The organism is Nocardia sp. A7 (assembly GCF_046549215.1).
Lineage (GTDB): Bacteria > Actinomycetota > Actinomycetes > Mycobacteriales > Mycobacteriaceae > Nocardia.
Genome location: NZ_JAJPWE010000002.1, coordinates 576,042 through 633,357 on the forward strand (window position 1 = coordinate 576,042; position 57,316 = coordinate 633,357).

Sequence of the window (57,316 nt, forward strand, 5' to 3'; positions counted from 1 at the left end):
GATGATCGAAGCCGGGGTGTCGTTCCGCGATTTCGCGCTCGACAATCCGATACGGGCCATTCGCGAGGTCAGCCACGATCTCACCGGCCGTCGTCCCGTGCGCCTGGCGGGCGGACGTCAGGCCAGCGCACTGGAAATCCAGCGCGAGTACTACGCCCGCGCCGTCGAGCACCTGCGCAACCGCGACCGCGATCCGCAGGTCGACGCGGTGGTTGACCTGTGGGGTCGCACCCTCGACGCGGTCGAGGCGCAGGACTTCGCCAAGGTCGACACCGAGATCGACTGGGTGATCAAGCGCAAGCTTTTCCAGCGCTACCAGGATCGCTACAGCATGGAGATGTCGGATCCCAAGATCGCCCAGCTGGATCTGGCCTACCACGACATCAAACGCGGTCGCGGTGTCTTCGATCTGCTGCAGCGTAAGGGTCTGGCCAAGCGGATCACCGAGGACGACGCCGTCGATGCCGCGGTGGACACGCCGCCGCAGACCACCCGCGCCAAACTGCGCGGTGATTTCATCACCGCCGCCCAGGAAGCCGGCCGTGATTTCACCGTCGACTGGGTGCACCTGAAGTTGAACGATCAAGCACAGCGCACGGTGCTGTGCAAGGATCCGTTCCGGTCCGTCGATGAGCGAGTCGACCGGCTGATCGCCTCGATGTAGGCGAACCCCTCAGACGGGGGGACCGACGACGGAACCGGTGGCGCATGGGAGCGATTGCGTAGGCGCCACCGGTTCCGTTGTGTGGTGGGCGGCTCAGTCCGCGGTGACGACCGTCGCGTAGGTGGCGGTCAGTCCGGCGATGAACGACGTGAGCGCCAATTCGAAACTGTCGTCGTCGATTTCGTCGGCGATCGCGCGCAGTAGGTGCGCCTGGTTCAGGTGGGGGTAGCGGTCGCGGTAGACCTGGACGTCGTCGGCGAAGCCGCCGGCGAAGGAGCCGACTGTCGAACCCATGACCAGGTAACGGGTGGCCGCGCCGATCATGGTGGCGTAGCGCGGCGGCCAGCCCGCGCGGACCAGACCGCCGTGTACGGCGTCGGCGGCGCGCAGGTTCTCGGCCCGGCGGCCGGGGCCCGTTGCCAGGTACGGCACGAAATTGGGGTGGGTGGCCAGTGCGGCGCGGTAGCTGCGGGCCCAGTCCGCGAGTGCTGAGTCCCAGCTCGTGGTGTCGAAGCTCGAGGTGTCGACGAGGCGCATGATGCCGGTGGCGATGTCGTCGAACAGGTCGTCCTTGTTGGGGTAGTGGCCGTAGAGCGAGGCGGCCTGCACGCCGAGTTCGGCGCCCAGTTTGCGCATGGAGACCTCGGCGAGTCCGTCGCGGTCGATCAGGACCAGCGCGGCGTCGCGAATGCGCTCGCGGCTCAACAGCGGTACGCGCGGCCTCGCCATGCGGTCCTCCTTCTCGTCGGGAATCGAACGGTATCACCGATGCCGAACTGTCCCTTGATTAACCGAACAGCGTTAGGATATGGTGCCCGGGTAAACCTAACGGCGTTTGGTTCAGGAGTGGTTCCGTGGATTTCCAGCTCACCCCCGCGCAGTCCGACCTGCGCGAACTCGCCCGCACCTGGGTGGACAGAGAAGTCGTGCCGTATGCGGCGCAGTGGGATCGCGACGAATCGGTAGATCGCGCGATCGTCGGCAAACTCGGGGCGCTGGGTTTCCTCGGCATCGGAATCACCGAGGAGTACGGGGGCTCCGGCGGCGACATGATGGACTACTGCCTGCTGCTGGAAGAACTCGGACGCGGAGACAGCGCGGTGCGCGGCATCGTGTCGGTCTCGCTCGGCCTGTTCGGCAAGTCGATCGCCGCCTACGGCACCGAGGAACAGAAGCAGCGGTTCCTGCCCGGGATCTGTGCGGGCTCGGCGCTCGGTTGTTTCGCGCTGACCGAGCCCGGCACCGGCTCCGATGCCGCCAACCTGGACACCCGCGCGATCCGCGACGGGTCGGACTGGGTTCTGTCCGGCACCAAGATCTTCATCACCAACGGCACCTGGGCCGATACCGCGCTGGTGTTCGCGCGGACCGGTGGCCCGGGTCCGAAGGGTGTCACCGCGTTCCTGGTGCCCACCGACGCACCGGGTTTCGGCCGCACCGAGGTCAAGGGCAAGCTCGGTCTGCGCGGCCAGGCCACCGCCGAACTCGTCCTCGACAGTGTCCGGGTGCCCGACTCGCTGCGCCTCGGCGAGGAGGGTCAGGGGTTCCGGATCGCGATGTCCGCGCTGGACAAGGGGCGCATCGGGGTCGCGTCCGGGTGCGTCGGCGTCGCCCGCGCCTGTCTCGAGGCCGCGGTGCGCTACGCCGGTGAACGCGAACAGTTCGGCAAGCCGATCGCCGGCTATCAGCTGGTTCAGGAACTGCTTGCCGATATCGCCGTCGAGACCGATGCTGCCCGGCTACTCGCCTGGCGCGCAGCCGATCTCGCTGATCGCGGGGAAGCCTTCGGCACCGCCGCGTCGATGGCGAAGCTGTTCGCCTCCGAGACCGCGGTCAAGGCCGCGAACAACGCGATCCAGGTGTTCGGTGGCTACGGCTACATCGACGAATACCCCGTCGCCAAGTACCTGCGCGATGCCCGCGTGCTGACCCTCTACGAGGGCACCACCCAGATCCAGAAACTGCTCATCGGGCGCGCCCTCACCGGCGTGAACGCCATTGTCTGACACAGGAGTACGACCCATGACCCACCGAACAGCCTTCGTCACCGGAGCCGCCCGCGGTATCGGTGCGGCGACCGCGGCCCGCCTGGCCGACGACGGATTCGCCGTTGCCGTCGTCGATCTCGACGCCGACGCCGCGGTGCTGGCCGCCGGGAAGATCAACGCGGCGGGCGGCACCGCGATCGGCCTCGGCTGCGATGTCGCCGACGAGGCCCAGGTGTCGGATGCGGCGGCGCGCACCGTGGCCGCGTTCGGCTCCCTGGACGTGCTCGTGAACAACGCGGGCGTGCTGCGCGACAACCTGCTGTTCAAGATGTCGGTCGAGGACTGGGACACGGTCATGGCGGTGCATCTGCGCGGTGCGTTCCTGTGCAGCAAGGCCGCGCAGAAGCACATGGTGGACAACGGTGGCGGCGCCATCGTCAACACCTCGAGCGTCTCGGCGCTCGGCAATCGTGGCCAGGCCAACTACGCGGCGGCGAAGGCGGGCATCCAGGGCCTGACCCGCACGCTCGCCATGGAACTCGGTCCGTTCGGAATCCGCGTCAATGCCGTGGCCCCCGGCTTCATCGCCACCGAGATGACCGCGGCCACCGCGGCGCGGATGGGCGTGAGTGCCGAGGACCTGCAGGCGAAAACCGCGGAGATCACCCCGCTGCGACGGGTCGGCGTGCCTGCCGACATCGCGAATGTGGTGGCGTTCCTCGCCTCCGACGATGCCGGATTCGTCACCGGACAGACCGTGTATGTCGACGGCGGACGCCGTCTCTAGGTTTCGGAGAAATACCATGCAGAGAACAGTTTTCAACGACGAGCACGAAGCATTTCGCAAGACCGTGCGCGCGTTCATCGAATCGCAGGTCTCACCGGTCTACGACCAGTGGTACGAGGCGGGCATCGTGCCACGCGAGTTCTACAGCAAGCTGGCCGATCTCGGGGTGTTCGGGATCGAGGTGCCCGAGGAATACGGTGGCGCCGGCATCGAATCGTTCAAGTTCCAGGCGATCCTGCTGGAGGAAACCACCCGCGCCGGTGTGTCTTTCGGTGGTTCGGGCGTGCACGTCGGGCTGTGCCTGCCGTATCTGAAGAACCTCGCGACCGAGGAACAGAAGCAGCGCTGGCTGCCGGGGTTCGTCTCGGGTGAGGTCATGTTCGCGATCGCGATGACCGAGCCGGGCACCGGTTCCGATCTCGCCGGAATGCGCACCACCGCACAGCTTTCCGACGACGGCACGCACTATGTGCTCAACGGATCCAAGACCTTCATCACCGGTGGCGTGCACGCCGATCGGGTGATCGTCTGCGCGCGGACCGCCCCGCCGTCGGAAACCGATCGCCGCCACGGCATCTCGTTGCTCGTCGTCGATACGAAGTCACCCGGGTACTCGGTCGGCCGCAAGCTGGACAAGCTGGGTCTGAAGGTGTCCGATACCGCCGAACTGTCGTTCACCGATGTGCGTGTTCCGGTGTCTGACCTGCTGGGTGAGGCGCACAAGGGCTTCAGCTACCTCGGCCAGAACCTGCCGCAGGAACGGCTCTCGATCGCGCTCGGTGCCTACGCCCAGGCCAAGGCGGCGATCCGGTTCACCCTCGAATACACCAGGGGCCGGACCGTTTTCGGTCAGCCGGTCGCCCAGTTCCAGAACACCAAGTTCGAACTGGCCGCCTGTCAGGCCGAGGTCGACGCGGCCGAAGCGGTCGTCGACCGGGCCCTGGAAGCCCTCGATCGCGATGAGCTCACCGCCGCCGACGCGGCCTCGGCCAAACTGTTCTGCTCCGAGGTGGCCTCGCGCGTGATCGACCGCTGCTTGCAATTGCACGGCGGCTACGGCTACATCAACGAGTACCCGGTGGCCCGCCTGTACGCCGACAACCGGGTCAACCGGATCTACGGCGGCACCAGCGAGGTAATGAAGATGATCATCGCGAAGGACATGGGCCTGTGAACGCCACACTCTCGCTGGCGAGCATCCTCGCCGAACCCGCCCGCCGCCGACCGAACCACCTCGCGCTGATCGAAGGCGACACCCGCATAACCTTCACCGATCTGTGGCACCAGGCCCGTGAGCAAGCGGGTGCCCTGATCGCCCGCGGGGTGAAACCCGGTGACCGCGTGGGGCTGCTGTGCCCGAACACCGCGGACTTCCCACGCGCCTACTTCGCCATCCTGGCCGCGGGCGCGACGGTGGTGCCCGTGCATCTGCTGCTCACCGCGCCGGAGATGGAGTACGTGCTACGCGACAGCGGCGCCTCGCTGCTGATCTGTCATCCGATGGTCGCGGCCACCGGGACCGAAGCCGCGCGCGGCGCGGGCATCGACGTGGTGGCACCCGAAGAGCTTGTCGGCGAGGCGATCTCGAACTTCGTCTCGCGTAGCCCACTGGACACCGCGGTCGTGTTCTACACCAGCGGCACCACCGGCACACCCAAGGGCGCCGAACTCAGCCACCTCAACATGGTGATGTGCGCGACGGTGAACACCTTCGACGCCAACGAGATCCACCGCGACGACATCGCACTCGGTGCCCTGCCGCTGTTCCATGTCTTCGGGCAGACGGTGTCGATGAACTCGCATTGGCGGGTCGGCGGCACCCTGGTGCTGATGCCGAGATTCGATGCGGCCGCGGCCGTTTCGCTGATGGCGGCCGAGCGGGTCAACCTGTTCCACGGGGTGCCGACGATGTATCTGTCGTTGATCGAGGCGGCGGCCGCGGCCCCGGAACTGCCCGAGCTGAAACTGTGTATCAGCGGTGGCGCCGCGTTACCGGTCGCCGTGCTCGAGGAATTCGAGCGGCTCTTCCACGCGCCGGTGCTCGAGGGGTACGGGCTGTCGGAGACCTCGCCGACCGCCGCGGTGAACCAGCCGTGCTTCGGCACCGAGGCGGGCACGGTCGGACACGCGGTGTGGGGCGTCGACGTGGAGATCGCCGATCCCGCGATCACCGACCGCATCGAACTGTTGCCGATCGGCGACGTCGGGGAGGTGGTGGTGCGTGGCCACAACGTATTCAGCGGCTACACCGGCAGACCGGAGGCGACCGCGGCCGCGGTGATCGACGGCTGGTTCCGCACCGGCGACCTCGGTACCCGCGACGAGACCGGCCGGGTGCGCATCGTCGACCGGATCAAGGAGATGATCCTGCGCGGCGGATTCAATGTCTATCCGACCGAGGTCGAAGCGGCCCTGATCCGGCACCCACACATCGCGCAGGTTGCCGTGATCGGCGTGCCCGACCCGCATTACGGTGAGGAGATCGTGGCGGTCGTCGTGCCAGAGGGCGCGGTGACCGCGCAGGAAGTGATCGACTTCGGCAAGCAACAGGTCGCGAAGTACAAGTACCCGCGCCGGGTCGAATTCGTCACCGAGCTACCCCTGGGCCCCACCCACAAGGTTCTCAAGCGCGAACTGCGCCAACGTTTCGGAGGAGCGGCATGACCACGGATTTCGCTGATTTCGACGCCCTGCGCGCCGCGATCGGCACCGAACTCGGCCCCAGCGACTGGGTCACCGTCGACCAGCGCCGCATCGACCTGTTCGCCGAAGCCACCGGCGACCACCAGTGGATCCACCTCGACACCGAACGTGCTGGCGCGGGCCCCTACGGTGCCACCATCGCCCACGGCTTCCTCACGCTGTCGCTGATCGTGCCCATGACCCAGCAGATCATGAGCGTCAGCGCGGCGAAGGCGGGCATCAACTACGGCCTCGACCGAGTCCGCTTCCTCACCCCGGTCCCGGTCGACAGCCGAATCCGTGCCCACCTCACCCTCACCGAGGTGACCGAAGTACCCGGCGGCGTCCAGATCCACCGCCATGTCACCGTGGAACTCGAGGGAGCCGAGCGCCCGGCTTGCGTGGCCGATTCCATCGCCCGCTGTCTGCTGTGATCTCCCGCCGTGGCGAGCGCGACGTGCGCTCGCCACGGCCGAACTCGTGAACTGTCGCAGCTCCGTGCCGCCGAGGCGACGAACTCGCAACCATGCGCCGACGCGCGGGGGAGGTGGCGCGACCATTACCCTCTATCGGGTGGCGATATCCAAGGTCGAGCGGCTGATGAATCTGGTCATCGCGCTGCTGTCGACCAGGCAGTTCCTGAGTGCGGAACGCATTCGCACGAGCGTGGCCGGTTACGAGGACTCCGTGACCGACGACGCGTTCAGCCGGATGTTCGAGCGCGACAAGAACGAGTTGCGCGATCTGGGCATCCCGCTCGAAGTCGGGCCGGTGGGACGGTTCTCGACCCTGGAGGGGTACCGGATCAACCGGGACGCCTACGAGCTGCCCGATATCGACCTGTCGAGCGAAGAGGCCGCGGCGGTCGCTGTCGCGGTGCAGATGTGGGCGTCACCGGAACTGGCGGGTGCGGCCGAGGGCGCGTTGTTGAAACTGCGCGCGGCCGGGGTCACCGTCGAGACCGACAACGTCGGGGTGTCGGTGCCCGCGGTGCCCGCCCGGACTCGCGGTTCGGAGCCGGTGCTGCGGGAACTCCTGGCCGCGATCGACGCGGGGCAGGCCGTGCGATTCGGCCACCACAGTGCCGTCACCGATCCGTTCGTGACCCGCGACGTCGAACCATGGGGTGTGGTGACCCGGCACGGGCGCTGGTACCTGGTCGGGCACGACCGTGAACGCGACGCCGTTCGCACGTTCCGGCTCTCGCGCATCGGCGGTGAGGTGCGGCCCTACGGTCCGGTCGACGCGGTCCACAAGCCCGCGCACACCGATCTGCGCGCGATCGTCGACCGGGTCACCGGCGACGCTCCCGTCACCGGGTCGGCCACCGTGTGGGTCGCCAAGGGCCGCGGTCGCGAATTGCGCCGCATCGGCACCGAAGTAGACACCCGTGACCTGGGCGGACGTCCCGGCTCGGTGCTCGAGGTGCCGGTCCGCTCCCGCGACTGGGTGGCCCGGCTGATCACCGGCCTCGGCCCCGATGTCCTGGTACTCGAACCACCGGAACTGCGCGCCGACGTGATGGACCGGCTACGGTCGGTACTCGACCACACGGAGGTCACGTCGTGAGTTCGCGTCTGTCCCTACGCCTTTCGCGCCTGCTGAACATGGTGCCGTACTTACTCGCGCACCCGGGTATCAGCGCGGCCGAGGCCGCCGCCGAACTGGGTGTGACCACCAAACAGCTGATGAGCGACCTCAACCAGCTGTGGATGTGCGGATTGCCCGGCTACGGTCCCGGCGATCTGATCGACCTGTCGTTCTCCGAGGAGAGCATCGAGGTCACCTTCTCGGCCGGCATCGAACGACCGCTGCGGCTGACCTCCACCGAGGCCACCGCACTGCTGGTGGCCCTGCGCTCGATCGTGGAGATGCCGGGCATGGTCGACCCGACCGCCGCCCACGCAGCCATCGCCAAGATCGAATCGGCGATCGCCAGCACCGACGCCGTCGTCACCGGCAAACCGGTGGAGGTGCCCGTCGAGAAACCTGTGGTCGCGACCGTGCGTGCCGCGCTCGCCGACGCGCGGGCGCTGCGTCTGGTCTACTACTCGGCCAGCCGCGACGAGGTGTCCGAACGCATCGTCGACCCGATTCGGGTGGTGCTGGTCGACAACAACAGCTACCTGCAGGCCTGGTGTAGGCAGGCCGAAGGCGTTCGCCTGTTCCGGTTCGACCGGATCGAGGACGCCACCGAACTCGACGAACCGGCCCGTCCGCCGAGCCACGCCGCCGCCGACGCGGCCGCGCTCGACCTGTTCCAGGACGACCCCGACGTGCCGCTGGCCCGGCTGCGCATCCGCGCCGACTACGCGTGGGTGCTCGACCAGTACCCCATGCACCGCATCGAATCGCGCGCCGACGGCAGCATCGAGGCGGGCATGCGCTTCGCCTCCCCGGATTGGATGGCCCGGCTGCTGCTCGGCTTCGGCACCGGGGTCAGCGTGCTCGGACCACCGGAACTGGTGGCGGCGGTGCGCATTCGCGCCGATGCCGCCCTGGCCGCCTACGCGGCCGCCGGACTGGTGGGGGAGACCGAACCCGCGTGAGTCAGCGAGTACTCGTCCTCGGCGCGGGCAGCGTCGGGGTCTTCATCGGCGGTCACCTGGCCGCCGCGGGCATGGAAGTGATCTTCGTCGGCCGTCAGCGCATTCTCGACGACATCGCCGAGCACGGCCTGCGCCTGACCGATCTGGACGGCGGTTCGACCGAGGTACCGCCCGATCGGTTCGGCCTCGCGCTCGAACCCGACGAACCGGAACTGGCCGACCTGGTCCTGGTGACCGTGAAATCGGCCGACACCGCCGCCGCGGTCCGCGCTGTCGCGGGCCGATTGCGCCCCGGCACGCCGGTCGTGAGCCTGCAGAACGGTATCGGCAACGCGAGCCTGATCCGCGAGATCCTGCCGACCAGTATCGCGCTGGCCGGGATGGTGATGTTCAACGTGGTGCACCGCGGTCGCGGGTGTTTCCACCGTGCCAGCGACGGCGTCGTCGCGATTCAGGACGACCAGGTCGTCGACCGCTTCGCCGACCGGTTCCGCGCCGCGGGACTGCCCCTGCGCCGCCACCGCGACTTGCGTCCGGTGCAGTGGGCCAAACTGCTGCTCAACCTGAACAACCCGATCAACGCACTGTCGGGCAGGCCGCTGCGCGAAGAACTCGCCGAGCGTGACTATCGCCGTTGCCTCGCGTTGGCCCAGTCCGAAGCCCTCGCCGTGATGAACACTGCGCGAATTCGGCCCGCCCAGCTCACCCCAGTTCCGCCCGAGTTGATGGTGCATTTGCTGCGAGTTCCCGACGCGGTCTTCCGGCGGGTGTTCGGCCGGGTGCTCGCCATCGATCCGCTCGCCCGCTCGTCGATGGCCGATGATCTAGCGCTGGGCCGCCGGACCGAAATCGCGTGGTTGTGTGGGGAAATCGTGCGCCTGGGCGAGATGGTCGGCCACCCGACGCCTGTCAACCGTCGGCTGACGGAGCTGATCAGGATCGCCGAATCCGGCGACACCGCGCGGTTCACCGGAAGTCGGCTGCTCGCGGAGCTGTCCGGGGCGGCGGCCGCCGTAGCGGATTGAACGCGCGGCGAACGCCGCCGCGGCTGCGCGTTCATCGTGGTCCGAATCCGGGTAGCATCGGTAATCACCACAGTCTTTGGAGGTATCTGATAATGGGCACGTTCAGCTGGACGCACCTGCTGATCATCGCGTTGCTGTTCGTTCTGCTCTTCGGCGCGAAGCGGCTTCCTGACGCGGCACGCGGCCTCGGCCGTTCGCTGCGCATCTTCAAGAGCGAGGTCGGGCAGATGCAGGCGGAGTCGGCGACGAACGACGCACCGGCCACCACCACCACCCCCGCCGCCCCCGCGCCGCAGCAGCAGCTGTCCGCGTCGGCGACGCAGGCGCAGACCCCGATCGTCGAACCGCAGCAGGGCCACAAAACCCTCTGACCTCGGCAATCACCCCGGAGCGGTAGTTACCGCTCCGGGGCGAAGTGCTGTCTCGTCAAAAGTTGTCGCCGAGCATCCGCCGAACCGAGGGTTAGAGGCCACCACCCACCATGCGCATCCCGTTCGATCCACGGCGCACCAAGCGCAGGACGAATCCCGACGGCACCATGTCGTTGGTCGAGCACCTGCAGGAACTGCGCACCCGGCTGCTGCTGGCACTGGCCGCGATCGCGGTGACCACGCTGATCGGCTTCTTCTGGTACGCGCACACCCTCTTCGGACTGGAGAGCCTCGGCGATCTCTTGCGTGGCCCCTACTGTGCGCTGCCCGAATCGGCGCGGGCCAGCCTGAGCCCCGACGGTGCGTGCCGATTGCTCGCCACCGGGCCCTTCGACCAGTTCATGCTCCGACTGAAGGTCGGGCTCACCGCGGGCGTCGTGATCGCGACCCCGTTCTGGCTGTATCAGCTGTGGGCGTTCATCACCCCGGGGCTGTACGCGAAGGAACGCAAGCTCGCGGTCGGTTTCGTGGTGACGGGCTCGGTGCTGTTCGTGGCGGGCGCCGTCCTGGCCTACGTGGTGGTGTCGCACGCGTTGTCGTTCCTGATGACGATCGGCGACAACGTCCAGATCACCGCGCTGAGCGGTAACCAGTACTTCGGTTTCATCATCCAGTTGCTGATCATCTTCGGCGTCAGTTTCGAGACGCCGTTGATCATCATCGGGCTGAATCTGGTGGGGGTGCTGCCCTACGTCAAGCTCAAGGCGTGGCGGCGCGGGATGATCTTCGGCCTGTTCGTCTTCGCCGCGATCGTGACACCGCAGGACCCGTTCTCGATGCTGGCGCTGGCGATCGCGCTGACCGTGCTGTTCGAGTTCGCGGTCCAATTCGCGCGGTTCAGCGACGCGCGCAAGGCCCGCCGGGAGGCGAAGGAGGGCTGGGGCCCGCTCGACGACGAACAGGCCTCACCGCTGGAGACGCCGGAACCGGTGGCGTCGGCCGATCCGGTGGCGTCGGCCGATCCGGTGCGTGAGCCGGAGAAAACCGCGCGCCCGGTGTCGGACTACTCCGATACGCTCTGAGGGGTGACCGACACTCCGGGGCTGCCCAGCGAACTGGCGAAATTCGCCGGTGAAATCTCTTTCGATCTGGACCCCTTCCAGCGCACCGCGTGCGCGGCCTTGGAAGACGGGCACAGCGTGCTCGTGTGCGCCCCCACCGGTGCGGGCAAGACGATCGTCGGCGAGTTCGCCGTGCACATGGCGCTGGCCTCGGGCGGAAAGTGCTTCTACACCACACCGATCAAGGCGCTGTCGAACCAGAAGTTCGCCGATCTCACCGCCCGCTACGGCCGCGACAGCGTCGGCCTGCTCACCGGTGACCAATCGATCAATCCCGCCGCGCCGGTGGTCGTGATGACCACCGAGGTGCTGCGCAACATGCTCTACGCGTCCTCGGATTCGCTGCACGGGCTGTCCTATGTCGTGATGGACGAGGTGCACTACCTGGCCGACCGGTTCCGCGGCGCGGTGTGGGAGGAAGTGATCCTGCACCTGTCCCCGGATGTGCGTCTGGTGAGTCTGTCGGCCACGGTGTCCAATGCCGAGGAGTTCGGCGCGTGGATGGAAACCGTACGCGGCGACACCGCGGTGGTGGTCGACGAGACGAGACCGGTGCCGCTGTGGCAGCACGTGATGGTCGGTCGGCGGATGTTCGACCTGTTCGACACCAAGTCCAGCGATCGCAAGGTCGTGGTCGACGAAGACCTGGTCCGGTTCATCCGCCAGCGCGAGAGCGCCGACCGGATGCACGGCCACGGCGGTCCGCGCGGACGCGGTGGGCGCGGCGGTAACTTCCGACCGCTCCCGCGACCGGACGTGCTCGCTCGGCTCGACGAGGAAAACCTGCTGCCCGCGATCACGTTCATCTTCAGCCGCGCGGGCTGCGACGGCGCACTGGCCCAGTGCCTGCGCGCCCGGCTCGATCTGAGTTCTCCCGGCGAGGCCGCGCAGATCGACGCGATCATCGAAAAGCACACCGGTGATCTGCCGAAAGGCGACCTGGAGGTGCTCGGCTACTGGGAGTGGCGCGAGGCGCTGCAGCGCGGGTTGGCCTCCCATCACGCCGGCATGTTGCCCGCGTTCCGGCACACCGTCGAGGAACTGTTCGTCAAGGGTCTGGTGCGTGCGGTGTTCGCCACCGAAACCCTGGCACTCGGCATCAACATGCCCGCGCGCACGGTGGTGCTCGAGCGGCTGGTGAAGTTCAACGGGGAAACCCACGCCGAGCTGACTCCCGGCGAGTACACCCAGCTCACCGGGCGTGCGGGCAGGCGCGGCATCGACGTCGAGGGCCACGCGGTGGTGCTGTGGCGGCCCGAGGTCGACACCAGCGCGGTGGCGGGCCTCGCCTCCACCCGCACGTATCCGCTGCGTAGCTCGTTTCGGCCCGGCTACAACATGTCGATCAATCTGATCGACCGGATGGGCGCCCAGGAGGCGCGGACCCTGCTCGAGAGGTCGTTCGCGCAGTTCCAGGCCGACCGGTCGGTTGTCGGGCTGGTGCGTGGCATCGAGCGCAACGAAGGCGCGCTGCGCAAGCTGGAGAGTCAACTCGGTGGCGTCGACGGCGATTTCATGGAGTACCTCTCGCTGCGGGACCGGATCAAGCAGCGAGAGCGCGATATCCAGCAGCAGGGTCGCGCCGATCGGCGCGGTGCCGCGGTGCAGGCGCTGATCGGGTTGCGCCGCGGTGACGTGGTGTCCATTCCGGTGGGCAAACGTTCCGGGCTCGCGGTGATCCTCGAACCCGACCAGACGCCCGGCGACCCGCGTCCACTGGTCTTGACCGAGGACCACTGGGCCGGGCGGGTGTCCGCGGCCGATTTCCCCGAACCCGCCGAAGCACTCGGACGCATGGATCTGCCGCGTCGGGTCGATCACCGGGCCGCGCGCATCCGCCGCGACCTGGCCTCGGCGTTGCGCGGCACCGGGATCTCGGCTCCGCGCCGCGGCAGGCGTAACGATCGGGTCCGTGGCGGCGAAGATCGTCAACTCTCGACGTTGCGGCGCAGTCTCCGTTCCCATCCCGCGCACAATCGTCCCGATCTCGAGCAACTGAGCCGTACCGGCGAGCGGTATTCACGGCTCGCCCGCGAGACCGAGACGATGCGCCAAAAGGTTGCCGCGACCACGAATTCGCTGGCGCGTACCTTCGATCGGATCGTCGGGCTGCTCGAGGAACGCGGGTTCGTCGCGCACAGCGAGGTGACCGCCGACGGCAGGCGGCTGGCCCGGATCTATGCCGAAAGCGATCTCGTGGTCGCCGAGGCGCTGCGTCAGGGTCTGTGGCGCGGACTCGGCCCGGCCGAACTCGCCGCGGTGGTATCCACGCTGGTCTACGAATCGCGACAGGAAACCGGCCTGCTCACACCGGCTGGACCGACCGACCCGATCCGCCGGGCGATCGCGGCCACCATCGAGGTGTGGTCGCAACTGCGCTCCGACGAGGCGCGGCACAAACTTCCGCCCACCCGCGAACCCGACCTCGGCTTCGTGACCGGGGTGTACAAATGGTCGCGCGGTGATGCGTTGGCCGAGGCGTTGCTGGCCAGTGGCGACCAGGGCACCACGATGTCGGCGGGCGATTTCGTGCGGTGGTGCAGGCAGGTGATCGACCTGCTCGATCAGATCCACAACACCGCCGACGACCCCGAGGTCGCGTCCACCGCGGCCAAGGCGGTCCGTGCCGTGCGGCGGGGTGTCGTCGCGGTGGACGCCGCGTAGTCGGGGCGTCTGTGATTTGATTTCTTCGCGTACCGACCGTGAGGCGGATGTCGTATGAATGCGGCAGGCCCGGCGCGGGGGGCTACCGTATGAACTAATGATGCGAGTGGAGGCGAGTGGATGAGCGGCCCTTACGGACCGAACAAACCCGGGGAGGGGAACAACGACCCCACCCAGCACTGGGGGGGTCAGCAGGGGGCCGGTGGCGCCGGTCCCACCCAGCACTGGGGCGGCGCGCAGCAGCCGCCACAACAGGGCGCCCAGCCCACCCAGCAGTGGAACGATCCGAACGCGCAGCAGCCGCAGCAGTGGGGACAACAACCCCAGCAGCCGCAGCAGCCGTGGGGCCAGCAGCCGCAGCATGGTGGGGTGCCGCAGCAGCCGACCGGGCCGCAGCAGCAGTGGGGCCAGACCCAGCCGCCGCCGCAGGACTGGAACAACCAGGCAGGTACCGCGCAGCAGCCGTGGGGCCAGCAGCCCGCGCCGCAGCCGTGGGGGCAGCAGCCCGCGCCGCAGCAGCCGTGGGGCCAGCAGCCGCCGCAGTCCTCCGGTGGTAAGAGCAAGGGTCTGATCATCGGGCTCATCGCCGCGGGCGTGCTCGTGGTGGCCGCGGTCATCGGTCTGCTCGTGGTCTTGTTGTCCTCGGACGAACTCGACAACGCGGCCGTGCAGGACGGTGTGTCGCGCGTGCTGAAGGATTCCTACGGGATCGCCGATGTCTCCGATGTCAGCTGCCCCTCCGGTCAGGCCGTCGAGGTCGACGCGACCTTCACCTGCGACCTGAAGGTCAGCGGTGAGGCGAAGAAGGTCACCGTCAAGATCACCAAGGAAGATGGCACGTACGAGGTCGGTCGCCCGAACTAGGCGCTCGCACTCCGTATTCCGGGCCGTCCGCGACATTCGCGGGCGGCCCGGTGTCGTTTCGGTGCGCGACCCGGTCAGTCGGCGTGGGCGGCGGTCAGCGCGTTGACCAGGCGGGTGATCGGACTCTCGGCGTTGTAGGCCGTGGCCAGCGCGAGCAGCCGGTCGGGGTCGGCCGGGGTGGCGGGCAGGATGTCGGGGCGCGACAGGATCACGTCGGCATCGCGGACCACCCGCACGACCGGGGCGGCGACCTTCAGATAATCCTGCGCGGCAACGAGTTTCGCGCGCACGCCCTTGGCGATGTCGGAACCGGGATCGGCGACGGCGGCCATGAGGGCATCGAGCGAGCCGAATTTCGTGATCAGGTGGGCAGCGGACTTGTCGCCGATACCCGCCACGCCGGGCAGGCCGTCGGAGGCGTCGCCGCGCAGGGTCGCCATGTCGGCGTAGGCGGGACCCGCGTTCTGTTCGGGCACACCGTATTTCACCGAGAGTTCCGCGGGACCGAACAGTTCGGCCTTGGCCAGACCTCGACCGACGTACAGCACGCGCACCGGTGGGGCCGGGTCGTCGCGCACCAACTGCAGCAGGTCGCGGTCACCGCTGACGACGACGACCGGGTCGGTGCGTTCGCGGCTCGCGAGTGTGCCGAGCACATCATCGGCCTCGAGGCCTTCCGCGCCGCCGGTGGCGATGCCCGCCGCTTCGAGCACCTCGAGGATCATCTCGACCTGCAGGGTGAGCGTGTCGGGCACTTCCTCCGCGCCGGGCGCAGCGCTGGTGCTGGTGTCGAGCCGATGCGCCTTGTACGAGGGCACGAGGGCCACCCGGAACGGGGGCCGCCAATCGAGGTCGAGGCCGATGACGAGCCTGCTCGGGCGGTGCTTGGTGACGAGCGAGGCCACCATGTCGGTGAACCCGCGCAGCGCGTTCACCGACCGTCCGTCGGCCCCTCTGAGCTTGTCGGGGATCGCGTAGTAGGCGCGGAACCAGAGGCTGGCGCCATCGAGGATCAACAGGGGTCCACGGGTGCTCTCGTCAGCGGTCACACCGGTGATTGTGCACCGGACCACCGACACGGCGCCCACGCACCGTCCGGTCGGCCTGCCTGGCGGGTCGATGGTCGCGAGCGGCCCCGCTGGGCCAGGCGATCCGGCGGGCGGGCGCGCGGGGCGGGTAACGTCGGGTCCCATGAGCGCGCACACGGATGCCAGGTTCGCGGCGAAGGTCTACGGTCAGCGGCTGGAGCGGGCTGTCGAGTTGATGCGCGCGGCGCATCTGGACGCCCTGCTGATCACCCCCGGCCCCGATCTGCGCTACCTGATCGGTTCGGCCGCGGAATCCTTCGAGCGGCTCACCTGCCTGGTGATCCCGGCCGACGGGGCCACACCGTCGGTGGTCATCCCGAAACTCGAGTTGGCTTCCCTCGGCGATTCCGCGGCGGGTGAACTCGGTCTGCAGGTGTTGGACTGGGTCGACGGCGTCGATCCGTACCAGCTGGTCCGCTCGATACTGCACGCCGGATCGCGTATCGCCGTCGCCGACGCGATGCCCGCACTGCACCTGATCCCGCTCGCCGAATCGACGACCGGGTTGCCCGCCTCGGCGACGCCGGTGCTTCGCGAGTCGCGAATGATCAAGGACGAGGCCGAGATCGACGCGCTGCGCCGGGCAGGCGCGGCCATCGATCGTGTGCACGCGCGGATGGGCGAATTCCTGCGGGCTGGCCGCACCGAGGCCGAGGTGGCCGCCGATATCACCGCCGCGATCATCGCGGAAGGCCACACCGAGGCGGCGTTCGTCATCGTCGGTAGCGGCCCGCACGGTGCCGACCCGCACCACGAGGTGTCCGATCGCGTCGTCGAACAGGGCGACGTGGTCGTCATCGATATCGGCGGCCCGGTCGAACCCGGCTACTACTCCGACTCGACTCGCACCTACGTCCTCGGCACCCCGAGCCCGGAGATCGTCGAGAAGCTGGCAGTGCTCGAGGCTGCCCAGGCCGCGGCGGTCGCGGCGGTGCGGCCCGGGGTGACCGCGGAGTCGATCGACGCCGCCGCCCGCACCGTGCTCGCCGACGCGGGCCTGGGCGACGCCTTCATCCACCGCACCGGTCACGGCATCGGCCTGTCGGTACACGAGGAGCCCTACATCGTGGCGGGCAACGACCTGGTCCTCGAGCCGGGCATGGCGTTCAGCATCGAACCGGGAATCTACTTCCGCGGCCGATGGGGCGCGCGGATCGAGGACATCGTCGTCGTCGCCGAGAACGGCGTGGAGTCGATGAACAATCGCCCACACGGCCTGACGGTGCTGTAAGCGGTTCGCGCGCAGTCTATTTCAGCGTGCTCGACGACAGCACCCGGCGTACCTGGATCGCGACGACGACGCGTGTGGGGTTCTCGCGGGGCACCCGGTAGCGCTCGGTGTAGCGGCGGACCGCCTCCGCGACGTCGGCGCTGTCGGCAAGCACGGTCGCCGGTCCTTCGAGGGTGAGCCAGCGCGCGCCGTCCACCTGGCTCACCGCCGCGTAACCACCGCGTCCGGCATTGCGGGCCTTCACCGACGCGCCGTCGGTGATGACGCGGGCGATCCCGCTCTCGGGATCCCAGGTGAAGCCCACCGCCACCACGTGCGGGGTGCCGTCGGCGCGCACGGTGGTGAGGGTGGCGAGGTGCCGCTCGGTGACGAACTCGAGCGCGGCGGGGGACAGCTGTGCGGTGGCGGTCGGCATGGAGCAAACGGTAGTCGGGTCGACCGACGACCGTCGCCGCGGGTTTCGGCCGTGCCCGTCACCCTGGCAGGCCGCGATCGGCCGGATCCGCCGGATGACAGACTGGCGCTAGCCGGATGACAGACTGGCGCTATGGGAACGCAGCAGAACGACGGGCCGGTGTTGGTCCTGGGTGGGCGCAGTGAGATCGGCCTCGAGGTGGCGCGCAGGCTGGCACCAGGGCGGGTGGTGATCCTGGCTGCCCGCCGGGCCGACGCGTTGGACGCCGAGATCGAGCAGGTGCGCGCGGCGGGCGCGAGCGCCGTGCACCCCGTGGAATTCGACGCCGACGAGACCGCCACCCACGCGCCACTGCTGGAAAAGCTCGCCGCCGAGCACGGTGGCATCGGCACCGCGGTGCTCGCCTTCGGTGTCCTCGGCGATCAGGACCGCGCCGAACACGACCCGGCGCACGCGGTCGCGGTGGTGCACACCGACTACGTCGCGCAGGTCAGTGTTCTCACGACCCTGGCGACCTTGATGCGCGCACAGGGATCCGGCCAGATCGTCGTCTTCAGCTCCATCGCGGGCGTGCGCGTGCGCCGGGCGAACTATGTCTACGGTTCGGCCAAAGCAGGTCTGGACGGCTTCGCCAGCGGCCTCGGCGACGCCTTGCACGGCACCGGCGTCCAATTGCTGCTGGTCCGCTCGGGATTCGTGATCGGCCGCATGACCACCGGGATGGACCCCGCCCCCATGTCCAGCACCCCCGACCAGGTCGCCGACGCCGTCGTCCGCAGCCTCGGCAAGGGCGCCATCCGGGTCGCCATTCCCGGCCGACTGGCCCTGGCGTTCTTCGTGATGCGCCTGCTCCCGCAATCCGTCTGGCGCCGGATGCCACGGTGACCGAACCAGCGGACTGGGCAGGCCGCCCGATCGTGGTCGCCGGAATCGGTGCCGACGGCTGGCCCGGACTGGGCGATAACGTCCGCCGGGCCATCGGCGACTGTGACGTGGTGTTCGGATCCCCACGCCAACTGGCGTTGCTCCCACCCAGCGATATCGAACGCGTGCCGTGGCCGACACCGCTGCTGCCCGCGCTGCCGGAGTTGTTCGCACGCAACGTCGATCGCCGCATCGGCGTCCTCGCCAGCGGCGACCCCATGTTCTACGGAATCGGCGTCACCCTGGCCCGCCGGTTCGGTCCGGCGGCGCTGCGCGTGTTCCCGCAGCCTTCGTCGGCCTCGCTGGCGTGCGCCCGGCTCGGCTGGCCACTGGCCGAAACTCCGGTGATGAGCGTGGTTGCCCGGCCATTGCCCACCGTGCTGCCCGAATTGTCGGAAAATCGTCGGATTCTGGTGCTCAGCGAAGATGCGCGGACGCCGTCCCGACTCGCGGAATTGCTGCGTGACAACGGGTTCGGCGCGTCGACGCTGACCGTCCTCGAGCAACTCGGCGGCCCCGCCGAACAGTTGCGCACCGGCCCCGCCGCCACCTGGCCACACCCGCTCGGCGACCCACTCAACATCGTCGCCATCGACTGCCGTGCCGACCCCGGCACCCGCCGCGACACCCGCCTGCCCGGCCTGGCCGACACCGCCTTCGCCGGCGACGGCCAGCTCACCAAAGCGGAGATTCGCGCGCTCACTGTCACCGCTCTCGCCCCGGCACCGGGGGAAATGCTCTGGGATATCGGTGGCGGTTCGGGCAGTATCGCCATCGAATGGTGCCGCACCCATCCACTGTGCCGCGCCGTCACGTTCGAGCGACTGCCCGCGCGCCGAGAACAAATCGCGACCAATATCGACGCACTCGGCGTACCGGGAATAACGATCCGCGGCGAAGTAAGCTCGGAATTAGCCGAGGAAACGATCCCGGCGCCCGACGCCGTATTCCTCGGCGGCGGCCTCACCCAGGACGGCATGTTCGAGCGGTGCTGGCAACGTCTGCGCCCGGGCGGTCGCCTCGTCGCCAACGCGGTCACCGCGGAATCGGAAGCGCTGCTGCTCGACTGGTCCGCGGGCTTCGGTGGCACGCTGCGCAAATTTCAGATCTATCGAGGTGAACCGCTCGGTGGGTTCACGGCCTGGCGACCGCACCTGCCGGTCGCCCAGTGGGTTGTCCGAAAACCCGCTGGTCGACAGAGCGTGGACCCGTAGTCCAGATCACGAGCAGATCACGCGCAGATCACGGTGAATCCGTTCTCGCCGGGGCCGCGCGCCGTAAAAGTTTCAGACCGAACGTGTAGAACCATCGCCTCGGGGGTATGGTCGTTGCCGTTCCGGGTGATCCCCTCGGTTCGATTTCCATGATGGAGAGTTACATGAAGTACTCGAAGTTCGATGGTGATGCCGGCGCCGATGACCGCGGAGGCCTGTCCTGAGAGTTCTCATCCTCGGTGGCACCGGTGAAGCCAGGGAGTTGGCGCGCAGAGCGTACGCCGAGCGTGGACTCGACATCGTGTCCTCCCTTGCCGGGCGGGTCGCCAATCCGCGGCTGCCGGTCGGTGCGGTCCGCGTTGGCGGGTTCGGTGGTGTCGAGGGCCTCCGAACCTGGCTACGCGAGAACGCGATCGATGCCGTCGTGGACGCCACCCATCCGTTCGCCGCGCAGGTGAGCGCGCACGCCGCCACCGCGGCGGCCGAACTGGATATTCCCGCGCTGCACCTGCGCCGCCCGGAGTGGGTGCAGCGGTGCGGTGACCTGTGGACCAGGGTGCCCGATCTCGCTTCGGCGGCCGCGGCCCTGACCGCGCGCGACAAGCAGGTCCTGCTGACCATCGGCCGCCAGGGCATCGGCGCGTTCGTCGGCTGCGTCGGGCACGGCTTCGTCATCCGCTCCATCGACGCCCCCGCGGCTCCGTTGCCGCCGCGTTCCAAACTGTTACTGGCGCGGGGGCCGTTCACTTTCGATGAAGAACTGGTGTTGATGTCGCGGCATCGCATCGACGTGCTGGTCACCAAGAACAGCGGCGGTGAGCAGACCGAGGCGAAGATCTTCGCCGCTCGCACCGCGGGCCTGCCGGTGATCATGATCGACCGGCCACCGCTGCCCACAGGTGCGGTGGCTGTCGCCGAGGTCGGTGACGCTGTCGACTGGCTGCGCGAGTTCTCGTCGCACCGGGTGCGCTGAACCCGGTGGTCGTCAGGCGGGCCGCGTGGTGCCGAAAGCTGTCGGCGGGGGGTGTGGCGGGGTGAAGATCGTCGGCAGCTGGTCGAACCAGTGCAGGACCGCCCGCTCGTAGGCGATACCGAATTCGAGCGTAGCCCGCTGATGCGGCGCCAGCGCGGTCTCGTCTTCGTCGAGGTAGCGATCGAGCCGATCCTGATGAATGTTCTTGTTGGCGGCGATGATCCGATCACGATGCGCCGGATCCAGGTGCTCGCCGAAAGACAGCGTGAGCAGCAGCGGCACCCGGATGGTCTCGGCGCCCGGATCGCGTCCGATCCACTCGGCGAAGGCCTCGCGCCCGATGTCGGTGATCCGGTACGGCGTGCGCTCCCTTGCGCCGCGTTCACCCTTGGTGACCAGGCCCGCGGCATCCATCGTCGACAGTTCGCGATAAACCTGGCTCTGGGTGATCGTCCAGAAATCGCCGATGCGCTGCTGGGCCTGGGTGGCGAGGTCCCAGCCCGACTTCGGGCCCTCGTGCAGGAACCCGAGTAGCGAGGCCGCGGTGGAGTTCAGCGGGCGGCGTCGAATCGCGGTGTCGGTCAACGGTCAACTCCCTTCGAACTACATTCCTAAGTGGAATGTTACGCCCGGGTGCGCGGTACACCAAGAGTGCCGCCTGTCGCGGCGTGTTCCCGGACCGGGGTGCGGCGATGGTGCTCGCGCGCTGAGCACCATCGCCGCGGTGCTCGACCCGTCAGATTCAGGCCACCGCGAGGTTCACGTCGGCGCCTTCGGTCAGCTCATAGGATGCCAGTGTCCTGGAGTCCTCGAGCTCTACGCCGCCCGCGATGATGAGCCGCTGCTCATCCGCCGGAATTCCGGTCTCCTCCGCGAGGATGATCTTCAGGTCCTCGACCGTGGCCGTGGCATCGATGCTGACCGGGATCGGCGTGCCGTCCACGCCTTGGACGCTCAGGGTGATGCTGGAAGCGGTCTCGGCGAGGGGTGCCCCGGGAATACCCAGGCCTGGCAACGCGGGCGCGCCGGGCACTGCCGGTGCTTCAGGTGCGGCCGGTGCGGCAGGCGCCGCGGGCAGTGCGGGAAGTGCGGGCAGTGCTGGTGGTGCGGGCGCTGCGGGTGGTGCTGGTTGGGCCGACGCGGTGACCGGCACGATCCCGGCGACGGGAACCGCCATGGCGGCGGCGATCAGACCGACCGTCACGCCGCGTCGTAATCGAGTACGGAGGGTGTGTCGTGCGTGGTGCTGAACTCTCATCGTGGTGAATCCTTTCACCGTCCTCATGGGACGCGTTGGGGAATCGAACCAGGAAACGAGCTGTCACGCTGTTGTGCTTGCGGGCATGCCCGCGGATCCAGTGTGCCATCGCGGATCCGCATCGTCGGGCTTCGCCGACCGCGCGGGTCGGGCAGGGGTGCCGACCGTGTGGGCTTCTGATGACCCCGCGCCGACTATCGGCTCGGCACCGACCCGTACCTGCGCGAAGTAAATACCCGGGTGCCTTCCGGCGTGTCGAAGGCCGTGGTGGTCGAGGATCCGATGATCAGCAGTGTGCGCATGTCGACCTCGTCCGGATCCAGCTCGCCGAGAGTGGTCACCCGGACCGATTCGGTCGGTCCGCCGACATCACGGCCGAGCACCACCGGTGTCTGCGGCGGGCGGTGTTCGAGCAGGACATCGCGCATGGCGCCGACCTGCCAGCGGCGCTGCGTGGAGGCAGGATTGTAGATCGCGATGGCCATGTCGGCCGCGGCCACGGCCGAAAGGCGTTGTGCGACAACATCCCACGGCTTGAGGCGGTCCGACAGCGAGATCATGGCGTAGTCGTGTCCGAGCGGCGCGCCCGCCCGGCTCGCCACCGCGTTGGCCGCGGTCATGCCGGGCAGCACCCGCACCGGGACGTCCTTGAACTGTGGCTCCGCCGATACTTCGAGAACGGCTGCCGCCATGGCGAAGACGCCCGGATCGCCCGAGGACACCACTGCCACGCGCGCGCCTCGCTTTGCCAGGTCCAGCGCCATCGCGGCGCGCTCGGATTCGACCTTGTTGTCGCTGGCGTGCCTGCGCTGACCGGCCCGCTCGGGGACGCGGTTGATATAGGTGGCGTAGCCGACGAGGTCGGTCGCCTCGGCCAGCGCCGCGGTGACCTGGGGAGTCGTCCAGTCCGCGGCACCGGGACCGAGGCCGACCACGACGACTTCGCCCGGTGTCGTCGCCACGGGTGCTTCGATCGCCGAGTCGCTGGACGTGGTCGTGCGGTCGGCTTCGGGTAGGGCCTGACCGTGGTCGACAGCGCCGCGAGCGGGGATCGGTGTGGTCGGTGTCGGGCCCGGCACCAGGGTGATCGAGAAGTACGGCACGTCCGCCTCGTCGACATCGGCCGCGGCGAGTACCCGCTGGCGGGTGCTGCTCGCGCGTTCGACGTAGTAGGCGTCAGCCAACCGGCCGGAGTCCGAAAGCGCTCGGCGTACACCGGGAAACGTGCGCCCCAGCTTCATGATCGCGGCGGCGTCGGTCTCCCGCAGCCGCGCGGTCAGCTCGTCGACGGGCATGGTGCCGGGCAGCACCGTGAGCACCTGTTCACCTTCGACGAGGGGAGTCCCGAGCGCCGCCGAAGCCGCGCTGACGGAGGTGATGCCGGGCACGATCTCGGCGTCGAACCGATCGGCCAGCCGGCGGTGCATGTGCATATAGGAGGAGTAGAACAGCGGATCACCGGCGGCGAGCAGCGCGACGGTGCGCCCTGCGGCCAGGTGCGTGGCAAGTCGCGCGGCGGCCTGCTCGTAGAACTCGTCGATCGCACCCTGATACCCGCCGGGATGATCGGTGGTCTCCACGGTCACCGGATACACGAGGTGCTCCTCGATCTGCCCCGCGCGCAGGTACGGCGCGGCGATGGCGCGGGAGATGCTGCGCCCGTGCTTGGCGCTGTGGAACGCGACCACATCGGCTTCGGCGATGAGCCGGGCGGCTTTCACCGTCACCAGTTCCGGATCGCCGGGGCCGAGACCGATACCCCACAGTTTGCCTGTGCTGATCTCGCTCATTCCTGTTCACTCGCAATCGCATTCAGTGCCGACGCGGTGATCGCGCTGCCGCCCCGCCTGCCGCGGACGGTCAGATATTCGATCCCGCCGTGCTCGATCAGCGCCTGCTTGGATTCCGCGGCGCCGATGAATCCGACCGGGATGCCGATAACCGCGGCGGGTCGCGGTGCACCGGCGTCGAGCATGTCGAGCAGGTGGAACAGCGCGGTCGGCGCGTTACCGATGGCCACCACCGCACCGTCGAGCTGGTCGCGCAGCAGTTCCAATGCGGCCACCGAGCGGGTATTGCCCAGTCGTGCGGCGAGTTCGGGCACGCGCGGGTCGGTGAGGTTGCACAGCACCGCGTTATCGGCCGGCAGGCGTTTGCGGGTCACGCCCGAGGCGACCATGTTGGCATCGCAGATGATCGGCTTGCCCGCGCGCAGGGCGGCGCGTGCGGCGGCGACCACGCCGGGGGAGTAGGCGATATCGGGGGCCAGGTCGACCTGCCCGCAGCCGTGGATCATTCGCACCGCCACCCGTTCGACATCGGCGGGGAAACCGGTGAGGTCGGCTTCGGCGCGGATCGTCGCGAACGAGCGCCGATAGATCTCGGCCCCGTCGGTGAGGTAGCTGGCACGCACGTCGGACATGCGGACAACCCTAGAACCTGGGTCTGACGTGGTGTCGCGCGGCTCAGGTGCGAGGGCGTTCGAGAATGCGCGACATCACCAGCGAGCTGCGGGTGCGCCCGACGCGGGCGTTCTCCCTGATCCGTTCGACGGTCACCTCGATCTCGGCCATATCGGTGGCCATTACGTGCACCAGCGCGTCGGCCTCGCCCGCGATCGTCCACACCCCGACGACCTGCGGAATGGGCTCCAAGGTGCGGCGCAGCTCGGCCGGGGAGATGTTGTCGCGGTAGTAGACCTCGACGTAGGCCTCGGTCGTCCAGCCCAGCGCGGCCGGGTTGACCTGCGCGGTGAACCCGGTGATCTGCCCGCTCGCGACCATCTTGTCGACCCGCCGTTTCACCGCGGGAGCGGACAGTCCGACCACCGAACCGATCTCCTGGAAGGAGGCGCGGGCACGGACGAGCAGCTCCGAGAGAATGCGCCGATCGATGTCGTCCACGTCGCTCGCTTTCTTCGATTGCGCAATGATCTTCCATTCTTGCACCGAAATGCACAACGAATCAGTGTTCCCCGTGCAATGGAACGGCGATTACGGTCGTGGAAACCATCCCGCGCAGCCACCAGGAGTCCTGATGACCGCCGCTAGCCCCCTTCGTGTCTCAGCGCTCGCGCCTGATGTCTCAGCGACTGAATTCTCAGCGACTGCGCGGATTGCCTCACCGCGCCGCTACGTGCTGTGTCGACCGGACCATTTCGAGGTCACCTACGCGATCAACCCGTGGATGAATCCGGCCGCTCCCGTCGACCGGGCGCGGGCGCTCGCGCAGTGGGAGATCCTGCGCGCCACCCTGGAAGCGCACGGGCACACGGTGGAAACGGTGCCCGGTGAGCCCGGTCTGCCGGACATGGTCTTCGCCGCCAACAGCGGCATCGTGATCGGCGGACACGCGCTCTCGGCCCATTTCGCCCACCCCGAACGCGCCGCCGAGGGCCCCGCCTTCCATCGGTGGTTCGCCGCCAGGGAATTGCGCGAGCTGGCCGCCGCGGCCGAAACCAATGAGGGGGAGGGTGATTTCGCGTTCGCCGGGCAGCGGATTCTGGCCGGTGTCGGGTTCCGCTGTTCGTTGTCCGCGCACGCGGAGGTCGAGCGGTACTTCGATATGCCGGTGGTGTCACTCGAGTTGGTCGACCCGCGCTTCTATCACCTCGACACCGCGCTGATGGTTCTCGACGACACCACCATCGCCTACTACCCGGCCGCGTTCAGCCCCGCCGCCCGCGACGTGCTGACCGCGCTGTACCCGGACGCGATCCGCGCCGACGACACCGATGCGATCTCCTTCGGCTTGAACGGGCTCAGCGACGGTGAACACGTCTTCCTCGACCCCGGTGCCACCGGGCTCATCGCGCAGTTGCGCGAGCGCGGCTTCGTCCCCGTCCCGGTCGACATGTCCGAACTGCGCAAGGGCGGCGGCGGCGTGAAGTGCTGTGTGCTCGAACTGCACACCCGCCGCGACACGACAGCGCGCCGGCCGGGTGGGGCCGCCGCCGCCCACGGACCGCGATAGTTCACTCGTGTTCGGTGCCGCCGTCGCGCAGCAGGTACGCGTCGGAGACGATCTTGCCGATGGCACGACCACCGAGCACCGGCGAACCCCCTCATAGTGAGAAGGCAAGGGTACGAGACGTTTTCGCGATCGTCGATCGAGTTTCGCCCCCCCGCCGACCTGCGGTCAGAGCGCGGTCGTGGCGTCGTCGGGGTCGACGCGATAGCCGTGGTCGGTGGCGACGACATCGGTCACCGGTCCGCGCGGGCGGCCGCAGCGACGGTCGCACCCCGACCAGTGTTGGCGACCCGCCACGGTGACGGCTTCGGCCGCAACGAGTTCGTCCTTCGCGGACACATGATGCGCGAAATTGTCTGTCGCGGTGAGGTTCTCGGCGAGCAACAGGTTCTCCGGATCGGCTGCGGTGGTATTCGTGACCGACTGCTCGGGGTCGGCTGGGGCATCGGGCGTTCCGGGCCGGACGCGGTCGGATTCGACGGCGGCGGTGAGATCGGCGCGGACGTCGGTGTGGGATTTGGCGCAACCGGGGCGGCCGACGCAGGCGCTGACCTGCAGCCAGGGGGAGTTCGCGTCGAAGATCAGGCCCATCGGGGCGAGGACTCGGACGATGGTCTCGGCGGGGCCCTCGTCGAGGTCGGTGATCACCAGGCTGCGCCACGGGGTGACGAAGACGGGGCGTTCGACGGCGGCAAGGAATTCGGTGGTCCTGGCGGAGAGGGTGCCCAGCGGTACGCCGGCGCCGAGGGTGACCAGGCCGTTGTCCTGGTCGAGCCAGCCGATCGGAATGTCGTGTGCCGCACCGAGTTCGAGGGGCGCACCGGCGGGGGAACGGTTCAGCGTCTCGATCACCGATTCGACGCCGCCCGGAACTTCGTGCAGCCGCCACTGGCCGCGGTCGCTGGTTCCGCGCAGATCCAGAAAGCCGCGCGCCGCGTCGAGCATGACGTCGACCGCCTCGCCCGCGCTGATGCGAAGTCCGGTATCTGCGCCCGCCAACAGCAGTGCGAACTGGTCGGCGGCGACCGCTTGCACGCCGATATCGCCGTGCAGCGTGCTCACATCGCCGCGACCGTCGTCGAGGGTGAACAGCACCCGTCCCGGCAGGTCGCCAAGCCGCGGATCGGCCAGCAGCCCGGCGTCGAGGTCGGCGGCCAGACCCCGCACATCGGCGAAACCGCCGATCCGCCCGGACATCGGCGAGGCCACGATATTGCGGACCCGTTCATGCGTCTCGCTGGGCAACAGCCCGGCCACGCCCAATCTCAGGGCCAGTTCGGACGCGTCACGCACCTGTCTGAGCTGAATGTTGCCCCGGGAGGTGAGCTCGAGGTTGCCGTTGCCCAGGTCACGCGCCGCATCGGCCAGCGTCTGCAACTGTGCCGACTCCAGCCGCCCACCGGGCACGCGAATCCGCGCCAACGGCCCGTCGGCCGCTTGATGCAACCGCAGAACCCCTGGACAAGAATCGGGCGCACTCCTGGTCATGATGCTCCAGCCTACGACCCACCCACTGTGCCCCGAACCGCACCGTGATTCGGCCGCCACGCATCGCTGACGCGGCGAGGCCGACCGGCCGGTCGATGTGACGAAGACGTCAAGCGTGACGCGGCGGTTCGCGGGTAGTCGCTAGGGTGAGTGGCGGATCCTTCGCCAGCCGAGTACTGACAGGAGAGTCGCCGCATGTTGCGTGAATTCGTGGACAAGCGTGTTGTTCCCGCACTCGACAGGGTCGCGCAGGCGCAGGCGCCGGTGGTGAACCGGTACGTCGACTGGTTGGGCAGTAGGCACCCCGACGAGGCGCCGGTGGAGACTGTGCAGCGGCTCTCGCGCCAATACCTGGTGGTGGTCACCGCCAGTGGCGTCGCGGTCGGGCTCACTGCCGCGGTCCCCGGGGTGGGCACCCTGATCGGGTTGGCCGCTACCGGTGTGGACACGTTGGTCTTCCTCGAGGCTTCGTCGGTGCTGTCGGTCGGCGCCGCCGCCGCGTACGGCCTGGCTCCCGACGACCCGCGGCAGGCGCATCTGGTGTCGAAGGTCGTGCTCGGCAACGTGGGCACGAAGTTGCTCGACGAGACCGCGGGCCACAAGAAGGGGCAGTGGCTCTCGGTCGTCACCGACCACATTCCCGGTCTGGCGAGCATGCCCGACTCCCCAGCCAAGCGGTTCATCGTGAACTACCTGGTCAAACGTGGTCTGCTGCTGTTCGGCACCCTGATCCCCGCTGGTATCGGCGCGGTGATCGGCGGCGTCGGCAACAACGCGCTCGGTCAATTGGTGATGGCCAACGTGTACCGCCATCTCGGCACCGGCTCCCCGGAGATGGTCGCCGCGGGCACCGACCGATCGACGATTTGACCTTCGACTCACTCGAACCCCGATGATGAATCGGTGCCCGACACCGAGCTGATCACCATCGGAGCCTTCGCCCGCGTCAGCGGCCTGAGCGCCAGCGCCCTGCGCTTCTACGCCGACGCGGGCGTCCTGGCGCCCGCCGTCGTCGACGAGGCCACCGGCTACCGCTATTACGCCCCCGAACAGTCCGCTCCGGCCCGCCTGCTGCGCCACCTACGCGCTGTCGACATGCCGCTCCCCGCGGTCACCACCCTGCTCACCGAATCCGATCCCACTCGCGCGATCGCCCTACTCGACCACCACCTCGCCGACCTCGACCGCCATCAGGACACGATCCGCGCCGCCGCGACGGCCGCTCGCGGCGCTCTCCTCGCCATGCGCGGATCGGAACTCGCCGGGGGCGGTCGTAACGACCAGGGCTCTGTGCGACTCGATGGTCGGGGAGATACGCGTTCGCCGCTCGCAGCGGTGCGAAACGCGGAGCCCGTGCACGGGGCCGATCGCGCACCGAGCACGTCCGCGGTAGACCGCGGCGAATTATGGGTGGGCGGACCGGTGTTGGCGGCGGCGATCGACCAGGTCGCGACAGCCACCGTCGCCGACTCGGACCTGGCGGTTCTCGACACCATCCTGTTCGAGACCGACGGGCAGCAATTGACGCTCACCGCGACGGACCGCTGCCGCCTGGCCACCCGTACCGTCCGCCCGACCCGGGTCAGCGCCGCGAGATGGGACGCTACGATCGACGCCGCCGACCTCCGCGCTGCCGTGTCCTGGTTGCGGCGCCAACATGTCATCGCGATCCGCCCAGAGCGCGATCGCATCGAATTCTGCAGGGCCACCACGGATTCACCCGACCACGCGAAAGCCGGGGGCGGGCCGACCGCACAGCCCACCGCCCGGCGGGACGAGACTCGACGCAGCTGCCGACGATCGACGCACGAGTTCCCCGACTACCGGGCAATGCTGGCCGCGCTTCCCGCAGTGCGAACCCGGGTCGTGCTCAGCCGTGCGGCACTGCTCTACGCCATGGAGCACGCCGACTCGCCTATGGTTGTCCTGCAAGCGAACCCGACCGGCGCCGTCTCCATGATTGCCTCGAGTTCGTGGTCGGAGCACGTCCCCGCGGCGGGCATCGCCGAGACGGATGATTCTGTCGCCCAAGAGATTTCGGTTGCCGACTCCGCGGAGTATCGGGCACCGGTATCAGGTGAGGCGCCGATCCTGCGGGCAACAGTCACCGGCCCCACGATGACGATCCATTTCGCCGTCACCACCCTGTATCCGGCCGTCGCCACCGCCGTCGGCCCCGACGTGATGCTCGACCTCATCGCCCCTGATCAGCCCGCCCTGATCCGCTCGGCCGACGACGGCGACCTGCTGACCCTGGCAATGCCGTGCCGCCCCGCCCGATGACCTCCCGCTGACTTGCCTGGCGGTCCACGTGCCGCTCCGCTCATCGTCCCGGACCTGTCCGTCCGGGGCCGTTCCGCCGAAAACGGCGACCTGATGTCGACACTGCCGTGTCAGACCCGAACCCACCGAGGAGACCTTCCGATGACCACCGCCGACCCGATCATGTCCCGAATCACAGAGGGCGTCACCGACTTTCGCACCGGCGATCCCGATCGCGCACGCTCCGCCCTGCTCGACGTCTGGGCCGACATCGGCCCAGCTGGTGACCCGCTGCACCGGTGCACCCTGGCTCACTACCTGGCCGACACCTACGACGACCCGGCCGAAGCCCTCGTCTGGGACACCCGCGCCCTCGACGCCGCCGACGCACTCTCCGACCGCCGACTGAACGACTACCACGCGGGTATGCAGGTCGCCGGCTTCTACCCCTCCCTGCACCTCAATCTCGCCGACAATTTCCGCCGCCTCGGTGCTTTCCCCGCCGCCACCCGCCACATCGAAGCCGCGCGCGAACGCCTCGACATCCTCCCGGACGACGACTACGGCGCGCTGATCCGTGGCGCCTGCACGGAGGTCGCCGCTGCCATCGCGGCCGAGGACACCACCCGCAGACCGACCCATTGACATCGGCCGCTGTCCCCCTCGTGCCGCAGGATCGCTGAACGCCGACGCCCTGCTCACCCCACGGCTCGAGGTCAGCGGACAATGCCGCGGAAGCGCTCTCCGGCGATACTCGCGGCGTTGTCTGCTGATCAATTGTCCAGCGCGGGGAGCGGGCTGGAAAGTTGCGGGCGGGACGGGCCCAGTAGCATCGTCTTGCTCGGCGGGCGTCGAGGAAACCGGTGGAAATCCGGTGCGGTCGCGCCACTGTGAACAGCCAGACCCTCTCCGGCGAGCACCGCATCCCCGATGGGCGCGCCACCCGAGGAAGGTCTCACCCTGTGATCCTGCTGCTGTCCACCTCCGACACCGACCTGCTGAGTGCCCGCGCGAGCGGCGCCGAGTACCGCTGGGGCAACCCCGCCCGGCTGCTCGTGGAGGATCTGCCGGAACTGCTCGACGGCGCTGATCTGGTGATCGTGCGGATCCTCGGTGGCAAGCGCGTGTGGGAAGAGGGCCTCGACGCGATCCGGGCGAGCGGGGTCCCGATGGTGGCACTGGGTGGTGAGATCGCGCCCGACGCCGAGCTGATGGAGTGCTCGACGGTGCCGGTCGGTGTCGCGGCCGACGCGCACAACTACCTCGCCGCCGGCGGTGCCGAGAATCTGCTGCAGCTGCACAACTTCCTGTCCGACACGGTGTTGCTGACCGGTCACGGCTTCGAACCGCCCGCGCAACTGCCGACCTGGGGTGAACTCGAGCGGTCCCCGCGGATCCTGGAACCGCACGCCCCGACTGTCGCCGTCGTCTACTACCGCGCCCAGCACCTCGCGGGCAACACCGCCTACATCGAGGCGCTGTGCAAGGCCATCGAGGCCAAGGGTGCGCGGCCGCTGCCGGTCTACGCGGCCTCGCTGCGCACCGCCGAACCCGAACTTCTCACCCTGCTCGGCCGCGCCGACGCCCTCGTGGTGACCGTCCTCGCGGCGGGTGGCAGCAAGCCCGCGACCGCCTCGGCCGGTGGTGACGACGAAGCGTGGGATGTGGCCGCGCTGGCCGCCCTCGATGTGCCGATCCTGCAGGGCCTGTGCCTGACCAGCGGCCGCGCGCAGTGGGTGGCCAACGACGACGGTCTGTCCCCGCTCGATGTCGCGACGCAGGTCGCGGTGCCCGAGTTCGACGGTCGCATCATCACGGTGCCGTTCTCCTTCAAGGAGTTCGACGCCGACGGTCTGTCCGCGTATGTCCCCGACACGGAACGCTGCGCCCGGGTGGCGGGCATCGCCGTGCGCCACGCGCGTCTGCGCCATATCCGGGCCGCCGACAAGCGGATCGCGATCATGCTCTCGGCCTACCCCACCAAGCACGCCCGCATCGGCAATGCCGTCGGCCTTGACACCCCGGCGAGTGCGATTCGCCTGCTCACCGAATTGCGCACCGCCGGTTACGATCTCGGCGACATCAACGAGATCCCCGGGCTGGTGGAGCGTGACGGCGACGCGCTGATCCACGCGCTGATCGCCGCGGGCGGCCAGGACCCGGAGTGGTTGAGCGCGGAACAGTTGGAAGGCAACCCGATTCGCATCGGCGCCACCACCTACACCCGCTGGTTCGACTCACTGCCCGCGGACCTGCGCGAGGCCGTCGTCGCGGCATGGGGCCCGCCGCCGGGCGAACTCTATGTCGACCGGTCGGCCGACCCGAAGGGCGAAATCGTCATCGCCGCACTGCGTTTCGGCAATGTGGTGCTGATGGTGCAGCCGCCACGCGGATTCGGTGAGAACCCCGTCGCGATCTACCATGATCCAGACCTGCCGCCGAGTCACCACTACCTCGCCGCCTACCGCTGGCTGTCCTCGCCCGACGGGTTCGGCGCCGACGCGATGGTGCACCTGGGCAAGCACGGCAACCTGGAATGGCTGCCCGGCAAGACGCTCGGCATGTCGGCCTCCTGTGGCACCGACGCCGCGCTGGGTGATCTGCCGCTGATCTACCCGTTCCTGGTCAACGATCCCGGCGAGGGCACCCAGGCCAAGCGCCGCGCCCACGCCACCCTCGTCGACCACCTCATCCCGCCGATGGCGCGCGCCGAAACCTACGGCGACATCTCCCGGTTGGAGCAGTTGCTCGACGAGCACGCCAACATCTCCGCCCTCGACCCGGCCAAACTGCCCGCCATCCGCCAGCAGATCTGGACCCTGATGCGCGCGGCCAAGATGGACCACGACCTCGGTCTCGCCGAACGTCCCGAAGAAGACGTCTTCGACGACATGCTCCTGCACGTCGACGGCTGGCTGTGTGAGATCAAGGACGTCCAGATCCGCGACGGCCTGCACATCCTCGGCCAGGCACCCGAGGGCGAGATGGAACTCGACCTGGTGCTGGCGATGCTGCGCGCCCGCCAGCTGTGGGGCGGCGAACAGAACGTGCCCGGCCTGCGAGAAGCGTTGGGACTCAGCGAAGCCGGTGACGAGTCGCGCGATCGCGTCGACGTGGTGGAGGGGCGCGCCCGCGAGATCCTCGCCGCGCTCCAGGCGACGGACTGGTCGGCCGATGCCGTCGAAACCCTGGTGAACGACTACGCCACCGCGATCCTCGCCGGGGGAGTGGGCAATTCGGTCGAATCATCGGCCCGCCTCGCCGCGGTGACGACCGTCTTGCGTTTCGCCGCCACCGAGGTCGTGCCCCGCCTACGCGAGACCAGCATCGAGATCACCCGCATCCTGCACGCCCTCAACGGCGGTTTCATCCCCGCGGGCCCCAGCGGCTCCCCCCTGCGTGGCTTGATCAACGTGCTGCCGACGGGCCGCAACTTCTACTCCGTCGACCCCAAGGCGGTCCCGTCGCGGCTGGCGTGGGAGACCGGCCAGGCGATGGCCGAATCGCTGCTGGCCCGCTACCTGGCCGACCACGGCGAATACCCGAAGTCGGTCGGTCTCTCGGTGTGGGGCACCTCGGCGATGCGCACCTCCGGCGACGACATCGCGGAAGTGTTCGCGCTGCTGGGTGTTCGGCCGGTGTGGGACGAGGCGAGCCGGCGCGTCACCTCCCTCGAGGTGATCTCCCTCGACGAACTCGCCCGCCCCCGCATCGACGTCACCGTCCGCATCTCCGGATTCTTCCGTGACGCCTTCCCGCATGTGCTGGCCCTGCTCGACGACGCGGTCCGCCTCGTCGCCGATCTCGACGAGCCCGCCGAGTCCAATTACATTCGCGCACACGCGCAGTCGGATCTGGCCGAACACGGCGACACCCGCCGCGCCACCACCCGCATCTTCGGTTCCAAGCCGGGCACCTACGGCGCGGGTCTGCTGCAGCTCATCGACTCCAAGAGCTGGCGCACCGATGACGATCTGGCGCAGGTGTACACCACCTGGGGTGGCTATGCCTACGGCCGCGATCTCGACGGCGCCCCCGCCGCCGACGACATGCGCACCGCGTACAAGCGCATCGCGGTCGCCGCCAAGAACACCGATACCCGCGAACACGACATCGCCGACTCCGACGACTACTTCCAGTATCACGGCGGCATGGTCGCCACCGTCCGCGCGCTGACCGGCAAGAACCCCGAGGCCTACATCGGCGACTCCACCCGCCCCGACGCCGTGCGCACCCGCACGCTCTCGGAGGAGACCGCCCGCGTCTTCCGCGCCCGGGTGGTGAACCCGCGCTGGCTCGAGGCGATGCGACGCCATGGGTACAAGGGCGCCTTCGAAATGGCCGCCACCGTGGACTACCTGTTCGGTTACGACGCCACCACCAATGTGGTCGCCGACTGGATGTACGAAAAGCTCTCCGAGAGCTACGTTTTCGATGATGTGAACCGCAAGTTCATGGAGCAGTCCAACCCGTGGGCCCTGCACGGCATCGCCGAACGCCTCCTGGAAGCCGCCGAGCGCAAGCTGTGGGAGCACCCCGAGCAGGAGACCCTGGACAAACTGCGGCAGGTCTACCTGGAAACCGAGGGTGAGCTGGAGTGACCTCACTTGCCGCAAAACTGCAACACGTTCTAGTCTGAGCCATGGTGTGCCGGCGCGATCCCGCCCGGCACACGCGGCGGAAAGGGTCACGATGAGTACCTCCCCGGGATATTTCACGCACGCGGACGGCGTCTTCACGCCGATGCGGTACTCGCTGAGCCTGTGGTCGTCGAGCATGCTGTCCGGGCCACCGGTATGCGGGTTGATGGCGCGCGAAGTGGAAGCGGGCTACTGCGCGGACGGGTTCAGCCCGGCGCGATTGACCGTCGATCTGCACCGTCCGGTACCCGCCGTACCGCTGACGATCGCCAGCGAACTCGTGCGCGACGGCAACCGGGTCCGCTCGGCGACGATCGTCGTGCGCGCCGACGGCGAGATCGTCGCCCGCGGCAGCGCGCTACTGCTGAAGCGTTCGACCCAGCCGCCGGGCGAGGTCTGGCGCCTCGACCGCGATCGTCCGCTGCCGCCGCCGAACGTACTGGCCACCATCGACGAGAAGATGCACCTGTTCGGCAGTGACGGGCAGGGCTGGTCGGCGAATATGACCGAACACCAGAACGACACCCGCAAACGCAAGTGGGTGCGCAATATCCCGGTCGTCGCGGGGGAGCCGTCGTCCCCGTTCTGCTACGCGGCGATGACCGGCGAGCAGACCAGCTTGGTCACCAACTGGGGCACCGAGGGCATCGGTTTCATCAACACCGATGTGTCGATCACGTTCTCGCGCATGCCCGTCGGCGACGAGATGGGTCTCGAAGCGGAGAGTCACCTCAGCGACGACGGGATCGCGGCGGGTGCCGCGGTGCTCTACGACCAACAGGGTGCGTTCGGCATCTGCACGACCACCGCGCTGGCCAACGAACGCAGGCAGATCCGCGGCGACGTCATCGACGAGCTGTCGGAGTCATTCGTGGCGGACGCCCTCAGGTAACCGTGAGTCCTGGACGCCGTCGGGGCCGCTCGGCGTCACAGTAGTGGCGCGGCCATCGACCGAACCAGCGCCTCGGCGTACGAGCGCGGCGCGGCATCGGCGTCGGGCCCCCCGGCGTAGTAGCGCAGGAAGGCTTCGTGGAAGCAGGCGCCGTTCAGCAGTAGAGCCGCGACGTGCGGATCGGCCGTCGCGGTGATCCGACCCAGGTCCTGTTCGGCCCGCAGGTATCCCGCGAAAGCCTCGGCCGCCCGATCGGGGCCCGCGCCGTGGCGGCGCATCGCCTCTCGGTGTGTCGCCATGCGCTGTGGGTCGGCAAGCAGAGCGCCCAGCATCGGAATCGATCGCTGGTAGAACTCGAGCGTCGCTTCGACGAGTTCGGTGAGATTGTCCTCGACAGTTCCCGCGCCTGCGGTGATCGTCACGCGCGAGGGCCCCGGCACCCGTTCCTGGAGGACGGCCAGCAGCAGTCGCTCCTTGTCGCCGAAGTATTTGTACAGAGTGGGCTCCGAGACGCCGGTCGCGTGCGCGATCTCTTTGGTGGTGGCCTGTGCGACGCCGCGGGTCCGCAGAATCTCCGCCGCGGCGTCGAGGATCCGATCCCGTGTGCTCACCCGTGGTCCTTCCGCGCTGGACAGTTAGTGAATACTAGCCCACACTTGGTTAGTAACCACTAACCCTGCTCGAGCTGGAGGTTTCCCACCGTGTTGCGAAAGTTTCCGAAGAAGCCGATCGTCATTGCGGCTGTCCTGGTCCTTGTCGGCGTGCTGGGTGCCGGTGGCGCCGTCGCCTACCTGACATTTCTGCGGTCGGCCGATACTCCGCCGTCCCAGGCCTGCGACGTCGGTCGGCCGTCAGGGGCCGGGCCGGTGGTCGTCGCGGCCGGGGCGAGCATGACGCAGGGCACGCTCGGCGCGAACTGGGTGGGCGCGTTGCGTGATCGGCCCGAATTCGTCGGTTACACGTTCGTCAATGCCGGGGTCAACGGCGACACCGCCGCCGATCTACTCGGGCGGGTCGACACCGATGTGGTGCGCTGCCGACCGGACGCCGTCGTCCTGCTGGTCGGCACCAACGATGTGCGCGGCGAGACGTCGGTCGACCGGTATCGTGCCGATCTCGGTGCCCTGGTCGACCGCATCGAGTCCCAGACGTCCGCACGGGTCGCGCTGCTCTCCTTGCCGCCCCTCGGTGAAGATCTCGATGCCCCGATCAACCACCGTCTCGACGACTTCAACACAGCGATCGAGAACACCGCGACCACGGCCGGGATCGACTACCTGCCCGTGCACGAACAGTTCGCGGACCGACTCCGTCGATCAGGCAGTGCGGCAACGACATTCGACTTCGGATTTCCGCTGGCCTTCCGCGCCGCGGCGAAGCACTACCTCCTCGGCCGAAGCTGGGACCAGGTCGCCCGAAGCAATGGCCTCGAACTCCTGGTCGACCACATCCACCTCAGTGACCAGGGCGGCGCCATCGTCGCTGATCTGGTCGCGCGGTGGCTCACCACAGGGCACGAATGATGCTGTGCTGAAATAGAGTTCGGTGATCCGCTATGCGGAGATCAGTGTCACGATGAGTTCGTCGGCGATCGACTCCGCCTTCACCATGCCCGAGCCCAGATACAGGGTGGCCGCGCGGGGGCGGCCGTCGGCCAGTGGCACCACCGAGACCGCGTCGACCCGGCGGCCCGCGAGCTCGTCGTAGGGTGCCTCGTCGGTGACATCGAACGCGGTGTATTTGCCGGAATTGGCGACGTATTCGATGTTCACCGGGTCGACCAGCGGCTCGAACGGGTCACGCCACGGCGACCCGCCGATGCGCAGTTCCGCGCCGTCGACGCCGGCGTCGAAGAGCAGGGTCGAGCCATTGTGGAAGGTGAATTCGATCGGGCCCTCGGTGCGGTCGATCTCGTCGCCAAGGACATAGAACATCCGGCGGACGGCGACAATGGTCCCGTCGACCGCGGCATTGAGCGCGGTGCGGCCGTGCTCGTCGGTGTCGGACATTGGTTTTCCTCTGCAGCGGTCGATGCCGGGCGGAGCAAACATCATGTCGCCGCGCGCCCACCGCACGCAACTCGGCTCGGCGTGTTCGTCCCGCACACACCACGGCGCCGCCCCGCTCGTAGAGTGGATCCCATGGTGGACCACAACACCACCGACGCGGTGGCACGCGCGGCCGAGCTGTTGAGCGGGCGCGTCACCGTGGTGATCTCCGGCGCGGGGCTGAGCACCGATAGCGGCATTCCCGATTACCGCGGCCCCGATTCGCCGCCGCGTACCCCGATGACCTACCAGCAATTCGTCGGCGACCCGGTCTTCCGGCAACGGTATTGGGCCCGCAATCACATCGGCTGGCGGCGGATGGATGCCGCCCGGCCCAACGCCGGGCACCGCGCCGTCGCGCGGCTCGAGCGGGCCGGGGTGGTGTCGGGAGTGATCACCCAGAATGTGGACCTGCTGCACATGAAGGCGGGGGCACGTCAGGTGATCGATCTGCACGGAACTTACGCGCGCGTGCGTTGTCTGCGGTGTGCGAATCTCATCTCCCGAATGACTCTCGCCCACCACCTCGAAGCCGCCAATCCCGGTTTCGCGGAGCGTCTTTCCGCCGGGGCGACCGGTATCGAAGTGGCACCGGACGCGGATGCGGTGGTGACCGACACCGACCGATTCCGGATGGTCGACTGCATGGCATGCGGCGGAATGCTCAAACCCGACATCGTGTATTTCGGTGAGAATGTGCCGCCCGACCGCGTCGAAGCCGCTTTCGACATGGTCGACACCGCGCAGGCGATACTGGTCGCGGGTTCCTCGCTGACGGTCATGTCGGGCCTGCGATTCGTGCGCAGAGCCGCGAAAAACGGTGTGCCAGTGGTGATCGTGAATCGCGGGCGCACCCGCGGCGACGAACTCGCCACCCTCCGAATCGAGGCGGGCTGCTCGGAAACATTGTCCGCGCTCGCCGAACTCGACAGCTGAATTCAGCTCCGCCGAACTGACTGTCGCGGGCGTCGCCGCCTCTCGTTTGCCAAAGAAATCACCGGTAACTTGATCCCTCGGTGACGGCGAAAAATCCGGCGTGGGTAAGCTCTGCGGACCAGTGCATGAAGAGTTCCACCCGCGGCGCAAAGTTTTCCTCGCAGCGGGGTTGTCGGTCCTCGTGTGGGCCGAATGATCGACCCCCACTTGCCAGCCGATCAGAACCAGGGCTTCTCCATGACCGATACCGCCGTTGCCGAATCACGCCTCACGCACCGCCAGACACTCACGATTCTGTCCGGCCTGCTGCTGGGGGTGTTCCTCGCCGCGCTCGACCAGAACATCGTCAGCGTCGCGATCGTCCGGATCGCGAACAGTCTCGACGGGTTCGACGAACAGGCATGGGCGACAACGGCGTATCTGATCACCGCCACCGTCACCACGCCGCTCTACGGCAAACTCGCCGACATCTACGGGCGCAAACCGTTCTACCTGCTGGCGATAGCCCTGTTCGTGATCGGCTCGGCGGCCTGCTGCTTCGCCACCACCATGTACCAGCTGGCCGGGTGCCGGGCGTTCCAGGGATTGGGCGCGGGCGGGTTGATGTCGCTGGCCTTCACCATCGTCGGCGACATCGTGCCCGCGCGCGAACGGGTCCGCTACCAGGGGTATTTCCTCATGGTGTTCGGCATCGCGACGGTGCTCGGCCCGGTGGTCGGCGGTTTCCTGTCCGAATACGAGAGCCTGGGCGGCATCGAGGGCTGGCGCTGGGTGTTCCTGGTGAACGTGCCGGTCGGCATCCTGGCGTTCCTCGTCGTCGCGAAGATGCTGAACGTGACGCACACACGCCAACGCAGCCGGATCGACTGGCTCGGCGCGATCACACTCGTCGTGGGTGTGGTGCCGCTGCTGATCGTGGCCGAACAGGGGCGGATCTGGGGCTGGACCGAGCCGAAATCGCTGCTCTGCTACGGCATCTGCGTTGGCGGTCTGCTGCTGTTCGTCCTGGTCGAATTCCTGATGAAGGACTCGGCGCTGATCCCGCTGCGGTTGTTCCGCAGTTCCACGTTCAGTATCGCGATCCTCGGTGGGTTCCTCGTGGGTGTGGCGATGTTCGGCGCGATCACGATGGTGCCGCAGTATCTGCAGGTCGTGCGCGGTTTCTCGCCGACCGAGGCGGGGCTGTTGATGTTGCCGCTGGTACTCGGGATCATGGTGGGCGCGCAGATCTCCGGGCTGATCACCAAGGCCACCGGGCGCTACAAGGTGCTGCCGGTACTCGGCGCGCTGATCCTGGCGATCGGGTGCGCCCTGTTCGCCCGGATCAGCTACAACGGTCCGCTCTGGCAGCCGCTCGCCTACAGCGCGATCATGGGTTTCGGGCTCGGTGGCTGCATGCAGACACTGATCATCGCCGCGCAGAACGCGGTTGGGCGCACCGAGATGGGCGTGTCGACCGCGGCGGCGACGTTCTTCCGTCAGCTCGGCGGGACGCTCGGTGTCGCGGTGTTCCTGACGGTGCTGTTCGACCGGCTGCCCGGTTCGATCCTGGAAGCCTTCGGCGGGAGCCTGCCGCCCGGTTTCGACGGCGCGCGGCTCGAAGGCATGCTCAGCGATACCAGCGGCATCGCCACCCTGCCCGACGAGTTGCGGATCCCGATCCTCGAGGGATTCACCGACTCGATGCACAGCGTGTTCCTGCTCGCCGCCGACCTCGCCGTGGTGGCCTGCCTGGTGTTGGTGTTCATGAAAGAGATTCCGCTGCAAGAGGATCCGGTTCCCGAGGAACCGGCCGATGCCACCTTGCTGCGCGATGTGAGTCTGCACGACGCGCACGAGATGGCGGGAAAACTGCGGACCGGCGCGACCGGCCGGGTGATCGCGGGCCTGTTGCGTCGCGACGACGAGCGCCCGGTGCCCGCCGCCACTCTCACCCTGATCGACCAGCACGGGCATCAGGTGGCCCGCGGCAACGGCGACGCCGACGGCGCGTACGTGCTCGAGGCGCCGCGACCCGGCAACTATGTGCTCATCGCCGCCGCGGCCGGTCATCAGCCCGAGGCGGTGAGCGTGTCGGTCGGGGAGCGTGCCCAGCACGTCGACCTGATGCTCACCGGCGCGGGCGAACTCACGGGGATCGTGCGATCGGCGCGGCGCGGCGAACCACTCTGGGGTGCCACGATCACGCTGACCGACCCCGAGGGAGAGGTGGTGGGCGCGGCGATCACCGGCGAGGACGGCACCTACGTGTGCCGCGATGTCGTGAGCGGCACGTACACCCTGGTCGCGGTGGCCGACCACATGCGCCCGTCGGCGGTCGCGCTGACCGTGCCGGAGACCGGCTCGCTGCGTCGCGACATCGACCTCGAACCGATGGCCATCCTGCTCGGCTCGGCCTGGGTGGACGGCGACCGCCCCGTCGCCGATGTGCAGATCACCGTCCTGGATTCGGGCGGCGATCCGGCCGCGACGGCCCGGACCGACGAGTCGGGCAAGTACCTGGTCCCCGACCTGCCGGAAGGGGAGTACACGGTCGTCGCGCGCGGCTATCCCCCCGTGGCGAGTCAGGTGTCGGTGACGCGCGGCGAGATCACCCACGATGTGACGCTGGGGTACGAGAACGAGGAGTCGATGAACCGCCGGTGAGCGGGTCGAAGTCGATCCGGCCGATCAGGCGGACTCGGCGACCTGTTCGGCCCGGTAGGACTCGGCCAGCTCGGCCAAGGGGATCGAGAGGGCCTCGGCGAGGCCGACGACGGTGCCGAACGCCGGCGAGGGCAGCCGTCCCGACTCGATCTTGCGCAGTGTCTCGGGGGAGATGCCTGCGCGCAGGGCCACCTCGGCGAGGTCGCGCTCGCCCCGGGCGGTGCGCAGGCGGCGGCCGAGGCGGCGGCCTGCTTCGACCTGCGCGGGACTGAGCGGGAGACGGACCATGCGACCGATGGTATGTCGTCGCGAACCCGTTGGCCAAGGTGAGCCTGCGAGAAGCTGAGAAGGGATCTCCGTTTTCGCCTCACCGGGGCGGTGGCGATGGTAGGTGTCAGGGGAAGGACATCGAGGTTCGAAAGGTATGGGCATGACACGACGGTTCGAGGGCAAGGTCGCTTTCGTCACAGGAGCGGCGCGCGGACAGGGCAGGGCTGAAGCGGTGCGTTTCGCCGAGGAAGGCGCCGACGTGATCGCGATCGACGCGTGCGCGGAGTTCGCCAGCACGAGCTACGCGGGCTCGACGGAGGCGGATCTGGCCGAGACCGTGAAGCTGGTCGAGGCGGCGGGTGGCAAGATCGTCGCGAGCAAGACCGACGTGCGCGATTTCGAGGCGCTCTCGGCTGCCCTGACGGCGGGGATCGAACAGCTCGGCAGGCTCGATGTGGTCGTGGCCAATGCGGGGATCTGCTCGGCGGCGATGTCGTGGGAGATCACCGCCGAGCAGTGGCAGGAGACCCTCGACGTCAACCTCACCGGTGTGTGGCACACCGCGAAAGCCGCTGTGCCACATCTGATCGCACAGGGTGACGGCGGTGCGATGGTGTTCACCAGTTCGGTGGCGGGGATCAAGGGCATCCCGTTCACCGGCCACTATGTCGCGACCAAGCACGCGATCACGGGCCTGGCCAAGACGATGGCCAACGAGCTCGGATCCCACCGGATCCGGGTGAACACCGTCCACCCGGCGGGCGTGGAGAGCGGTATGCAGATCCACGAGATGGGGCCGTTGTTCGAGGAATACGGGGCCACCCTCGCACCCATTTTCATGAACGCGCTGCCCAGTCACATCTGTCAGCCGGAGGAGATCGCGGCGACGGTGGCGTGGCTGTGCTCGGACGAGGCGAGCCAGATCACCGGCGCGCAGATCCCCGTGGACATGGGCAACCTGAACCGCTGAACTTGGTATTTTTATACCGGCGCCGCTAGTGTCGGTATGAAAATACCGAGTGGAGGCGTCATGGTGGAGTTGAAATCACCCGCGGAGATCGAGCGCATGCGGGTGACCGGCCGGTTCGTCGCCGACGTGCTGGCCGGGGTGCGCGACCGTGCGGCGGTCGGGGTGAACCTGCTCGAGCTGGAAGCGTATGTGCGGGAACGGATTCGCGAACGCGGGGCGGTGTCGTGCTATTGGGACTACTCACCGTCGTTCGGGCGCGGACCGTTCCGCAATACCGTGTGTCTGGCAGTCAATGATGCTGTGCTGCACGGTCTTCCGCACGATTACGTGCTGTGTGACGGAGACCTGCTGACGGCGGATCTGGCCGTGTCGATCGACGGCTGGGTCGCCGACTCGGCGATCTCGTTCATCGTCGGTACCCCGGCGCCTGCGGACGAGCGATTGGTGCGGGCCACCGAAGAGGCCCTGGCGGCGGGGATCGCCGCCGCGCAACCGGACAACCGCATCGGTGACATCTCCGCCGCGATCGCGAATGTCGCACGCGGGTACGGATATCCGGTGAACACCGAGTTCGGTGGGCACGGGCTGGGGCGGACCATGCACGAGGATCCGCACATCGCCAACGACGGCCGCGCCGGTCGTGGGTTCCCGTTGCGACCCGGTCTCACGGTGGCGATCGAACCCTGGTTCGCGGCGACCACCGCGAAGGTCTACACCGATGCCGACGGGTGGACGATCCGCTCCGCCGACGGCTCCCGCTGCGCGCACAGTGAGCACACGATCGCGATCACCGCCGACGGACCGAGCATCCTCACGTCGTGAGAGTCGTGGCGAGTGCTATCGCGGTCGGCGGTCGACGAAGGCGTTGTCGGTGAGAACCGGGACGGTAGCGTCGGCATCCCGTTCGATCGCGATGGCCACATCATCGGCGAAACCGATCGCGGCGAGCTCGCGACCGGACGCGCAGTCCGTGATCAGGGCGCCCGAGTCGCGTGTTGCCTCGAATGTGGTTGCCGCCGTGCGTGCTTCGGGGGAGGGTGTGGTGAGCCCGCGTTCGATGAGAGCGGCGGCAAGCGCCCCGGCACCGAGCCAGTCCTCGAGCGCCGGTCGCACGGTGTCGGTGCCCGGCCAGTGCTCGCCCGCCGGAATGATCGCGATCGGCCGATCGGCGGTGCCCCACTGCTGGGCAACGAGCCAGTCGGCGACCGCGCTGACATTGCGCAGACAAGCGGCGACAACCGGCGTCCCCTCGACAGCGGCCGCGATGGTGGAACCGTTGGGCGAGGGCAGCACCAGCCGTTCGGTGAACGGCGCGCGGCGGATCGCCGCCGGCGACAACGACCACGGACCGCCCTCCCGCCGTCCGACCGCCAGTTCGGCGGCGTTCTCCTCGGCGAAGACCCGCGCCGAATCATCCCGCCACCGATAGGGAAACACCGCAGTCCCCGCATCGGTAGCCACCGACACCGACGTCGTGAACGACAACACATCGATCACCACCAGACACGCGGCCTCGGGCCCGAGCATGCGTGCCCCGGCCTGCCCCCACTCCACCCGAATCCCGAACCCACGCTGCTGTGCCCACTGCACGGTGACCTCCCGATAGACGAATCCGATAGTCCACCACGGATATCTGTCTTGCGCCTGCCGGACCCGAAGTCTGCCGGCGGACCGGGTTCAGTCGGTCGCGGCGAGCCAGGCCGTGAGCAGATCGGAGGCGTCGGCAGCGATCGCCGTGCGCTCCTCGGCGGTCAGTTCGACGGTGTCGAGTTCGGATCTCCAGTGGGCGAGACGGTCGGGGTCCTCGGCGGCGACGGCGAGTTCGGCGAGGGCGGCGTAGGCGCGGGCGCGGTCGAGCGCGGTCGCGGTGGCGCCGAAGCGGTGCAGGCCGACCTCGATGGCACGGGTCGCCGCGCGGTCGTCGTTCTTGAAATCGCGCAGGATGCGGGCGTTGTCGAGGACGCGGGCAAGGCCTTTCAGCTCGCGGGAGCCGCCGTACTCGAGTTCCATCGGCTCGTCGCGCTGGATCACCAGGACGGTGTTGCCGACCGGATCGACGAGGGAGAACCGGGACTGGCCGGGGCGGAATCGGGTGATGCGGGGACGGCCCTTGCTGGGGATCTTGCCGTAATGGGCGCGTAGTGCGGCGCTGTACTCGGCGTGGCGCGCGGCGACGTCGTCGACCATCACCAACGCGCCCGCATGTTCCACCGGCAGCTCGACACCCGGCGGTGCGGGTGCGAAATGCAAGGCACAGCCGTGGTGCTCGATCGCGCCGTACACGTAGGGGCGGGATTGCTCATGGGTGACGGTGTAGCCGAGCGCACGGTAGAACTCGAGGGTGCTCGGCAGATCGCCGCTCCACAGCAGGGGCACCGCGGTGTCGGTCACGTTCGGCCTTTCGTCAGAGAGTCGATTCGCCCCCGAGGTTACGAAGAGTTTCACGCGCGCGCCCGAAAAGTTTTCGCCCACTAAGCTGCGGGCATGACGAACCGCCTCGGCGAGCTGGCAACCGCGAACTACGTACTGCTCACCACCTTCCGCAAGGACGGCACACCCGTGGGGACGCCCGTGTGGGCGGTGGCCCGCGAGGACAAACTCCTTGTCTGGACGGTGACCGACAGCTGGAAGGTCAAGCGCGTCCGGCGCAACCCTGAGGTGACACTGCAACCCTGCAACGTGCGCGGGGACGCACACGGTGCCGTCGTGACCGGCACCGCACGGCTGCTCGACGCCGCCGAAACCGACGAACTCCGGTCGGCGATCCGCCGGAAGTATTGGCTGACCGGCCCACTCGTGATCCTCGGCAGCAACCTGCGCCGCGGCAAGGCGGGCACGATCGGCATCGAGATCACGCCCGCCTGATTTGCGCCGATCCGATATGCAGAACCGCCGGTATCGGATACTGTGAGTCTTCGGCAGTACTTCCGAAGGGACCCACATGGCCGAGAAACGCAACCGAGCCGTCGTCGTCGCGGGAGCCCGGACTCCGTTCGTGCGCGCGTTCACCGACTTCACCCGCCTCGACAGCATCGCACTGGCCGGTGCGGCGGTTCGTGGGCTGATCGAGCGGACGCAGATCGCGCCCGGCGAGATCCAGTCCATCGTCTGGGGCGGGGTTGTGCTGCCCAGTCATGCGCCCAATATCGCGCGGGAGATCGCCCTCGACCTGAATCTGGACTTCGGGTGCGAGGGATACACGGTCACCCGCGCGTGCGCGTCCGGTCTGCAGGCGGTGACCTCGGCGGCCGCGGCGATCGAGCGCGGCGAGTACGACATCATGATCGCCGGTGGCAGCGACTCCACCAGCAATGCCGAGATCAAACTGCCGCAGAAGGTGGTGCACGCGGTCGCGCCGGTGGCGCTGGGCAAGCCCTCGGCGATGGACTACCTCGATGTGGTCCGCCAACTCGCGCCGTTCACCGACATCCTGCCGCGCCAGCCCAAGATCGCCGAGCGCACCACCGGTGAGGTGATGGGCGAGTCCGCGGAGAAGATGGCGCGGATCAACGGCATCTCGCGCGCCGATCAGGACGCTTTCGCCGCTCGCTCGCACCACCGCGCCGCGGCCGCGATCGCCTCGGGACGTTTCGATGACGAGGTCGTGCCGGTCACCACCCCGTCGGGCACGCTGATCGGCGTCGACGGACTGGTTCGCGCGAACACCAGCATCGAGAAACTCGCCACTCTGCGGCCGGTGTTCGACAAGAACGGCACGGTCACCGCGGGCAACGCCAGCCCGCTCACCGACGGCGCGTCCGCGGTGCTGCTGATGAGCGAGGAGAAGGCACGCGCCCTCGGGTTCACGCCGCAGGCGGCCTTCCGCTCCTGGAGTTTCGTCAGCGTCGACCCCGCCGACCAGGTCCTCATCGGCCCGGCGATCTCGATGCCGCGCGCCCTCGACAAGGCGGGCATGACCCTGGCCGACATCGACCTCGTCGACATCCACGAAGCCTTTGCCGCACAGACTCTTTCGGTGCTGCGCATGCTGGAGAGCACCGACTGGGCCAAAGCCCGCCTCGACCGCGACGAGCCGGTCGGCACCGTCGACATCGACAAGTTGAACGTGCACGGCGGCTCGATCTCGCTGGGCCACCCGTTCGGCGCCACCGGCGCTCGCATGGTCACCACCATGGCCAACGAACTGGCCCGCACCGGGAAAGAGACTGCGCTGCTGGGGATCTGCGCGGCGGGCGGGATCGGCGCGTCGGCGGTACTCGAACGCGTCTAGCGCGGGTCAGGCGGGCGCACCGGGGAGGGGACGGTGCGTTCGAAGGTCCACGATGTATCGGCTCAGCGCGGCAGCGCCGTCGAGCATGCAGACACCCTGAGCGGTGAGTTTCGCCTGCCAGTTGTCGAGCGCGCTCGCCAGCGCCTCGGTGCTGCCCGCGGCGCGGATCTGTTCGACGACCGTGGCGATGTGGGCGAGGCGGTAGTGGCCCCGGCGCAGGATGTGGGCCAGTTCGGCGTCGCGCAGGTCGGTGGAGCTGTAGTGGCGGTAGCCGGTCGCGGGGTCGCGCGTGGGGGTGAGGATTCCGGCTGCCTCCCAGGCACGCAGGGTGGCGCGGGTGACTCGGAGGTGGTGGGCGAGTTCGCCGACGGTCCTGGTATCGGCTGAAAGTGTTGTGTCAGAGCTCGATTCGGTGATCAGGTGGTCGACGGCTCGGCGCACCGCGATCAGGGTTTCGCGATCTCGCAGGAGTTGGCTGTGCCCGCGGTCGATGATCGTGAGGGCTTTGTCGAGGTCGTCGGCGTGCAGAGCCCGCATGATCTGACCCGCGGTGGCGTGACCGTAGGCGGTGATCAGGGTGAGGTAGGTGCGCAGCGCGCTCGCGTGCAGGTCGGTGTAGATCCGGTAGCCGGTGGGGGTGCGCTCGGCCGGTGGCAGAGCGCCGTCCTGCTCGTAGTTGCGGACCGCCTGGGTCGAAATCGCGTGCTCGCGGGCCAGGTCGGATGGTCGAAGGGTTCTCACTGATTTGAAACTTTACGACATCTCCGGCGAACAGCTCCTGATCAACCCTCAACCGTTCTTTCAACGATACGATTGATAGACATGAGTCAGAAAATCAGCGACTTCGTCCCGTCATCCTGTGAACTGCTCGCGCTCGGGGAACCGACGCACAGAGAACCCGGCTTCGCGTCGGTCCGCAATGAACTGTTCGTCGAGTTGGTGGCGAGTGGGTTCCGATCGATCGCCCTCGAAACGGATCGGGTGGCAGGCCTGACCGTGGACGAGTTCGTCCGAGGTGGCCACGGCGCCCTCGACGAAGTGATGCGGACCGGCTTCTCGCACGATTTCGGCGAACTCACCGGCAACCGGGAACTGGTCGCGTGGCTGCGCGACTACAACGCGGGCAGACCGGCCGAGGATCAGGTCGGCTTCTACGGATTCGACGCCGCGATGGAAACGATGAGCGCTCCCAGCCCGCGCACCTACCTCGAATTCGCCCGCGACTACCTGGAGCTCGACTTCGACATCGCCGGGCCCGCGGGCAGCGACGAGCGATGGAACCGCCCCGAAGCAGTCCTGGATGCGAAGGTCTCGCCCGGTGCCACCGCCGACGCCGAGCAGTTGCGGGTGATGGCCGACGACATGCTCACCCTGCTCTACACTCGCGCGCCGGAGCGGATCGCGGCTACCTCACTCGACGAGTGGCGAAGGGCGACAATCCATCTCACCGCTGGACTCGGCTTGCTCCGCTACCATCGGCAGGCAGCCGCGCCGACCGAGGACGGCGTGCGATGGAACAGCCTGGCCGCCTCCCGCGACGCGCTCATGGCCCAGAATCTGCTCGAGATCCGGTCGATCGAAGCGCGCCGCGGGCCGACCCTGGTGTACTCGCACAACCTGCACCTGCGGCGCAACACCAGTGTCATGTCGATGGGACCGATGGAACTCGTCTGGTCCGGTGCGGGGGCGATCGTCGGATCGCTGCTGGGGGAGCGGTACGGGGTGATCCTCGGCAGTTTGGGGCGCAGCGACGGCCTCAAACTCGCCGAACCGGAGCCGGGCACCTTCGAGCACACACTGCAGAACCGCATCGGCACATGGGGTTTGCTGCCGGCGGCAGAGCTCGGGCCCGGACATACCCGCACCGATGCGACGCGGGAGCAGGGCTACTTTCCGCTGGATGCGGATACCGTGGCCGTGGCGGACACGATCCTGCACCTGGCCGTCGGGCGGGCGCCGACAGCTGTCAGGTAGCCGAGCCGCGCTGTGACGAGCCCACCAATTCCTCCAGGTAGGAGGCGACACCGTCCTCGTCGTTGGTCGGCAGCACCCGGTCGGCGAGTGCGATGACCTCGGGGACCGCGTTGGCCGGAACCAGCGCGGTACCCGCCCACGTCAGCATGGCGACATCGTTGAGCGCGTCCCCTGCGGCCGCCACCTCTGCCAGGTCGATACCGTCCATCGCGCACAACCGTTGCAGCGCACTGGCTTTCGACACACCTTCGGCGGCCATCTCCATGTAGGCGGCGCCGGAGTGGGTCAGTTCCACGCCGGTGATCCCGACCGCCACCGCCGTCCGGTACAGCTGGGCACCGGGCAACTCGGGATGGCGGGCAACGATCTTCACCATCGTTTCCAGCCCGGCAGGCAAGGTCTGCGACAACTCCATCTCGTGCGGGTGCCGGTGATGATCGCTGAACTTGCACAGCGCGGCATAGGCAGGCTCGGCGACGAACCGCGTGGCGCCGACAGTGGCGAACACGACACCCGGAATCAGGCCGCGAATCTGCTCCATCACCAACCCCGCCGCACCGTTGTCGATCGACACGGTTTCGATGATCTCGGGGGTGCCGTCCGCGAGGTCGAGCACCACCGCACCGTTGGCACACACCGCTCTACCGCGAAAACCACACGACTGCGCCAGCTCGTGCACCGAATGCCGAGCCCGCGCCGTCGCCCACACGACCTCGATGCCCGCCGCTTGCGCACGCGCCATCGCCGCCGCGGTGCGTGCGGACACGGTGCGATCGGAGCGCAGCAGCGTGCCGTCGAGGTCGGTGGCGAACATCCGGATACTGGTCACTCGGTCATGCTGTCATGCACCGCGACGACCACCGGGCCGGGGCGCTCGGCGGCGGTACTCGAGTCTTCCCGCTGCTAGGTGGCCTGGCTCACCGAGGACATGTGGAAGTCGGGGATGCGCAGTGGGGGCATGGCGGTGCGGGTGAACCAGTCCTTCCATTCGCGGGGGAGGGTGATCTCGGTGGCGCCTGCTTCCGCGACGCGGCGCAGCAGGTCGAGGGGGCTTTCGTTGAAGCGGAAGTTGTTCACCGCGCCGGTTACCCGGCCGTTCTCGACGAGGTAGACGCCGTCGCGGGTGAGGCCGGTGAGGAGCAGGGTCGCCGGGTCGACCTCGCGGATGTACCAGAGGCAGGTGAGGAGCAGGCCGCGTTCGGTGCGGGCGATCATGTCGTCCAGCGACGCGTCACCGCCGCCGGTGAGCAGCAGGTTCTCACCGGGAACCGTTGTGGGGGCGGCGAATTCGGCGGCGGTCGCGCGTGGGTAGACGAGTGACTCGATGACGCCGTTGCCGATCCAGTCGACGCGTCGGGCGGACAGGCCGTTGTCGAAGACCGACAGCGATTCCGAGGACGAACCGGTCGCCACGAACGGCCGGTATTCGAGGGCGCTCGCCTTCGGGTCGGAGTACAGCGTGAGCGGAATGTCGCTGAGCCGCTCACCGATCCGCGTGCCGCCCGCGCGGGAGAACGCGGTGTGGCCTTCGTGGGCGCCACGGCCTTCCATGCTCCACGCCAGGTAGATCATCAGATCGGCGACCGAGGAAGGGGGCAGCAGGGTTTCGTAGCGGCCTGCGGGAAGATCGATGCGGCGCTTGGACCAGTCCAGTCGGCGGGACAGCTCGGCGAGCAGGCCCGGGGTGTCGACGTCGGTGAAATCGGCCGTGCCGACACCGACCCACGCGCTGGCCAGATCCTTGCCCTCGCCGCGTTTGCCGTTGATCTCCACCGAACCGGTCGGCTGGCTGAACCGGCGACGGATGCCGGTCGAGGTGCCGAGCCAGGTGGTGTGCACCCGGTGGTGGGCGAAGCCGTAGAGACGGTCGGTGCCGTCGAAACCGGTCGACAGGTCACGCGCCAGCCCGGCGAACACCTCGATCTCGGTGGCGCCGGGCGCCTGATCCCAGGTGGCGGTGTCGTCGTCGGTGGGTTCGAGCAGCGGCATCGCGTCGCGGGCCGGGGCGGCTGTGCGCGCGGCCTCCTCGCTGGCGCGCACCACGGCCTCGATCTCGGTGGAGTCGACGCTGGTGGAGCTGATCGAGCCGACCCTGGCGGCGTTCGGGCCGTCGCGGAACACCGAGATCACCGCCCAATCCCGCGAAATCGACGAACCGTTGGTGGTCATCGAGTTGCCGGCCCACCGCAGCGACGCCTCGTGCGCATCGGTGACGATCACGATCGCCTCGTCGGCTTTCGACACCGCCAGCGCACGCTCGACCACCGCGCCCGCCGGGAACAGACCCTCGTTCACTGACCGCCCTCCGTCCGGGTATTGAGAATGTTGACCCCACGCACCAGCACCGACGGGCAGCCGTGACTCACGGCCGCGACCTGACCCGGCTGCGCTTTACCGCAGTTGAACGCGCCACCGAGCTGCCAGGTGCTCGGCCCGCCGACCGCTTCCATCGACCCCCAGAAATCGGTGGTCGTGGCCTGATAGGCGACATCGCGCAGTTGACCGTCCAGCTCGCCGTTGCGGATCCGGAAGAACCGCTGGCCGGTGAACTGGAAGTTGTAGCGCTGCATATCGATCGACCAGCTCTTGTCGCCGACGATGTAGATGCCGTCCTCGACGCGGGAAATGAGCTCCGCGGTACCGGTGTCACGCGATGGATCGGGCTGCAACGACACGTTCGCCATCCGCTGGATCGGAACATGGTGCGGCGAATCGGCATACGAGCAACCGTTGGATCGGTCGAGCCCGAGCCGCGGGGCGAACACGCGGTCGAGTTGGTAGCCGACCAGGATGCCCTCACGCACCAGATCCCACTGCTGGCCCGCCACCCCCTCGTCGTCGTAGCCGATGGTGCTCAAGCCGTTGACCTGGGTGCGGTCTCCGGTGACATGCATGATCGGTGTGCCGTACCGCAACGTGCCGAGCTGATCGGGAGTCGCGAACGAGGTACCCGCGTACGCGGATTCGTAGCCGATCGCCCGGTCGTACTCGGTGGCGTGACCGATGGATTCGTGGATCGTGAGCCACAGGTTCGTCGGGTCGATCACCAGATCGGTGGGACCCGCGACGACGCTGGGCGCCTTCACCTTCTCGGCCAGCCAGCCGGGGATCTGCGCGAGTTCGCCCGTCCAGTCCCATGTTCGGTCGGCGCCGGTGACGTACTCCCAGCCCCGGCCCGCGGGCGCGGCGAGGGTGCGCATCGTCTCGAAGACGCCCGACGCGGCATCGACGGTGACAGCCTCCAACTGGGGGTGCAAGCGCACGCGCTGCTGGGTGATCGAGGAACCCGCGGTGTCGGCGTAGAACGTCTGCTCCTTGACCTGCAGGACCGAGGCGGTGACGTGGTCGACACCGTCGGCCGACGAGAGGCGTTCCGAATAGTCCTGCAGCAGCGCCACTTTGTCGGCGGTCGGCACCGCGAACGGGTCGAGATCGTAGGACGAGACCCACGAGACATTGTCATAGCGTGGCTCGTCGGCCAGCTCCACACGTTCCCGGTTCAGCGAACGCAGCGCCCGCGCCACCCGCACCGCGCGCCCCGCCACCTCGGCGGCGGTCGCGGGCGTGAGTGCGGCGTGCGAGGCGAAACCCCAGGTGCCGTCGACGATCACGCGCACCGCCAGCCCCAGCTCGGTCGCATCGGTGACCGCCTCGACGCGGCCGTCGCGCAACCGGATCGACTGCGTCACCAGACGGTGCACGCGCAGATCGGCGTGGTCGGCGCCTGCCGCGCGGGCCGCCGACAACGCGGCCTCGGCCAGTGCGCCGAGCCCGAGCGCGCGGAACTCCTCGTCCACATCTCTGGAAGTCGTGGTACTCACCGGACCAACGCTAACCGGTGCCACCGACACATGTGCGCCGGAACCGGATCCGGCCACCGTCATGTCGGTCGATGCAGGCGCTGCCTGCCTGCAGTGGGTGCCACGAGGCAGCGTGTCGGTGCGCGAAAAGCCGGTTGCGACAGTCGTTGCCGTGACGCGCGGACTCCGCCTCCTCCCGCGAGCGGTGCCGGAAATGCCGTAGGGTGCCCGCCGTGCCGCCATCTGCCCTGCGCGATCGAAAAAGGGAACGAACCCGACGTGCGATCCTCGTGGCCGCCGTCGAATTGTTCGAGGCCGGCGGGTACGAGGAAACGACCGTCGCCGACATCGCGGCCGCGGCCGAGGTCGGTACCCGGACCTTCTTCAACTACTTCGCGAGCAAAGAAGAGTTGCTCTTCCCCGAGCCCGACGAACGGGTGCGCGCAGCTGTCGCGGCCATCGCCACGCGTCGGCCCGGTGAGCGACCGGTGGAGGTGTTGCTGCGCGCCTTGCGCGCCGCAGGCGACAACCCCGGCGCACACCTCGTCGACGATGTGGGCTCGCGGGTGGCGGCGCTGCGGGCGCGGGTCTCGCGGACCGTCCCCTCGGTGAGCGGGCGCGCCGCGCACGCGCAACTGGTCGCGCAGCGCGAGATCGCGCACCAGCTGCACATCGCGTTCCCGCACGAACTCGACGAGGTCGGCGCGGCAGCGCTGGTCGGTGCCGTGGTCGGCGCGGTGTCGGGCGCGCTGACGGTGCTGTTCCAGCAGCCCCAGCACGGCATCGACGACGGTGAACGCCTGCACCGCAAGATCCACGAGACCACCTCGCGGGTCCTGCAGCCCTGGCTCGCCGCGTCCGCGCCGACGGAACCGGCGCACTAACCGAACTGCTGCCACCCCAACCGGATCACCATCACGACCACGACCACCAGCAACACGATCCGGACGAACCCGGCGCCCTTGGCCAGTGCCATCCGTGAACCGACCAGTGCGCCCAGCACATTCGCCACCGCCATGGCGGCGCCGAGGCCCCACAGGATGTGCCCGGTCGCGCCGAGGAACAGCAGCGCACCCACGTTCGATCCGCAGTTGATCACCTTCGCCATCGCCGCCGCCCGCACGAACTCGGTGCCGAGCAGCGTCGCGAAGGTGATGATCAGGAAGGTGCCGGTCCCCGGCCCGAGCAGTCCGTCGTAGAGGCCGATGAGGCCGGCCGCCAGCGCCACCACCAGGATCACTCTGCGTCGCGTCGGCGGATGGGTGGCCATGGTCAGACCGACCGAGGGGCGCAGGGTGACGAACACCGCCACCCCGACGAGCACCACCATGACCAGCGGAATGAACAGGTCGCGGTCGATCAGCGAGACCGCCGCCGCGCCGCACGCGGCCGTGATCGCGGCGATCACCGCGCCGGGCAGCAGGACCTTCCACTGCATCGGCACCTTGCGCGCGAACGTCGCCACCGCGGTCGCGGTGCCCGCCAGCGCGGCGAGTTTGTTGGTGCCCAGCGCGGTCTGCGGGGTGATGCCGGGGACGACGAGGAGCAGCGTCGGCAGAATGATCAGCCCGCCACCGCCGACCACGGCGTCGACCCAGCCCGCCGCTGCCGCGGCCACCAGCAGGACCGTCCAGTCTCCTATTTGCACTCGTACAGGCAATCAAGATCACGGCCGGAATGCCAGCCGGGGCTACGCTGGGCCCCGTGCGCCGGTTCAGCCTGTGGCTACGCGGACGACCCATCGTCGCCGACTCGATTCTCGCGGGATTGCTGCTGTTCCTCGATGCCATCGGGGTGGGCGACGAACACAACAAGGTCGTCTATCTGATCTTCTCGGTGATCCTGCCGTTGCCGTTGATCCTGCGGCGGGTGTATCCGCGCACGGTCGCGGCGGTGCTGCTGGTGCTGTCGTTGCTGAACACCTTGATCGGCTATCTGATCGATGATCAGGTCGCTGATCACGTCGCGCTGATCGGGCTCGGGGTGATGCTGTACACGCTCGTCGCCTACGTCGGGCGGCGGGAGGGGCTGATCTTCCTCGTCTTCCTCACGCTCGACATGGCGGCCTCGGTCGTGCTGCTCGACCAGCCGCGTGGCGGCGATCTGGCGATGGCGGGGCTCATCTACGCGCTGTGCTGGACACTGGCCGAGTTCAACGGTGCCCGCCACGCCTACGACTCTGAGGTAGCGGCCCGCCTCGCGGTCGCCGATTACGACAAGGAACGTCGCGCCCACGACGCGGTCGCCGCCGAACGGACCCGCATCGCCCGCGAACTCCACGATGTGGTGGCGCACGCGGTGAGTGTCATCATCGTGCAGGCCGATGGGGCCAAATACGCCCTGCGTCAGGACCCCGAGACCGCCGAACGCGCACTCGCCACCATCGCGGGCACCGGTCGCGACGCCCTGCGTGAACTGCGCCGCACGGTCGCGCTGCTGCGCACCGAGCACGCACCGGAACTACTGCCACAACACGGGAGCGCGGGGATCGCGAAGCTGGCCCAGATGATGCGCGAAGCGGGTCTGGCGGTCGACCTCGAGCTGACCGGTGAACTCGACGACATCGCCCCCGAGGTGAGCCTCGGCGTGCACCGCATCGTGCAGGAATCGCTCACCAACACCTTGCGCCACGCGGGGGCGGAGTCGAAGGCGGTGGTTCGGGTGCACCGGCGCGACGAGGACATCCTCGTCGAAGTCACCGACAGCGGCGGGATTCCGGCCACGGTGAGCGCGGGGAGCGAGATCCCCGGCACCGGGATGGGACTGGTCGGGATGCGCGAACGGGTCGCGGTGCTCGGCGGCACGTTGCACGCGGGCAGGCTCGACGACGGTCGCTGGCAGGTGCGGGCCGACCTTCCACTGCGCACCGAAACGGACTGATCCGCCCACTATGGTGGGGCAATGCCGATCAGCGTGCTCGTGGTGGACGATCAGGAACTCATGCGGATGGGCCTGAAGATGGTGCTCGGCGCGCACCCGGACATCGAGGTGATCGGCGAAGCGGGCAACGGTGACGAGGCCGTGCGGCGCGCGAGCGAACTGCGCCCCGACGTGGTGCTGATGGATGTGCGGATGCCGGTCGTGGACGGGGTCACCGCCACCGCGCAGATCGTGGCCGCGGGGGAGGGCGTGCGCGTGCTCGTGATGACCACCTTCGACCTCGACGAACACGCCCTCGGTGCCCTGCGCGCCGGTGCGAGCGGGTTCCTGCTCAAGGACACCCCGCCCGAGGACCTCGTCTCGGCCATCCGCAGCGTCGCCGCCGGTGACGCGGTGGTGTCGCCCAAGGTCACCAAACGGCTGCTCGACCGCCTCGTCGCCGAAAACCCGACCAGCCTGCGCGACCCGAAGGTCCTCGACGTTCTCACCGCACGCGAACGCGAAGTGCTCGAACAGATCGCGGTCGGGCGCTCCAACGCCGAGATCGCCACGGCGCTGTTCCTGTCGGAAGCGACCGTGAAGACGCACGTCGGGCGGGTGCTCACCAAACTCGGCCTGCGCGACCGGGTGCAGGCGGTGGTCCTGGCCTACGAAACCGGTCTGGTGCGCCCAGGTGCCTGAACCCGTCGGCGAGCCCGGGAGAAAAATCGGGCGCTGGTGCGTTGAACAGACAGATCATCCGAAAGGATCGCCATGACCGCCCTGCTGTTCGTCCTCTACCTCGTCGTCGAGATCGCCGCCCTCGTCGGTCTGGCCCAGTTGATCGGCGTCGGCTGGGCGCTGCTCGTGCTCGTCGCGGTGTCGGGCGTGGGGTTGGTGCTGCTCGCACGGCAGGGCAGGCGGGTGTTCGACCGATTCCGGCGCGCCTCCCGTGGCGAGGTGACCGCCGAGAGCGCGGTCGCCGACGGCGTGATCGTCGCCACCGGATCGGTGCTGCTGTTCGTGCCGGGTCTGGTCACCGGTCTGGTCGGCCTGCTCGCGCTGTTCCCGCCGACCAGGGCGCTGCTACGACCGGCGCTGGAGAAGCTCGGTACCCGGCGCTTCGGTCCGCTGCCCTCGTTCGCGCCCTCGCCGTATCGCGGAATGGTCGTCGACGCCGACGGTGATGTGGTCGACGGCACCGTAGTCGGGCAGTGGTACGACGACGGTCACGCCAGCGGTCCGCGCGCGCTCGGCTCCGCCTGATTCGAGTCGGTCTGAACCGACACGCCCTCGTCCGGCGGCGAAGGGTCTACAGTACCGGCATGGCCACCGAGCAGATCACCGTCACGGTGAGCGAGGAACTGGCCGACGCGGTGCGCAGAGCGAGCACCGCTGCCGGACAGTCGATGTCGGATTTCACCACCGCCGCATGGCGATTGGAAATGATCGCCGTGGAGGCGGGCGGGCATTGTCCCGCCGGGTTCGGTGACGCCGAAGTGCGCGCCGCACTGTCACTGCCGACCTGACACCGTCGTCGGCGTAGCGGCGCTGTCACCGCCGGGCCGAGACTGTCCCTGCCGAGGTGGTGATCCGTCGATACGGCAGACTGGGGCACCGTGAGTACCCAGTTGCTGATCGGCGGTCGCTTCTACAGTTCCAGCTCCCCGGACGCGACCGCGATGGCGGTCACCGACGGCACCGTCGTGTGGCTGGGCGCGCAGGCGCCCGGACGCGCGATGCATCCCGATGCGGAGATCGTCGACCTCGACGGTGCTTTCGTGGCGCCGGCGTTCGTCGACCCGCACGTGCACGTCACCGCGCTGGGACTCCAGCTGACCGGGCTCGACGTCAGTGGCGCCCGATCCCTGTCCGAGCTGTTGGCTATGGTTCGCGCGCACGCTGCCGAGCACCCGGACGGCGTGATCATCGGCGAAGGCTGGGACGACACCGCATGGCCCGACCAGCGGCCGCCGACGGTCGCCGAACTGGACGAGGCCGCTGGTTCGGGTCGGCTCGTCTACCTGGCGCGCGTCGACGCGCACTCGGCCGTCGCCTCCTCGGCGCTGCTCGACGCGACGGGCGAACTCGGCGACGGATACCAGCGCGGCGAGCTGTTGCGCGCCGACGCCCACCACCGGGTTCGCACGGTCGCCCTCGCGGAACTCACTCGCGCCCAGCGTGATTCGGCCCGCAAGGCCGCTCTGGACGCGGCGGCCGCACACGGCATCGTGGCCGTCCACGAATGCGCGGGGCCCGATATCTCCGGCCGCGACGACATCGGCGAACTGCTCGCCTTCGAACACGGTGTTGACGTGCGCGCGTACTGGGGTCAGGCCGTGCGCACCGCGGACGAAGCGCGCGCGCTGATCGATGAGCTCGGCGTACACGCCCTCGGTGGCGACCTGTTCGTCGACGGCTCACTCGGCTCGCACACCGCCTTGCTGCGCGAGCCCTACGCCGACGCCGCGGGGTGCGGCAAGAGTTTCCTCGACAAAGACACGGTCACCGCG

General features: G+C 68.5%; 56 protein-coding genes (2 of these 56 only partly in view). 37 read left to right on the plus strand and 19 right to left on the minus strand.

The features are described from left to right. Positions 1-664: the 3' end of a Pup--protein ligase gene (pafA, locus tag ACLJPD_RS14080; protein WP_410872525.1), read on the plus strand. 695 nt of this gene lie to the left of the window's left edge; the window shows 664 of its 1,359 coding nt (coding positions 696-1,359); its start codon lies off the left edge, out of view; its stop codon occupies positions 662-664. 93 nt (positions 665-757) lie between these two features. On the opposite strand, the gene ACLJPD_RS14085 is transcribed toward pafA, so the two are convergent. Next, positions 758-1,393, minus strand: a complete 636-nt coding sequence (locus ACLJPD_RS14085) for a TetR/AcrR family transcriptional regulator (RefSeq protein WP_410872526.1) — start codon at positions 1,391-1,393, stop codon at positions 758-760. 125 nt (positions 1,394-1,518) lie between these two features. Between ACLJPD_RS14085 and ACLJPD_RS14090 the strand changes: the two genes are divergently transcribed. From ACLJPD_RS14090 to ACLJPD_RS14145, 12 genes are all read left to right on the plus strand, one after another. Further along, positions 1,519-2,670 (plus strand): acyl-CoA dehydrogenase family protein, encoded by a 1,152-nt coding sequence (locus ACLJPD_RS14090; RefSeq protein ID WP_410872527.1) that lies wholly within the window; start codon positions 1,519-1,521, stop codon positions 2,668-2,670. A 16-nt stretch (positions 2,671-2,686) separates the two neighbouring features. Then, complete coding sequence (gene fabG, locus ACLJPD_RS14095; protein WP_410872528.1) at positions 2,687-3,439, plus strand: 3-oxoacyl-ACP reductase FabG; 753 nt, start codon at positions 2,687-2,689, stop codon at positions 3,437-3,439. 16 nt (positions 3,440-3,455) lie between these two features. After that, positions 3,456-4,613, plus strand: a complete 1,158-nt coding sequence (locus ACLJPD_RS14100) for an acyl-CoA dehydrogenase family protein (protein ID WP_410872529.1) — start codon at positions 3,456-3,458, stop codon at positions 4,611-4,613. After that, on the plus strand, positions 4,610-6,103 hold the full coding sequence (locus tag ACLJPD_RS14105; protein WP_410872530.1) for a long-chain-fatty-acid--CoA ligase: 1,494 nt from the start codon (positions 4,610-4,612) through the stop codon (positions 6,101-6,103). Before ACLJPD_RS14100 ends, ACLJPD_RS14105 begins: the two co-directional genes overlap by 4 nt. Then, the gene (locus tag ACLJPD_RS14110; protein ID WP_410872531.1) at positions 6,100-6,555 is read left to right on the plus strand and encodes a MaoC family dehydratase; all 456 of its coding nucleotides are present in this window, start codon (positions 6,100-6,102) and stop codon (positions 6,553-6,555) included. The genes ACLJPD_RS14105 and ACLJPD_RS14110 overlap by 4 nt, the downstream gene beginning before the upstream one ends. Before the next feature lie 139 nt (positions 6,556-6,694). After that, on the plus strand, positions 6,695-7,690 hold the full coding sequence (locus ACLJPD_RS14115; protein ID WP_410872532.1) for a helix-turn-helix transcriptional regulator: 996 nt from the start codon (positions 6,695-6,697) through the stop codon (positions 7,688-7,690). Then, on the plus strand, positions 7,687-8,670 hold the full coding sequence (locus ACLJPD_RS14120; protein ID WP_410872533.1) for a helix-turn-helix transcriptional regulator: 984 nt from the start codon (positions 7,687-7,689) through the stop codon (positions 8,668-8,670). The genes ACLJPD_RS14115 and ACLJPD_RS14120 overlap by 4 nt, the downstream gene beginning before the upstream one ends. Next, the gene (locus tag ACLJPD_RS14125; protein WP_410872534.1) at positions 8,667-9,695 is read left to right on the plus strand and encodes a 2-dehydropantoate 2-reductase; all 1,029 of its coding nucleotides are present in this window, start codon (positions 8,667-8,669) and stop codon (positions 9,693-9,695) included. The genes ACLJPD_RS14120 and ACLJPD_RS14125 overlap by 4 nt, the downstream gene beginning before the upstream one ends. Positions 9,696-9,787: 92 nt before the next feature. After that, complete coding sequence (gene tatA, locus ACLJPD_RS14130) at positions 9,788-10,066, plus strand: Sec-independent protein translocase subunit TatA (RefSeq protein WP_410872535.1); 279 nt, start codon at positions 9,788-9,790, stop codon at positions 10,064-10,066. A gap of 110 nt (positions 10,067-10,176) precedes the next feature. Beyond that, positions 10,177-11,148, plus strand: coding sequence for a twin-arginine translocase subunit TatC (tatC, locus tag ACLJPD_RS14135; RefSeq protein WP_410872536.1), 972 nt, complete (start codon positions 10,177-10,179; stop codon positions 11,146-11,148). Between the two features lie 3 nt (positions 11,149-11,151). Then, on the plus strand, positions 11,152-13,851 hold the full coding sequence (locus tag ACLJPD_RS14140; protein ID WP_410872537.1) for a DEAD/DEAH box helicase: 2,700 nt from the start codon (positions 11,152-11,154) through the stop codon (positions 13,849-13,851). A gap of 120 nt (positions 13,852-13,971) precedes the next feature. Beyond that, a complete protein-coding gene (locus tag ACLJPD_RS14145; RefSeq protein ID WP_410872538.1) occupies positions 13,972-14,715 on the plus strand; it encodes a DUF4333 domain-containing protein in 744 nt (247 codons plus the stop codon). Between the two features lie 74 nt (positions 14,716-14,789). On the opposite strand, the gene ACLJPD_RS14150 is transcribed toward ACLJPD_RS14145, so the two are convergent. Beyond that, a complete protein-coding gene (locus ACLJPD_RS14150) occupies positions 14,790-15,764 on the minus strand; it encodes a 5'-3' exonuclease H3TH domain-containing protein (RefSeq protein ID WP_410872539.1) in 975 nt (324 codons plus the stop codon). A 142-nt stretch (positions 15,765-15,906) separates the two neighbouring features. On the opposite strand from ACLJPD_RS14150, the gene ACLJPD_RS14155 reads away from it, so the two are divergent. Then, positions 15,907-17,034, plus strand: coding sequence for a M24 family metallopeptidase (locus tag ACLJPD_RS14155; RefSeq protein WP_410872540.1), 1,128 nt, complete (start codon positions 15,907-15,909; stop codon positions 17,032-17,034). Positions 17,035-17,050: 16 nt separating this feature from the next. On the opposite strand, the gene ACLJPD_RS14160 is transcribed toward ACLJPD_RS14155, so the two are convergent. Next, complete coding sequence (locus tag ACLJPD_RS14160) at positions 17,051-17,449, minus strand: PPOX class F420-dependent oxidoreductase (RefSeq protein ID WP_410872541.1); 399 nt, start codon at positions 17,447-17,449, stop codon at positions 17,051-17,053. Positions 17,450-17,581: 132 nt separating this feature from the next. Here ACLJPD_RS14160 and ACLJPD_RS14165 point away from each other — a divergent pair, with 132 nt between their 5' ends. The 3 genes from ACLJPD_RS14165 (at position 17,582) to ACLJPD_RS14175 (ending at position 20,560) form a co-directional block, all read left to right on the plus strand. Beyond that, the gene (locus ACLJPD_RS14165) at positions 17,582-18,334 is read left to right on the plus strand and encodes an SDR family NAD(P)-dependent oxidoreductase (protein ID WP_410872542.1); all 753 of its coding nucleotides are present in this window, start codon (positions 17,582-17,584) and stop codon (positions 18,332-18,334) included. Further along, positions 18,313-19,587, plus strand: a complete 1,275-nt coding sequence (cbiE, locus tag ACLJPD_RS14170; protein ID WP_410873406.1) for a precorrin-6y C5,15-methyltransferase (decarboxylating) subunit CbiE — start codon at positions 18,313-18,315, stop codon at positions 19,585-19,587. Before ACLJPD_RS14165 ends, cbiE begins: the two co-directional genes overlap by 22 nt. A 220-nt stretch (positions 19,588-19,807) precedes the next feature. After that, positions 19,808-20,560, plus strand: coding sequence for a cobalt-precorrin-6A reductase (locus ACLJPD_RS14175; RefSeq protein WP_410873407.1), 753 nt, complete (start codon positions 19,808-19,810; stop codon positions 20,558-20,560). Positions 20,561-20,572: 12 nt separating this feature from the next. On the opposite strand, the gene ACLJPD_RS14180 is transcribed toward ACLJPD_RS14175, so the two are convergent. The 5 genes from ACLJPD_RS14180 to ACLJPD_RS14200 all read right to left on the minus strand — a co-directional run bounded on the left by ACLJPD_RS14180 (position 20,573) and on the right by ACLJPD_RS14200 (position 24,721). Then, positions 20,573-21,145, minus strand: coding sequence for a PadR family transcriptional regulator (locus ACLJPD_RS14180; protein ID WP_410872543.1), 573 nt, complete (start codon positions 21,143-21,145; stop codon positions 20,573-20,575). Positions 21,146-21,302: 157 nt separating this feature from the next. Further along, entirely contained in the window at positions 21,303-21,818 is a 516-nt protein-coding gene (locus tag ACLJPD_RS14185; protein ID WP_410872544.1) for a ubiquitin-like domain-containing protein, read from the minus strand. Between the two features lie 194 nt (positions 21,819-22,012). After that, the gene (gene cobJ, locus ACLJPD_RS14190; protein WP_410872545.1) at positions 22,013-23,608 is read right to left on the minus strand and encodes a precorrin-3B C(17)-methyltransferase; all 1,596 of its coding nucleotides are present in this window, start codon (positions 23,606-23,608) and stop codon (positions 22,013-22,015) included. Beyond that, entirely contained in the window at positions 23,605-24,240 is a 636-nt protein-coding gene (locus ACLJPD_RS14195) for a precorrin-8X methylmutase (protein ID WP_410872546.1), read from the minus strand. Before ACLJPD_RS14195 ends, cobJ begins: the two co-directional genes overlap by 4 nt. Positions 24,241-24,283: 43 nt before the next feature. Beyond that, entirely contained in the window at positions 24,284-24,721 is a 438-nt protein-coding gene (locus tag ACLJPD_RS14200; protein WP_410872547.1) for an Lrp/AsnC family transcriptional regulator, read from the minus strand. 133 nt (positions 24,722-24,854) lie between these two features. On the opposite strand from ACLJPD_RS14200, the gene ddaH reads away from it, so the two are divergent. Further along, positions 24,855-25,790, plus strand: coding sequence for a dimethylargininase (ddaH, locus tag ACLJPD_RS14205; RefSeq protein WP_410872548.1), 936 nt, complete (start codon positions 24,855-24,857; stop codon positions 25,788-25,790). A 165-nt stretch (positions 25,791-25,955) separates the two neighbouring features. On the opposite strand, the gene cobG is transcribed toward ddaH, so the two are convergent. After that, the gene (cobG, locus tag ACLJPD_RS14210; protein WP_410872549.1) at positions 25,956-27,275 is read right to left on the minus strand and encodes a precorrin-3B synthase; all 1,320 of its coding nucleotides are present in this window, start codon (positions 27,273-27,275) and stop codon (positions 25,956-25,958) included. Between the two features lie 195 nt (positions 27,276-27,470). Between cobG and ACLJPD_RS14215 the strand changes: the two genes are divergently transcribed. The 5 genes from ACLJPD_RS14215 to ACLJPD_RS14235 all read left to right on the plus strand — a co-directional run bounded on the left by ACLJPD_RS14215 (position 27,471) and on the right by ACLJPD_RS14235 (position 35,069). After that, the gene (locus ACLJPD_RS14215) at positions 27,471-28,145 is read left to right on the plus strand and encodes a hypothetical protein (protein ID WP_410872550.1); all 675 of its coding nucleotides are present in this window, start codon (positions 27,471-27,473) and stop codon (positions 28,143-28,145) included. A gap of 33 nt (positions 28,146-28,178) precedes the next feature. After that, positions 28,179-29,558 (plus strand): MerR family transcriptional regulator, encoded by a 1,380-nt coding sequence (locus ACLJPD_RS14220; RefSeq protein ID WP_410872551.1) that lies wholly within the window; start codon positions 28,179-28,181, stop codon positions 29,556-29,558. A 141-nt stretch (positions 29,559-29,699) separates the two neighbouring features. Beyond that, complete coding sequence (locus tag ACLJPD_RS14225; RefSeq protein WP_410872552.1) at positions 29,700-30,182, plus strand: hypothetical protein; 483 nt, start codon at positions 29,700-29,702, stop codon at positions 30,180-30,182. Positions 30,183-30,499: 317 nt separating this feature from the next. Further along, positions 30,500-34,138 (plus strand): cobaltochelatase subunit CobN, encoded by a 3,639-nt coding sequence (gene cobN / locus ACLJPD_RS14230; protein ID WP_410872553.1) that lies wholly within the window; start codon positions 30,500-30,502, stop codon positions 34,136-34,138. Positions 34,139-34,229: 91 nt separating this feature from the next. After that, the gene (locus ACLJPD_RS14235; protein ID WP_410872554.1) at positions 34,230-35,069 is read left to right on the plus strand and encodes an acyl-CoA thioesterase domain-containing protein; all 840 of its coding nucleotides are present in this window, start codon (positions 34,230-34,232) and stop codon (positions 35,067-35,069) included. Between the two features lie 35 nt (positions 35,070-35,104). On the opposite strand, the gene ACLJPD_RS14240 is transcribed toward ACLJPD_RS14235, so the two are convergent. Continuing rightward, positions 35,105-35,680 (minus strand): TetR/AcrR family transcriptional regulator, encoded by a 576-nt coding sequence (locus tag ACLJPD_RS14240; protein WP_410872555.1) that lies wholly within the window; start codon positions 35,678-35,680, stop codon positions 35,105-35,107. A gap of 90 nt (positions 35,681-35,770) precedes the next feature. Here ACLJPD_RS14240 and ACLJPD_RS14245 point away from each other — a divergent pair, with 90 nt between their 5' ends. Next, complete coding sequence (locus tag ACLJPD_RS14245) at positions 35,771-36,592, plus strand: SGNH/GDSL hydrolase family protein (protein ID WP_410872556.1); 822 nt, start codon at positions 35,771-35,773, stop codon at positions 36,590-36,592. A 30-nt stretch (positions 36,593-36,622) separates the two neighbouring features. Here the strand turns inward: ACLJPD_RS14245 and ACLJPD_RS14250 are convergent, their stop codons facing one another. Beyond that, on the minus strand, positions 36,623-37,078 hold the full coding sequence (locus ACLJPD_RS14250) for a hypothetical protein (protein WP_410872557.1): 456 nt from the start codon (positions 37,076-37,078) through the stop codon (positions 36,623-36,625). A 132-nt stretch (positions 37,079-37,210) separates the two neighbouring features. Between ACLJPD_RS14250 and ACLJPD_RS14255 the strand changes: the two genes are divergently transcribed. Together ACLJPD_RS14255 and ACLJPD_RS14260 are read left to right on the plus strand one after the other, a co-directional pair. After that, positions 37,211-38,053 carry an NAD-dependent protein deacetylase gene (locus ACLJPD_RS14255; RefSeq protein ID WP_410872558.1) on the plus strand — a complete coding sequence of 281 codons (843 nt, stop codon included), beginning with the start codon at positions 37,211-37,213 and terminating at the stop codon, positions 38,051-38,053. Between the two features lie 237 nt (positions 38,054-38,290). Beyond that, positions 38,291-40,699, plus strand: a complete 2,409-nt coding sequence (locus tag ACLJPD_RS14260) for an MFS transporter (protein ID WP_410873408.1) — start codon at positions 38,291-38,293, stop codon at positions 40,697-40,699. Positions 40,700-40,723: 24 nt separating this feature from the next. Here the strand turns inward: ACLJPD_RS14260 and ACLJPD_RS14265 are convergent, their stop codons facing one another. After that, positions 40,724-40,987 carry a helix-turn-helix domain-containing protein gene (locus ACLJPD_RS14265; RefSeq protein ID WP_410872559.1) on the minus strand — a complete coding sequence of 88 codons (264 nt, stop codon included), beginning with the start codon at positions 40,985-40,987 and terminating at the stop codon, positions 40,724-40,726. 136 nt (positions 40,988-41,123) lie between these two features. Between ACLJPD_RS14265 and ACLJPD_RS14270 the strand changes: the two genes are divergently transcribed. After that, a complete protein-coding gene (locus ACLJPD_RS14270; protein ID WP_410872560.1) occupies positions 41,124-41,939 on the plus strand; it encodes a mycofactocin-coupled SDR family oxidoreductase in 816 nt (271 codons plus the stop codon). Between the two features lie 60 nt (positions 41,940-41,999). Beyond that, positions 42,000-42,761, plus strand: a complete 762-nt coding sequence (gene map, locus ACLJPD_RS14275) for a type I methionyl aminopeptidase (RefSeq protein ID WP_410872561.1) — start codon at positions 42,000-42,002, stop codon at positions 42,759-42,761. 15 nt (positions 42,762-42,776) lie between these two features. Here map and ACLJPD_RS14280 read toward each other — a convergent pair whose 3' ends face one another. Together ACLJPD_RS14280 and ACLJPD_RS14285 are read right to left on the minus strand one after the other, a co-directional pair. Continuing rightward, positions 42,777-43,529: a 2-phosphosulfolactate phosphatase gene (locus ACLJPD_RS14280; RefSeq protein WP_410872562.1), complete on the minus strand. Its 753-nt coding sequence runs from the start codon at positions 43,527-43,529 to the stop codon at positions 42,777-42,779. Between the two features lie 87 nt (positions 43,530-43,616). Further along, on the minus strand, positions 43,617-44,330 hold the full coding sequence (locus ACLJPD_RS14285; protein ID WP_410872563.1) for a glyoxalase: 714 nt from the start codon (positions 44,328-44,330) through the stop codon (positions 43,617-43,619). A 93-nt stretch (positions 44,331-44,423) separates the two neighbouring features. Between ACLJPD_RS14285 and ACLJPD_RS14290 the strand changes: the two genes are divergently transcribed. Both ACLJPD_RS14290 and ACLJPD_RS14295 read left to right on the plus strand, forming a co-directional pair. After that, complete coding sequence (locus ACLJPD_RS14290) at positions 44,424-44,804, plus strand: PPOX class F420-dependent oxidoreductase (protein WP_410872565.1); 381 nt, start codon at positions 44,424-44,426, stop codon at positions 44,802-44,804. A gap of 76 nt (positions 44,805-44,880) precedes the next feature. After that, positions 44,881-46,170: an acetyl-CoA C-acyltransferase gene (locus ACLJPD_RS14295; RefSeq protein WP_410872566.1), complete on the plus strand. Its 1,290-nt coding sequence runs from the start codon at positions 44,881-44,883 to the stop codon at positions 46,168-46,170. A gap of 6 nt (positions 46,171-46,176) precedes the next feature. Here ACLJPD_RS14295 and ACLJPD_RS14300 read toward each other — a convergent pair whose 3' ends face one another. Further along, a complete protein-coding gene (locus ACLJPD_RS14300) occupies positions 46,177-46,911 on the minus strand; it encodes a TioE family transcriptional regulator (RefSeq protein WP_410872567.1) in 735 nt (244 codons plus the stop codon). Positions 46,912-46,992: 81 nt separating this feature from the next. Between ACLJPD_RS14300 and ACLJPD_RS14305 the strand changes: the two genes are divergently transcribed. Next, on the plus strand, positions 46,993-48,144 hold the full coding sequence (locus tag ACLJPD_RS14305) for an erythromycin esterase family protein (protein ID WP_410872568.1): 1,152 nt from the start codon (positions 46,993-46,995) through the stop codon (positions 48,142-48,144). Here ACLJPD_RS14305 and ACLJPD_RS14310 read toward each other — a convergent pair. From ACLJPD_RS14310 to ACLJPD_RS14320, 3 genes are all read right to left on the minus strand, one after another. After that, on the minus strand, positions 48,137-48,973 hold the full coding sequence (locus ACLJPD_RS14310) for an HAD family hydrolase (protein WP_410872569.1): 837 nt from the start codon (positions 48,971-48,973) through the stop codon (positions 48,137-48,139). The two genes, ACLJPD_RS14305 and ACLJPD_RS14310, sit on opposite strands and share 8 nt — an antisense overlap. A gap of 74 nt (positions 48,974-49,047) precedes the next feature. Beyond that, positions 49,048-50,427, minus strand: a complete 1,380-nt coding sequence (locus ACLJPD_RS14315) for a metallopeptidase TldD-related protein (protein WP_410873409.1) — start codon at positions 50,425-50,427, stop codon at positions 49,048-49,050. A gap of 8 nt (positions 50,428-50,435) precedes the next feature. After that, entirely contained in the window at positions 50,436-51,965 is a 1,530-nt protein-coding gene (locus ACLJPD_RS14320) for a TldD/PmbA family protein (RefSeq protein WP_410872570.1), read from the minus strand. A 212-nt stretch (positions 51,966-52,177) separates the two neighbouring features. Between ACLJPD_RS14320 and ACLJPD_RS14325 the strand changes: the two genes are divergently transcribed. Then, positions 52,178-52,828, plus strand: a complete 651-nt coding sequence (locus ACLJPD_RS14325) for a helix-turn-helix domain-containing protein (RefSeq protein ID WP_410872571.1) — start codon at positions 52,178-52,180, stop codon at positions 52,826-52,828. Here ACLJPD_RS14325 and ACLJPD_RS14330 read toward each other — a convergent pair. Then, complete coding sequence (locus tag ACLJPD_RS14330) at positions 52,825-53,592, minus strand: TSUP family transporter (RefSeq protein ID WP_410872572.1); 768 nt, start codon at positions 53,590-53,592, stop codon at positions 52,825-52,827. The two genes, ACLJPD_RS14325 and ACLJPD_RS14330, sit on opposite strands and share 4 nt — an antisense overlap. Before the next feature lie 56 nt (positions 53,593-53,648). Between ACLJPD_RS14330 and ACLJPD_RS14335 the strand changes: the two genes are divergently transcribed. From ACLJPD_RS14335 to ACLJPD_RS14355, 5 genes are all read left to right on the plus strand, one after another. Next, a complete protein-coding gene (locus tag ACLJPD_RS14335) occupies positions 53,649-54,824 on the plus strand; it encodes a sensor histidine kinase (protein WP_410872573.1) in 1,176 nt (391 codons plus the stop codon). 21 nt (positions 54,825-54,845) lie between these two features. Then, on the plus strand, positions 54,846-55,505 hold the full coding sequence (locus ACLJPD_RS14340; RefSeq protein WP_410872574.1) for a response regulator: 660 nt from the start codon (positions 54,846-54,848) through the stop codon (positions 55,503-55,505). Between the two features lie 72 nt (positions 55,506-55,577). After that, positions 55,578-56,069, plus strand: a complete 492-nt coding sequence (locus tag ACLJPD_RS14345; RefSeq protein ID WP_410872575.1) for an FxsA family protein — start codon at positions 55,578-55,580, stop codon at positions 56,067-56,069. Between the two features lie 59 nt (positions 56,070-56,128). After that, positions 56,129-56,332 carry a hypothetical protein gene (locus ACLJPD_RS14350; RefSeq protein WP_410872576.1) on the plus strand — a complete coding sequence of 68 codons (204 nt, stop codon included), beginning with the start codon at positions 56,129-56,131 and terminating at the stop codon, positions 56,330-56,332. Between the two features lie 90 nt (positions 56,333-56,422). Continuing rightward, on the plus strand, positions 56,423-57,316 hold the 5' portion of the coding sequence (locus tag ACLJPD_RS14355) for an amidohydrolase (RefSeq protein ID WP_410872577.1). The gene runs 699 nt beyond the window's last position; 894 of the gene's 1,593 nt are visible here — the first part of the coding sequence; its start codon is at positions 56,423-56,425; the stop codon falls past the right edge of the window.

Excerpts from the sequence above, each read along its gene's own strand:
- ACLJPD_RS14085 (WP_410872526.1), bottom strand. The coding sequence starts at position 1,393 with ATGGCGAGGCCGCGCGTACCGCTGTTGAGCCGCGAGCGCATTCGCGAC.
- fabG (WP_410872528.1), top strand. The coding sequence starts at position 2,687 with ATGACCCACCGAACAGCCTTCGTCACCGGAGCCGCCCGCGGTATCGGT.
- ACLJPD_RS14100 (WP_410872529.1), top strand. The coding sequence starts at position 3,456 with ATGCAGAGAACAGTTTTCAACGACGAGCACGAAGCATTTCGCAAGACC.
- ACLJPD_RS14110 (WP_410872531.1), top strand. The coding sequence starts at position 6,100 with ATGACCACGGATTTCGCTGATTTCGACGCCCTGCGCGCCGCGATCGGC.
- tatA (WP_410872535.1), top strand. The coding sequence starts at position 9,788 with ATGGGCACGTTCAGCTGGACGCACCTGCTGATCATCGCGTTGCTGTTC.
- tatC (WP_410872536.1), top strand. The coding sequence starts at position 10,177 with ATGCGCATCCCGTTCGATCCACGGCGCACCAAGCGCAGGACGAATCCC.
- ACLJPD_RS14145 (WP_410872538.1), top strand. The coding sequence starts at position 13,972 with ATGAGCGGCCCTTACGGACCGAACAAACCCGGGGAGGGGAACAACGAC.
- ACLJPD_RS14155 (WP_410872540.1), top strand. The coding sequence starts at position 15,907 with ATGAGCGCGCACACGGATGCCAGGTTCGCGGCGAAGGTCTACGGTCAG.
- ACLJPD_RS14160 (WP_410872541.1), bottom strand. The coding sequence starts at position 17,449 with ATGCCGACCGCCACCGCACAGCTGTCCCCCGCCGCGCTCGAGTTCGTC.
- ACLJPD_RS14165 (WP_410872542.1), top strand. The coding sequence starts at position 17,582 with ATGGGAACGCAGCAGAACGACGGGCCGGTGTTGGTCCTGGGTGGGCGC.
- ACLJPD_RS14185 (WP_410872544.1), bottom strand. The coding sequence starts at position 21,818 with ATGAGAGTTCAGCACCACGCACGACACACCCTCCGTACTCGATTACGA.
- cobJ (WP_410872545.1), bottom strand. The coding sequence starts at position 23,608 with ATGAGCGAGATCAGCACAGGCAAACTGTGGGGTATCGGTCTCGGCCCC.
- ACLJPD_RS14195 (WP_410872546.1), bottom strand. The coding sequence starts at position 24,240 with ATGTCCGACGTGCGTGCCAGCTACCTCACCGACGGGGCCGAGATCTAT.
- ddaH (WP_410872548.1), top strand. The coding sequence starts at position 24,855 with ATGACCGCCGCTAGCCCCCTTCGTGTCTCAGCGCTCGCGCCTGATGTC.
- cobG (WP_410872549.1), bottom strand. The coding sequence starts at position 27,275 with ATGACCAGGAGTGCGCCCGATTCTTGTCCAGGGGTTCTGCGGTTGCAT.
- ACLJPD_RS14215 (WP_410872550.1), top strand. The coding sequence starts at position 27,471 with ATGTTGCGTGAATTCGTGGACAAGCGTGTTGTTCCCGCACTCGACAGG.
- ACLJPD_RS14225 (WP_410872552.1), top strand. The coding sequence starts at position 29,700 with ATGACCACCGCCGACCCGATCATGTCCCGAATCACAGAGGGCGTCACC.
- ACLJPD_RS14235 (WP_410872554.1), top strand. The coding sequence starts at position 34,230 with ATGAGTACCTCCCCGGGATATTTCACGCACGCGGACGGCGTCTTCACG.
- ACLJPD_RS14250 (WP_410872557.1), bottom strand. The coding sequence starts at position 37,078 with ATGTCCGACACCGACGAGCACGGCCGCACCGCGCTCAATGCCGCGGTC.
- ACLJPD_RS14255 (WP_410872558.1), top strand. The coding sequence starts at position 37,211 with ATGGTGGACCACAACACCACCGACGCGGTGGCACGCGCGGCCGAGCTG.
- ACLJPD_RS14260 (WP_410873408.1), top strand. The coding sequence starts at position 38,291 with ATGACCGATACCGCCGTTGCCGAATCACGCCTCACGCACCGCCAGACA.
- ACLJPD_RS14265 (WP_410872559.1), bottom strand. The coding sequence starts at position 40,987 with ATGGTCCGTCTCCCGCTCAGTCCCGCGCAGGTCGAAGCAGGCCGCCGC.
- ACLJPD_RS14270 (WP_410872560.1), top strand. The coding sequence starts at position 41,124 with ATGGGCATGACACGACGGTTCGAGGGCAAGGTCGCTTTCGTCACAGGA.
- map (WP_410872561.1), top strand. The coding sequence starts at position 42,000 with ATGGTGGAGTTGAAATCACCCGCGGAGATCGAGCGCATGCGGGTGACC.
- ACLJPD_RS14290 (WP_410872565.1), top strand. The coding sequence starts at position 44,424 with ATGACGAACCGCCTCGGCGAGCTGGCAACCGCGAACTACGTACTGCTC.
- ACLJPD_RS14295 (WP_410872566.1), top strand. The coding sequence starts at position 44,881 with ATGGCCGAGAAACGCAACCGAGCCGTCGTCGTCGCGGGAGCCCGGACT.
- ACLJPD_RS14305 (WP_410872568.1), top strand. The coding sequence starts at position 46,993 with ATGAGTCAGAAAATCAGCGACTTCGTCCCGTCATCCTGTGAACTGCTC.
- ACLJPD_RS14340 (WP_410872574.1), top strand. The coding sequence starts at position 54,846 with ATGCCGATCAGCGTGCTCGTGGTGGACGATCAGGAACTCATGCGGATG.
- ACLJPD_RS14345 (WP_410872575.1), top strand. The coding sequence starts at position 55,578 with ATGACCGCCCTGCTGTTCGTCCTCTACCTCGTCGTCGAGATCGCCGCC.
- ACLJPD_RS14350 (WP_410872576.1), top strand. The coding sequence starts at position 56,129 with ATGGCCACCGAGCAGATCACCGTCACGGTGAGCGAGGAACTGGCCGAC.